The sequence below is a fragment of the Amycolatopsis sp. SB7-3 genome (genome assembly GCF_041021335.1).
Lineage (GTDB): Bacteria > Actinomycetota > Actinomycetes > Mycobacteriales > Pseudonocardiaceae > Amycolatopsis > Amycolatopsis japonica.
In genome coordinates this window covers 56,383-112,630 of the sequence record NZ_JBFPJQ010000011.1, presented here as the reverse complement: position 1 = coordinate 112,630, position 56,248 = coordinate 56,383, and the positions used below count along the sequence as shown (strand labels likewise).

Genomic DNA, 56,248 nt, shown 5'->3' with positions numbered 1-56,248 from the left:
AGCATGTCCATCCACAACGGACAGAGCAAACGCGACTTCCTGCACCACACTGGAGGCGCCATCACGATGACGGCTCAACCGACCCAAAGCACGGAACCGAACAGCCTCCAGGCGTGCGATGCCCTCCGACGCAGCGACAGCCGCATCCACGGCATCCTGATCCCCCAACGAATCCAGCGAAGCATTAACCTCCCGCAAAACTTCCGACGACGTGATTTCCTTCAAACGCGCCACAGTGGCGTTGAGAGTGTCCACACGCAGAACGTACAACCGACCACCGACAGTTTCCGAAACACGAGACGATCAAACCGCCCTGAAACCAGAAACTGTGGCACAGCAACAAAATTAACCTTCTCCGACAAGAAGCTCCCCTTCCTCAAAGGAAATGGAGCCCACCCGGACAGCAACCTCAGCCAGACCGTCGATCATCGAAGCCCGGGCGATCTCCCGTGTCAGCGCCGGATAACGCCGAAAGGTCGACGCAGACAGCGCGGAACCCCGCGACGGCAACAACCTCTACCGGATCGCGATCATCCTGCGCGCGAAGGAGGTGGCACGGGCCGATCCGAACCCGTGCCACCGCCCAACTCAGCCGAGCAGCGCGCGCATCTCGGTGATCTCGGCCTGCTGACCGTCGATCACCTTCTGCGCCAAGGCCTTCACCTCGGCGTTACTCCCCTGCTGCAGCGCGGTCTTCGCCATCTCAAGCGCGCCTTCGTGATGTTTGACCATCATCTCCAGCCACTGCTTGTCGAAGGCGGCGTCCTTGGCCTTGCCGAGTTTCGCGAGGTCGTCCTCGGTCATCATGCCGGCCGCCGGACCGTGCCCGGAGTGCTCACCCGACGGTGCCACTCCCCAGCCCTTCAACAATCCGTTCAGTTGCTGGATCTCCGGATCCTGCGCCTTCTGGATCCGGGCGGCGAGGTCGACGACCTTCGCGTTGCGAGTGCGGCCGTCGACGAGTTTCGCCATCGCGAGCGCCTGTTCGTGGTGCGGGATCATCCCTTGCGCGAACGTGACGTCGGCCTGGTTGTGGCCGGCCTGTTGAGGGTCCGGCGCCTTCACCGTGGACATGTCGTGCCCGGTGGAAGCGGTGTCGGAACTGGCGCATCCGGTGAGCACGGCGAAGGAGGCCAGAGCGGCGAGCGCCACTCCGACCAGTTTCCTGCTGGTCATGGTTCTTCCTCAAATCGGTTTCGGGTAGGGCGGGACGAACCCGCCTGTCACACCCGCAACACGCAAAGGAAGGACAACTTCTCCGGTACCGGTCTCCAGCGCGGCGGATCGCGGCCGGAGGCCGAACCGGCCGCCCGCCGCGACTTCCACGTCGCCACCGTCCGTCCATTGCGGACGAGCAGCCAGGTGACGATCAGCAGCACTCCCGCGGCGAGCACCGCGAGACACAGGTGCAGTCCACTGTGTCCACCGTCGTCATGGGAAGGCGTGTCCGTGCAACACGGATCCGCCATCGCGACGGCGGAGTGCCCCGTGCCATGGCCGGACTCGGCGACGACGTGGTGCATGCCGACGAGCCCCAGCGCCACGACGCACAGCAGCAGCCACCGCAGGGCCGCCGGGCACGAGGACTGGGTCACGGCTCCACCGTAGCCGGATTCAGTGCGCCGCCGGACGGTGGGGTTTCGCCGCCGAATGCAGTGCCGGGATGTCACGATCGATGTGGTCGGCGTGGAACAGCGCCTGCGCGAGCAGACCGCGGACGTGATCGTTGGCCGCCGAGTAATAGACGAACGTCCCCTCACGCCGACCCTTCACCAGGCCCGCGAGACGCAGTTTCGCGAGGTGCTGACTGACCGCGGTCGGCGCCGCGCCCGCCAGCTCCGCGAGACAGGCGACCGAGGACTCGCCCTGCAGGAGCGCCCAGAGGACCTTCACCCTCGTCGGATCCGCGAGCAGCCGGAACGTCTCCGCGGCCAGGTGGACCTGCTCCTCGGTGGGCATCTCGAAATCCGGAACCGACTCGTGCATGCCAGGAGGATAGCCGCTATCCTTCTGCCTGCGTACCTGCATGACTGCGCAGGTAGCATGACAGTGAGGTGAAAGATGCCAGGGCATGGACACAGTCATGGCCACCAGACGGCGAAGAGCCGTCTCCGGCACCTCCTGACTCCCCACAGCCACGACAGCGCCGACCGTGTCGACAGCGCGTTGGAGACCAGCAAACGCGGCGTTCGGACACTGATCTGGTCGTTCGCCGCCCTGTTCGTCACCGCCGTCGCCCAGCTCGTGCTCGTGCTGATCACCGGCTCCGTCGCCCTGCTCGGCGACACGATCCACAACTTCGCCGACGCGCTCACCGCGCTCCCCCTCGGCATCGCCTTCGTGCTCGGGCGCCGCGCCGCCACCCGCCGCTACACCTACGGGCTCGGCCGCGCCGAAGACCTGGCCGGCGTGCTCGTCGTCCTGCTCATCGCCGCCTCGGCCTTCCTCGCCGGCTACGAATCCGTCCAGCGGCTGCTCGATCCGCGTCCGGTCCAGCATCTGTGGGTGGTCGCGGCGGCGGGTGTCATCGGCTTCGCGGGCAACGAACTCGTGGCCAGGTACCGGATCACCGTCGGCCGCGAGATCGGGTCCGCCGCACTGGTCGCGGACGGCCTGCATGCCCGCACCGACGGCTTCACGTCGCTCGCGGTCGTGCTCGGCGCCGCCGGTGTCGCGTTCGGCTTCCCGATGGCCGACCCGATCGTCGGTCTCGCCATCACCGTCGCGATCCTGTTCGTCCTGCGCGACGCGGCCAAGGAGGTCTTCCGCCGCCTGATGGACGCCGTCGACCCGGCCGACGTCGATCGCGCCGAACGCGCGGCCGCCGAAGTCCCCGGCGTGCTCGGCACGCGGGACCTGCGGATGCGCTGGATCGGGCACAGCCTGCGCGCGGAACTGGCGGTGTCGGTCGAGGCCGGGCTCACCGTCACCGAGGCGCACCGCCTCGCCCATCGTGTCGAGGCAAGGCTGCGCGAGGCCCTCCCACGGCTCGCGGAAGCGGTCGTCCACACCGAACCGGTGAACGCCCATGAGATCGTCAACGGGTGACGCCGTCCGACAACGACATCCGCGCCGTCCGCGCCTACGCGCAACTGCTGACCGTTCCGGCGACGGACGTGCTCGCCGTCGCCCGATCCATCACCGCCGTCCAGGCGCAGTCGACGCCCGCCGCGCGGCTCGCGTTCCGGGCCCGTAGCCGGGGCCTGACCGCCAAGGACATCGACACGTCCCGCGAGGTCACGCGCACCTGGCTGATGCGCAAGACGCTCCACTTGGTGCCGACAGCGGATCTCCGGTGGCTGAACCGGTTGTTCGGTCCGCGTAACGTCCAGGCGGGGCAGGGACGCCGCCGTCAGCTGGGTCTCACCGACGAACTCTGCGAACGCGCGCTCACGAAGCTCCAGGATCTCTTGCCCGGCAAGGCACTCACCCGGCAAGAGATCCTCGACGGCTTGGCCGCCGACGGCATCGCGCTCGACGCGAAGTCCCAGGCACCGGCCCATCTTCTGGCCTACGCGGCCAATCGCGGGCTGCTGTGCCGAGGGCACGACGCCGGAACGGAGCCGACGTACGTGCTTCTCGACGAATGGGCCACCGAAGGCCATGACCCGGCGGAACCGCATACGGAACTCGCCCACCGGTACCTGACCGCGTACGGCATCGCGACCGTCGAAGACTTCGTCGCTTGGTCCGGGCTCCCGCTCGGCCTCTGCCGCAAGGCTTTCGCCGCACTGGACCTCGTGCCCGCCGGCGGCGGCTTCGCCCTGTCGCAGACCGAGTTGTCCGCTCCCCCATGCCCTCCGCGTCTGCTCGGCGCCTTCGACACGTACCTGCTGGGCTACCGCGACCGCGCTCTGCTCCTCGACCCGGCCGAGTCGAAACGCGTCAACTCCGGTGGCGGGATGATCGCGCCGACCGTACTGGTCGACGGCCGGATCGCCGGAACCTGGCACACCAAGCGGACCGCGAAGCAGACGAAGGTCGTCGTGGAGCCCTTCGGCGTGCTATCGCGATCCGCCATCACCGGCCTGGAGTCCGAAGTAGACGATTACGGCCGCTTCCTCGGCGAGACGGCCGTCCTCGTCATTTGAGGGACCGGAAGAACTCGCGAACGTCCGAGACCAGGATCTCGGGCTCTTCCAACGCCGCGAAATGCCCGCCGCGATCGACGTCGGTCCACCGCACGATCGTGTGGGCGTGCTCGGAGTACCGCCGGATCCCGACGTCGTGCGCGAAGATCAGCGCCGCCGTCGGCACGCCGGAGTTCTTTTCGACGGCTCCCCAGGTTTCAGCCTGCGCGTAGCCGATGTACGCGGACGAAGCCGCGGTTCCGGTCAGCCAGGTGAACATGACGTTGGTCAGCAGCCGGTCCCTGCCGATGATCTCCTCCGGCAGCGTGGGGCGCGGATGCGTCCACTCGCGGAATTTGTCCATGATCCAGGCCAGCTGCGCGACCGGGGAGTCGACGAGCCCGTAGCCGAGGGTCTGCGGCCGCGTCGACTGGATCGCGATGTACCCGAACTCCTCCCGCATGAATGCCCTGATCCGATCGATGCGATCGCGTTCGATGTCGGTGAGCGAAGCGAGCTCCTCCTCCGACAACGACATCGGGGGCATCGGGGTCAGCCCGCCGTTGACGTGCACGCCGATCACCTTGTCCGGCGCGAACCTCGCCACTTCCGGCGACACCGAGGCGCCGAGGTCGCCGCCCTGCACGCCGTAGCGTTCGTAGCCGAGCCGGCGCATCAGTTCCGCCCATGCCCGGCCGATCCGCGGCATCGTCCACCCGGAATCCGAGACGGGGCCCGAAAAACCGAAGCCCGGAAGCGACGGGATCACGAGGTGGAACGCGTCCGCCGGGTCGCCGCCGTACGCTTTCGGGTCCGTGAGCGGACCGATGACGTCGAGGAACTCCACCACCGAACCCGGCCAGCCGTGCGTGAGGATCAGCGGCGTCGCGCCGGCTTCGGGCGAGCGGACGTGCAGGAAGTGGATCCGCTGCCCGTCGATGACCGTGGTGAACTGCGGATGACGGTTGATCTCGCGTTCGGCGGCGCGCCAGTCGTAGCCGTCGCGCCAGTATTCGGCGAGTCCGCGCAGCCAGGCCACCGGCACTCCGGTGTCCCAGCCGTCGCCGGGGAGCGGCGCGGGCCAGCGCGTGCCGTCGAGCTTCGCGTGCAGCTCGTCCAGCTGTTCCTGAGGGACGTCGAGGCGGAAGGGGCGGAGCTCGGTGTTTTCCATAAAGCCCACGTTACGAGCCATTGAGGACAGGTTCGGTCCTCGATCGGGAAGGTATTCCGAGTACGGGAAGATTCGCTCGTGACGGACAAGTACTTGGCATACGGCAGGCTCATCCGCGACGGGAAGATCCTGTTCATCCGGCGGCAGCCGTCGTCGTTCCTGGGCGGCCGCTGGGAACTGCCGGGCGGGACCGTCGAGCCCGGCGAGCGACCGGCCGAGACCGTGGTCCGCGAGTTCGCCGAGGAGACCGGGCTGACCGTCCACGTCACCGGCGAACGCGGCACCCACACCTGGGACGACGTCGCGGGCAGGCCGATGCGGATCCACGCCGCGGTGTACGCGCTCGCCGAGGAGGTTCCGAGCGAAGTCGTGCTCGATCCCGAGGAACACGACGCCTTCGTCTGGTGCGGCCCGGAGGAAGCCGCGGGGCTCGATCTCGCGGAGCACTTCAGGCGGGCACTGGAGGACTGACTTCGAGAGCGGTCTCCGGCCTGGTCCGCTCCGCCCAGCGGACGGCGGGCGCGGTGAGCGTCCCCGCCAGCAGGAACAAGCCGCCCAGCACGATCCAGCCGACCGTCCCGCCGACCAGGATCAGACCGGTCAGCAGTACCGGGCCGAGCATCCGGGCGATGGCCGTCCCCGCACCGAAGAGTCCTTGGTACTGCCCCTGTTTTCCGTCGGGCGCGAGACCGAAGCCGATCTCCCAGGAGCCCGCCGCCTGCGCCATCTCCCCGACCACCTGCAACGCGGCCCCCGCGAGCAGCACCAGTGCCGCCGCCCACGCGGAATCGCCCATGGCGGAGAACGAGAAGATCAGGCAGGAGACGAAAAGCAGCAGCCCCGCGTGCCGGACGTAGCGGGAGGCGCCGCGCAGGCCGGTCACACCGCGCGCCACCCGCACCTGGAACACCACCACGCTCGCCGTGTTGAGCACCAGCATCGCCGAGACCAGCCAACTCGGGGCCGCGGTCCGGGTCGAGATCCACAGTGGGAGGACCAGGCTGAACAGCGGCATGTAGAGCAGCATGATCATGTTGAGCAGCGCCAGAAGGGCGTACGGGCGGTCGCGGAGGACGGCCACGGACGGCTCGCCCGCCCGCATCGGCACCGGAGCCACCGAAGGCACCTTGCGGAGCACGAGCGCCGCGGCGACGAAGGCCAGCGCGTCGACGACGAACACCGTCAGGAACGCTTCCCGCGTCCCGATCGCCAGCGCGATCCCGCCGAGCGCCGCGCCGATCGCGATCCCCGCGTTGGACATCGCCTGCAGCCGGGCGCGGAACGTCGTGCGCCCGGCGGGGTCGATCAGGCCGGCGAGCAGCGCCTGCCGTGCCGCGCCGAGACCGCATTGGAAACAGGCGTAGACGCAGGCCGCGATCACGAACGCGAAGACCGAGTCCACGAAGAGGAACGCCGTGACCGACGCGGCGGTGCCCAATGCCAGCAGGACGGCCGTGCCCTTCGGTCCGCGACGGTCGGCCAGCTGCCCCAGCGCGACCCCGGCCACCGAGCCGACCGCCCAACCCACGGTGAGGCCGAGCCCCACCTGCGCGGGCGAAAGCCCGACGATCAGCGTGAAGTACAGGGCCGAGGTGACGTAGTAGGCGCCGTCGCCGACGGAGCTGATCAGCTGGGCCGAGGTCAGTCGCTTCATATGCTCAAACTAAGCACCGGATTGGCCACATCCCAGTTCCAATATCCGTCATTCCGGTTGGGCCAATATAGCCTCTGGACGTGCCGTTCCACATCAGCCTCGACGGCCACACCGACCTGGCCGCCCGGATCTACCGCCAGCTCCGTGACGGCATCCTCGACGGACGCCTCCGCGCTGGGGAGCGCCTGCCTCCGACCAGGGAATTGGCCCGCGAGCTCGACGTCTCGCGCAATACCGTCGCGGTCGCCTACGAACGGCTCACCGCCGAAGGCTTCCTCGACAGCCATGTCGGACGCGGGACGTTCGTCAGCCCCGGCTTCGTGGCGCGTTCGAAGCGCGCCGCGCCCGCGGGCACCGGGGTGCGCCCCGTCGCGCGGTGGAGTTCGCTGCCGGACCCTCCCGGCGACGTCCGGCCCGCGTTCGACTTCCGGGTCGGCACCCCGGATCCGGCCCTCTTCCCGCTGCGGACCTGGCGACGGCTGGTCAGCCAGGCGCTCCGGCCGTCGCTGCTGCCGCCATCGGGGTACGCCGATCCCGCCGGGCTCGAAGCACTGCGAGTGGCGATCGCCCGGCACATCGGCGCCGCCCGATCCGTGCGAGCCGGCGTCGAGGACGTTCTGGTCACCCAGGGCGCGCAACAGGCCCTCGACCTGATCGGCCGGGTCCTGATCGAACCCGGTACGCGGGTCGCCGTCGAAGATCCCGGCTATCCCCCGGCCGAACGGCTTTTCACCGCCCACGGCGCCCGGATCGTGAAGGTGCCGGTGGACGCCGAGGGGCTCGACGTCACCGCGCTCGCGAAGGGCACTCGATTGATCTATACGACGCCCTCGCACCAGTTCCCGCTCGGCACGCCGATGTCACTCGCCAGGCGGACGGCGTTGCTGGCGTGGGCGGAACGGAACGACGCGGTGATCATCGAGGACGACTACGACAGCGAGTACCGCTTCTCGGATCGGCCGCTCGAACCGCTCCAAAGCCTGGACCACGACGGCAGGGTGCTCTACGTCGGATCCTTCTCGAAGACACTGCTTCCCTTGCTGCGATTGGGTTTCCTCGTCGCGCCCGCCTCGCTGCGACCGGCGCTGCGGCAGGCGAAGCAGCTCATGGACTGGCACGGCGACCTCGTCACGCAATCGGCTTTGGCGAGTTTCATCGACGAGGGCCTGCTCGCCCGCCACGTACGCAAGGCCATCAGGGAGTATTCGGTGCGACGGGACCGGATCCTGGCCTTCGTGCGCGACGAATTGCGTGACGTGCTGGACATCGTCCCGTCCAGCGCCGGACTCCATCTGTGCGCGCCGGTCTCTCCACAAGCGACGGTCACTGTGGACAGTGCGGTCGCCGAAGCGGCTCGGGCCGGGGTGGCCGTCGAAAGCCTGTCGACGTACGGAGGAACGCGCGGCGGTCTGGTGATCGGTTACGGCCTGGTCGGTTCCGACCGCATCGACGAAGGGCTCGCCCGGCTCGGCGAGTGCGTTTCGGCCGCCAGGATGTCATGAAAGGGCCGTTCAGGACACTTTCCGTCTTGAACGGCCCTTTCATGACATCCGTTCGCCGCGGGACGCCGAAAACTGTCGTACCCCGGTGGTCTCCTGTTCCCAGGCGACAGCGGGCCCGTCCGGGGCCGCGCGCCGAAGCGGAGGAGGAAAGTCCCATGGCCGGAGAAACGGTGCTCACGGTGATCGGCAACCTGACGACCGACCCGGAGCTGAAGTTCACCCCGTCGGGAGCCGCGGTAGCGAACTTCACGGTCGCGTCGACGCCACGCGTCCTGGACCGCGCGAGCGGGGAATGGCGTGACGGAGACCCGCTGTTCCTGCGCTGCGCGCTGTGGAAGCAGGCCGCGGAGAACCTGGCCGAATCGCTCACCAGGGGGACCAGGGTGATCGTGCAGGGCAGGCTGAAACAGCGATCGTTCGAAACCAAGGACGGCGAGAAACGCACGGTGGTGGAGCTCGACGTCGACGAGATCGGCCCGTCGCTGCGGTATGCCACGGCGAAGGTCAACAAGGCGGGCCGGAGTTCGGCGGGCACACCCTCGGACGGCGCCTGGGAGCGAACGCCGGTGGCCGCCGGAAATCCGGAGCCGCCCTTCTGACCGGGCGGTTTCCCTCTCGGGAGGGAGCGATCTCCCTCCCGCGCGTCAGGCGGTCGCGCGCCTCCGGCTCGGATGCTGGAGGGCGTGAACACGACCACGATCGTCACGGAACTCGGGCTGGACCCGGCCCTCGAGCGGCATATGCGGTTCGCCGCCGAACTCCGCACCGGGCTCGCCCTGGTCGAGGAAAGACTTCAGGAGGTGTTGCGCAGCCCAGGTCATCCGGAACTCACCGAAGCCGCCACTCATCTCGTCCGCGCGGGCGGGAAGAGGTTGCGCCCGTTGATGGCGTTGGCCGGAGCCGCGTTCGGCGACGGCCGGGACGAGGCGATCTCGGCGGCCGTACTCGTCGAGCTCGTCCACGTGGCGACGCTCTACCACGACGACGTCATGGACGAAGCGCCGATGCGGCACGGGGTCACCAGCGCGAACTCCTTGTGGGGCAACAAGAAGGCCGTCTTGCTCGGAGACTACGTGCTCGCCTGCGCGGCGCGGGTCGGGGCAGGGCTCGGTGACTACGCGTTGCGCTCGCAGGCGGAGACGTTCGGCAGGCTCGTGCGCGGCCAGTTCCTGGAGACGACGGGGCCGTTCGAAGACTGCGGCCGTCACGCACCGCACGAACACCACATCCAGGTGATGGCCGACAAGTCCGCGTCGCTGATCGCGATGGCGGGCAGGCTCGGCGCGCAGGTGTCGGGTGCGGATGAGCGGACCATCGAAACGTTGGGCCAGTACGGAGAACTGATCGGCGTGGCGTTCCAGATCTCCGACGACGTCCTCGACATCTCGGCGTCCACCAACGACCTCGGGAAGTCCGCGGGAACGGATCTCCGCGAAGGCATCGTCACCTTGCCGATGCTCCACGCGCTCGACGACGACGGGCCCGGTGCGGCTCGTTTGCGCGAGATCATCGGGCACGGTCCGGTTTCCGATCCGGCGGTCCGTCAGGAGGCGCTGAGGCTCTTGCGCGACTCCGCCGGCGTCGTGCGTGCCCTCGCCGAGGCACACGGGTACGCGGCCAAGGCGAAGGACCTCGCGCTCAGTCTCCCCGACCGGCCCGCCCGGGCACTGCTCGTCGGCCTTTCGGCGTTCGTGGTCGAGCGCGGCGAATAGGGCCACGGTGCCCGCGACCAGGGTTACAGTGGCGGAATGACCACCGAAACCCTGGAAAACGTCGAAGGCCGCGACATCGGCTCCGGAGTCTCGATCATCCGCGAACGGACCGCAGTCGACGGTTCCGGACCGAGGCTGCACCAGCACCCGTATCGCGAAACCTTCGTCATCGTCCACGGCCGGGCCAGGTTCACCATCGGCGACTCCGAGCGCGAAGGCGGGGCGGGCGACGTCCTGGTCGTTCCGGCGGAGACGCCGCACAAGTTCGCCGTGATCGGCCCGGAAGTCTACGAAGCAGTCCACATCCACGAAAGCGACCATTTCATCACCGAATGGCTCGAGTAATTCTGTCGGACGCCAGAAAACCCTTTCCCGGTCTAGAATCCGACGACGTGCTCGTGGACGGGCGGGCACCCGAGGCGACGGGAACCGGGAACCGTGACCGACGTGGCGGACCGCAGTGGTGACAAAACCCGCCAGGTGGACAGGTTCGACCAACGGCGCGCACAGCTGGCGATGTCGGCGCTGGTCACCTTGTCCGAACTGGGCTACGCGCGCACGAGCCTGCGGGAGATAGCGCAGAACTCCGAGTTCTCCCACGGCGTGCTGCACTATTACTTCCGCAACAAGGCCGAGCTGATCACCTACTGCGTCAAGCAGTACAAGGCCGAATGCGTCACCCGGTACGACCGGATGGTCGAGACCGCGGAGACGGCCGAAGAGCTGAAGACCGCCTTCGGCGCCGCGACCGCTGCCACGCTGTGTGAAAACGCCCGGCTGCACAGGCTCTGGTACGACCTGCGCAACCAGAGCCTGTTCGAGAAGCTGTTCCAGGCCGAGGTGCTGGCCATCGACGAGGCACTCGAACTGATGATCTGGCGGGTCGTGTCGCGGTACGCGGAACTGCTGGGCAAGCCGGCGGATTTCGCACCCTCGACGACGTACGCGCTCTTCGACGGCCTGTTCCAGCAAGGTCTGCTGAAACACCTCGCCGGCCAGGAGGACGCGGCGAGGTGCCTTCAGGACTCGGTCGAACAGGTGCTGGCGCGGCTGTTCACCACTTGATGGTCGGATACCAGATGACGCCGGTCCGGCCGAGCACCCGCAGGTCCCAATACAGCAGCGTGAACGTGCCGGCGACCAGCAACGCGGCACCGGTCACCACGGCGATCCTGGTGGGCTTCGCGAGCATCCATCGCTGCAGCCGCCCGCCCGTGCCGTGGGTGAGCACCAGGAACAACAGCGCCATCACCACGATGTTGCCCACCGACTGCAGGGCGAACGCCGCGGCGCCGTAGAAGACGTTGTGGCTTTCGGCCGCGCTGCGGAACATCATCCGGAACAGCGGGAATGGCCTGCCGATCAGGAATCCGCCGATGAGCGCGCCCATCAGGACGAGCGGCGCGGGCGGGAACCGGCGGGTGAGACCGGCGATCGGGTTGCGGACGAGTCCGACGGAAGCCAGGCCCAGCACGATGAACACGATCCCGATCACGCCGTAGACGATCATCGACTGGATGTTCCGCGGCGTGAGCCCGCCCGGCGACGAAGCGGTCGAGAACTGCGGCATCCGGGTGCCCACGAGCGCGACGATGACGCCGTACACCACGGAAACCGTCAGCATGCCCGCCGCGATCCAGCCCAGCGGTTTCACAGTGTCGGTGAACTTGGGCCGTCCGGCGGTTCCGCCGCCGACAAGCGGGGCGACGGCACCGAAGGCGGCGATGTTGCACGCGGTGAAGGTTCCGGCGAGGCCCGAAACGAAGGCGAAGAACGTTCCGGCCAGCAACCCGCCGATCGGGGTCGCCTTGGCGTCGTGTCCCAGGAGGGTGTTGGCGACGCTGTCGCCGATCACACTGTCCACAAAGGGTGCCGACCAGATCACCGTCAGCGCGAAGCCGGCGAGGACGGACCAGAGGACGATGCGCCCTTTGTGTTCCGGATAGGGTCCTGAGCCCAGGAAATTCGACTGTGGGGAAACGGGAGCGCGTTCGGTCACGGACATTCGTACCTCCAGCGGCTGATGGCTTCCCCCTCGCTCATCGTTGTTCCGCGGTCCGGGTCGCGCCACCTCCAAAGTGCCGATCCACCCTTGCTCCGACCGGCTCCGGGTAATTCCGAAAAGGTGAAAGCCGCGGAGTGTCGTGGGATCATCGGCGGACGGGTACGGCCACTGAACCTGCGGAGGGCGATGGACTTCGACGAGGTCGCGGACGAGCTCTACGCCGGCGATCCGGCCGAGTTCGTCGCGGTGCGCAACCAACGGGCGAAAGAAGCCAAGGCCGCGGGTGACGCGGCCTTGGCCGAGCGTATCCGCGCTCTGCGGAAGCCGACGCTCGCGGCCACGATCCTCAATCGCCGTGCCGGTTCCCCTGAGCTGACGGAGCTGGCCAAGCTGGGCGACGAGCTGCGCAAGGCGCATTCGGCGCTGGCCGGTGAAGACCTGCGCAAACTCGCCAAGCGGCGCCAGGAGCTGGTGAACCGGATCCTGCGGGACGAACGTTCGATGAGTGAATCCGTCAGCCGCGACGTCGAAGCCACCCTCGAAGCCGTCGTGGCCGATCCCGAAGTGGCGGCACTCGCCCTCGCCGGACGGCTGAGCAGCGGCGCGGACAGCACCGGCGACCAATGGCTGACCAGTGGATTCACCCCGCAGCCGAAGCGGAAACCCGCGCCGGAGCGCGAAAAACCGGCCACCGTGTCGCATTTGGACGATCGACGGAAGGCCAAACGCGCGGCCGCCGAGAAGGCCGAACAGGAGCGGATCGACAAGGCCCGCGAAGAGGCCGAACGCGAACAGAAGCGGGTGGCGGAGTTCAACCGGCTCCGGCGCGAGGCGGCCGATCTCGCGAAGGCCCTCAAGCAGGCCGAGATCGATCTTTCCCGCGCCGAGCGCCGGGCCGAGAAGCTCACGGAGAAGGCGAACGACCTCCGACGGCGCCTCGCCGACGCCGAACTCGAAGAAGAGACGGCGAACGAGGAGACCGCGTCCGCGCAGACCGTCCTGGACGGCCTGCGCGCCGAGGCGGCGCGTATCGACGAAGCCCTCGAACAGTTCTAAGCCGGCTGCCGGTCACGAACGCGCGTAGCGGTCACCCGGCGTCCATACGGTGTCTTGCCGCCCGGCTTGTACACCGACAGCACGGTCATGGTCACGTACATCGTCGTGGACACGATGATCGGATAGAACCCGTCCACGCGACGGCCCGCTTCCACGAACACACCGTCCATAGTGGACTCGACCGCGGCCGCCAGCTCGCTGATCCCCGGCAGCAGCGAGAACAACGTCAGCCCGGCGGCGATCAGGGTCAGCACGAGTTTGATCGCGACCCACTTGTACCGGATCAATCCCCATTTCGTGCCGACGCTGAGCACGATCCCGCTGATCAGGGCGGTCAGGCTGACCGACGGCAGCAGGTAGCCGCCGATCTGCTCCATCATCAGGATGGCGGCGTGCTGGCGCCGCGCGTCGTCGGTGAACACGGAGGTGAAGGTCAGGACCGCGTTCACCATGGTGATCCCGAGCCAGCCGAGTGACGAAACGACATGGACGACGAGGACGAGTTTCCGCCACCGCGGGGTGAGCGGTCGCCGCACTGTGGAAGTACTCATGCGACCAGTGTTTCCGCGGGCGGGGCCCCCGTCGTCCGTCGTGGAGCGGCTCCTCGGCTACGTATCGCGGAGTACGAGCCCGCGGACGTACGCCGCCTGCCCGGCGTGCTGGAGGTCGTCGGACAGCACGCTGACCAGGCGAACCCCGAGGCTGACGGGCGGGTCCCACGCCTCGTCGACGATACGGTCGAGGTCGGCCTCCCCGAGTCCGGCGACCCAAGCCGCCGTCGCCTCGTGCACCGCGTCGTAGTACCCGGTCAGCAGGTCGGCGGAGCCGACACGGACCGCCTCGACGTCCTCGGGGCGATGCCCGTACCCGATGTCCGACGCCGGGAAGGGCAGCCCGAAGCGGCCGACCCAGTCCTGCGCGGTCCAGAGCTGCTCGGTGTCCATCAGATCGGCGACGTGATCGTCCTGCACCCGGGCCAGATGCCAGACCAGCCACGCGATCGTGTTCGCGCCCGGTGCCGGGCTCGCGATCAGCTGATCGGCGTTCAGCCCCTCTACGGCGGCGTGCACTACTTCCTGGACGCGGCCGAACCCGTCGGCCACCACTTCGGCCAGTTTCATCGATTCCCCTTCCGGCGTCTCCGGCCCCACGATGCCACCGCGAGGTGTCCCCGGCCTTACAACCTTGACTTATATAAGCCCAGGCCGTGATAGTTGCCGGATGCACGCGTTCGACGTCCTCGGTGATCCGGTACGCCGCCGGATCCTGGAACTGCTGGCGGGCGGGGAACAGAGTTCCGGCGACGTGACCACCGTGGTCCGCGCCGAGTTCGGGATCTCGCAGCCCGCGGTCTCCCAGCATCTGAGAGTCCTGCGCGAGAACGGCTTCACCACGGTCCGTGCCGAGGGCGCGCGACGGCTGTATTCGGTCGATCCGGGCCCGCTCAAGGAGATCGACGGCTGGCTGGAGCAGTACCGGCGGTTCTGGGCCGGACCGCTCGACGCGCTCGCCACCGAGATCGCCCGCGGCCGCCGCGAACGGCGGAAGGCCGCCGAAGACTAGGCGCGCGGGGACTGTCGGACCCCGCCCCTAGAATCGTCCGGGTGGCAGCCCCCGACATCGGTACCTCGGAAGCCCTTGAAACGCTGAACCGCGTCTTCGGCTACGACGACTTCCGCGGCGACCAGCACGCCATCGTCGAACACGTCATCGCAGGCGGTGACGCGCTCGTCCTCATGCCCACCGGCGGCGGGAAGTCGCTGTGCTACCAGATCCCCGCGCTGGTCCGCCCGGGCGTCGGCGTGGTGATCTCGCCGCTGATCGCGTTGATGCAGGACCAGGTCGACGCCCTGCGCAACCTCGGCGTGCGCGCGGGTTTCCTGAACTCGACGCAGGATTACGCCGAGCGCAGCAAGGTCGAGGCCGCGTTCCTCTCCGGCGAGCTGGACCTGCTGTACCTGGCGCCCGAGCGGCTTTCGGTCGAATCGACGGTGCGGCTGCTCGACCGCGGCAAGATCTCGCTGTTCGCGATCGACGAGGCGCACTGCGTCTCCCAGTGGGGTCACGACTTCCGCCCCGACTACCTGATGCTGTCCGCGGTGCACGAGCGCTGGCCGGACGTGCCGAGGATCGCGCTCACCGCGACGGCCACGAAGGCGACGCACGCCGAGATCGCGTCCCGGCTCAACCTGGAGGACGCGCGGCATTTCGTCGCGAGCTTCGACCGGCCGAACATCCAGTACCGCATCGTCGGCAAGAACTCGCCGCAGCGGCAGCTGCTGGAGCTGTTGCGCACCGAGCACAAGGGCGACGCCGGGATCGTCTACTGCCTGTCGCGGAACTCGGTCGAGAAGACCGCGGACTTCCTGGTGGAGAACGGGATCCCGGCGGTGCCCTATCACGCCGGCCTCGACGCGCGCACCCGCGCGAAGCACCAGTCGCGGTTCCTGCGCGAGGACGGGCTGATCGTCGTCGCGACGATCGCGTTCGGCATGGGCATCGACAAGCCGGACGTCCGGTTCGTCGCACACCTGGACCTGCCGAAGTCCATCGAGGGCTACTACCAGGAGACCGGTCGCGCGGGCCGCGACGGGCTGCCCTCGACGGCGTGGCTGGCGTACGGCCTCCAGGACGTCGTCCAGCAGCGCAAGATGATCGACACCTCGGAGGGATCCGACGCGCACAAGCGACAGCTGAGCGCGCACCTCAACGCGATGCTGGCGTTGTGCGAGACGGTCGAATGCCGCCGTGTGCAGGTGCTGAGCTACTTCGGCCAGCGGAGCGAGCCCTGCGGCAACTGCGACACCTGCCTGGCACCGCCGGAGACCTGGGACGGCACCATCCCGGCGCAGAAGCTCCTCTCGACCATCGTCCGGCTGCAGAACGAGCGGCGGCAGAAGTTCGGCGCCGGGCAGATCATCGACATCCTGCTCGGCAAATCGACCCCGAAGGTGACCCAGCACCGGCACGACACGTTGAAGGTCTTCGGCATCGGCACGGAGCTGAAGGAGCCGGAGTGGCGGGCCGTCGTGCGGCAGCTCCTGGCGCAGGGGCTCGCGGCGGTCGAGGGCGACTACGGCTCGCTGGTGCTGACCGAGGGCAGCGCGGAGGTGCTGAACGGGTCACGGAAGGTCCAGCTGCGGCGCGAGCCGGAGCGGGCGGCGAAGGCCGCGGCCCGCTCCAGCGCGAAGAAGGCCGCGGCCGCCGACATGCCCGCCGAGGCGGCGCCGGTGTTCGAACTGCTGCGGTCGTGGCGGGCCGCGGCGGCGAAGGAGCAGGGGGTGCCCGCGTACGTGATCTTCCACGACGCGACCCTGCGCCAGATCGCCACCAAACGGCCGGCCACGCTGCAGGAGCTGGGCACGGTCAGCGGCGTCGGCGAGAACAAGCTCGCGAAGTACGGCGAGCAGATCCTCGAGACGCTCGCGGACGCCTAGTGCTCGTAGGGGCGGCGCGGCGGTCGTCCGGTCATCCCGTCGACCTTACGCACCGCGCCGTCGATCTGGCTGTGGTACTTGCCCTTGGTCTTGTGGTCGACGAAGGTCGCGGCCTTGTTCACGGCCTTGGAGACCTTCTCGGGGTTCTTCCGCACGTAGGCGCGCACGGCCGTGGCGGTGCCGGCCAGGGCGGTCAACTTCCGCAGTAGAGCCACGGTGGTCCCTTTCGTCGGGGTCGTCTGGTTGTCCTGCTCAACGACCGGTGATGGCTCCTGGGTTCCCCGCGGCGAGCCGAATCACTCATTCCGCCGGAAAACGGGGCGCGCGCCGACGGTCACGACCACTAAATTCGTGCTCATGCGGGATCTTTCGCTGCTGCCCAAGGCCCATCTGCACGTCCACCTCGAAAGTACCGTCAGACCGGACACGCTCCGTGACATCGGAGAGGCGAACGGCATCGCCGTCCCCGCGGAACAACCGGTGTTCGACGGGTTCCGCGCGTTCGGCGACTACAACGGGCTGCTGCGGTCCTGCCTGCGGAGACCGGAGGACTTCGAACGGGTGGCGCGCGAGTTCTGCGAGGACCAGGTCGCGGACGGCGTCCGCTACGCCGAAGTCACCTTCACGGCGGCTTCGCACGGCGAACGGCTGGGCGAGCCGGACATGCCGCTGGAGTCCGTCCTCAAAGGACTGTCGGCGGGCGCCGCCGAACACGGGCTCCACTGGCGGGTGATCCTGGACCATTCGCGCCGCCGCTCGGTCGAACGCGCCCGGCTCACCCTCGATCTCGCCCGCCGGTATGCCCCGGACGGCGTGTTCGCGATCGGGCTCGCCGGGGAGGAGAAGTACCCGCTCGCGCCGTTCGCCGGGATCTGCGACGAAGCCGAGGAGGCGGGGTTGCACCTGATCCACCACGCCGGGGAGGACGCCGGCCCGGCCAGCATCCGCGAGGCGCTGGAAGCCGGGCACAGCGAACGGATCGGCCACGGCATCCGGATCCTGGAGGATCTCGCGCTGGTCGCCGAAGTGCGGGAACGCGGAATCGCGCTGGAGGTCTGCCCGTCGTCGAACGTGACGCTCGGGCTGGTGCCGTCGTTCGAGGAGCACCCGCTCCCCCGGCTGGTCGACGCCGGGCTCGTGGTCACCCTCAGCACCGACGTCCCGTCGATCACCGGAACGACGCTGACCGACGAGTTCCTGCGCACCCGGGAGGCGTTCGCCTATGACGATCACGCGCTCGCCGGGCTCGCCCGCGCGTCCGTCGACGCGTCCTTCGCGCCTACCGAGCTCAAGCGCTCCCTCCACGCGGAGATCGACGCCTGGCTCAGCTGACGCAATTAGTCCTCTGGATGCGGTACTTGCGCGTGCAACTACCGCATCCAGAGGACGAAACGCGGGGGGTCAGCCGGTCGGGAAGTCGTCCGGTGTGCGGATGCGGTCCCGCACCCAGACGCCGGCGGGCTTCAGCATCGAAGTGCCGGTGAAGGAGTTCCCGGCGCAGGTTCCGGTCTTGAACACGGCACCGGAGCGGAAGTCGTCGGAGAAGTTCCAGTTCGTCCAGCCGATCTTCTTGGCGGCCAGCAGATCCAGGTACTTCTGCGAGTACGTGAAGTCGTTCCCGCCGTCGCCCGTGTAGGTCTGGGTGCCGAATTCCGTGACGAACACCGGGATCTTGTCGGCCGTCCGCGCCAGCGCGTCGTAATGCTCGTCCTGGTGCGACGCCGCGTAGAAGTGGAACGTGTACATGATGTTGGTCGCGTTCACCGGGTTGTCCAGGATGTCGTTCTCGTCGCGGCCGTCGGAGATGCCGAAGGTCGACCAACCGTGCGTACCGAGGAAGACGACACTGTCCGGGTCCTGGGCGCGGATCACCGGGATGACCTCCTCGGCGTACCGCTTCACGTCCGCCCAGCTGACGCCGTTGGGCTCGTTCGCGACGTCGTAGATGATGTTGACCTTGTCCTTGTGCCGCTGGGCGATCTCGGCGAAGAACGTCTTGGCCAGGTCGGTGTTCTCGTTCGGGTCACCGGGGTCGAGCTGGTGCCAGTCGACGAGGACGTACATCCCGCGTTTCGTCGCCTCTTCGATGTAGTTGTGCACCATGTCGGTGAATTTGCGCGGGTTGCTCTCGTAGCCGTCGTCCTGGATGTACATGGCGACCCGCAGGATGTCGGCCTTCCAGTCGTTGGCCAGCGCGTCCAGCGAGGCGGTCTTCACGCACTGGCTGTACCACTGGATCCCGTGCGTGCTCATCCCCCGCAGCTGGATGGGCTTGCCGTACTGGTTGCACAGTTTGACGCCGCAGACGTGGAGCTTTCCGTTGATGGACACCGGTGTCCCGGCTCCCGGACCGCCGCTGCCTTCGACCGAGAGCGAGTCCGCGTTGGGGCCGCCGTTCGACGTGACGGCGGTGGTGCGGATCTTGTTGCTGCCCGCGACGAGGGTCACCGTCGTGGTGACGGTGCGCCAGGTCGTCCACGCGCCGGTGCCGGCGAACCCGAGGTCGTCGACGGCGAGGGAGCCGTTGACGGTGATGTCGAGCGGGCGGTTGGCGGTGGTGCCGTTGGCGTAGCGGAAGGTCAGCGTATGCTGCCCGGCCTGCGCCGCGTTGACGGTGTACTCGACGTAGCTACCGGTGACGTTGTCGTAGTTCACGAAGCCGGAGCCGGTGAAGCCGGTGTGATTGGCTTCGACCACGCCGCGCGAGATCGTCGCGTCCTCGGATTCGTACTGGACGGGAGCCGCGGAAGCGGCCTGGGCGGAAATCGGGACCGAGGCGGCCGCGAGCACCGTGACCAGCGCCGCCCGCCATCTTGGGCGTACCACTTTGTGCCTCCTTCAGAAGCATCGTTGCGTTCCGTGGAGCAGGGGCGCGGCGAGCCCTCGTTAAGAAACCTTCCTAACGCGGACTAGTCTCACCATCGGGATGAAGCGCTGTCAACAGGGCAAACGGGGCGATCGCGCCCCGCAGTTGGTCCTCTACTTGCGGTAGTTGCACGCGCAAGAACCGCATTCAGAGGACGAAATGCGGGTCGTGGTCCGCATCACCCGGACGGCGGGCCACACAAGTTCTCCACATTCGTCACGTACCGTGGAACCGGTGACCGCTTCGTCCCCTTCGACCCTGGACCTGATGGATCAGTGGCAGCAGCCGCCCCCGAAACGCGGCCCGCGTGGCTGCGTGATGCTCGTTCTGCTGGTCGTGGGCGCCCTGGTCGCCGGTGCCGTCTGGGTCGTGATCAGCCTCAACGACCGTGAGCCGGTGCCGGTCAAGCCGGAATTCGTGGTCCCCGCGCTCAAGCCCGCCCCGCGTTCGGCCATCCCCGGTGATGCCGGACCGCTGCCCGCGGAGCCCGCGAAGGACGCCTGGATCGCGAAGGTGTCGGAGAACACGGACATCCCTTCGCGCACGCTGCGGGCGTACGTGAACGCCGCCGAGAAGACCGCGAAGACCACTCCACGTTGCGAGATCACCTGGGCGACCATCGCCGGGATCGGGCGCACCGAGTCCCAGCACGCCCGGCACGACGGTTCCCGCGCCGGCGAGGACGGCATCGTGACGCCGCCGATCATCGGCATCCCGCTCGACGGCTCCCCCGGTGTGCTGGCGGTCGTCGACACCGACAAGGGCGCCCTCGACGGTGACCCCAAATGGGACCGCGCGGTCGGGCCGATGCAGTTCCTGCCCGCCACCTGGAAGCGGTACGGCGTCCGCGCGAGCGGCGACGGCGCCGCGCCGGACCCGCAGAACATCGACGACGCGGCCCTGACGACCGCGCGGTACATGTGCGCGCGGGGCGGCGACCTCGGAGACCCCTCCGGCTGGTGGACCGCGGTGCTGACCTACAACAACTCCACCCAGTACGGGCAGGAAGTCTTCAGCAATGCCGACGCGTACGGAAAAGCGGCACTGAAGCCTTAAGCGGGCAACAACCGCGTGACCAGCTTGGTCAGCTGGTGCACGTTCCGGCATTCGTACATCTCGACGACCTCCGCGTACGCGTGCGCCTCGGAGTCGCCGGTGGACCATAGCTCGGTCCGCTCGGGGTTGAGCCAGTACGTATGCCTTGCCGCGGCGGCGATCCCGCGGACCGCGTCGAGGTTCGGGTCGCCGCCGTTGGTCCTCGCGTCACCGAGGATGAGCATGGACGTCCTGGGGCCCACCGCGTCCGAGTAGCGCTCGACGAACTCGCCGAGTGCGTGCCCGTAGTCGCTGTGCCCGTCCCAGCGCGTCAGTTCCGCGTCGGCGAGGATTCGCGCGCCGAGGTCTTCGGGATCGGCGGCGCCGGTGTCGACGAGGTGGGTGATCTCGTCGCAGGCGTCGATGAACGCGAACACCCGCACCTTGCTGAACTGGTCGCGCAGGGCCTGCACCAGCAGCATGGTGAAGTTCGCGAAGCCGGCCACCGAGCCCGACATGTCGCACAGCAGCACGATTTCCGGCCTTCCCGGCCGGTGCCGCCGGTACGACGGCCGCATCGGGACGCCGCCGGTGGACAGCGAGCGCCGCAGTGTCCGCCGCAGGTCGATGTGCCCGCGCGCGTGCCGCCGTCGCCGCGCGGCCAGGCGGGTGGCAAGCTTGCGTGACAACGGCTGTACGACCCGGCGGAGTTCGGCGAGTTGCGCCCGGCTGGCGAGCAGGAAGTCGACGCGGTCGGCGGCGGGCGGCACCGCGTGCCGCGAAACCCGTTCCCTGCCACGGACTTCCGCCACACGCCTCCGTGCCTCGGTCCGCACGAGACCGCGGAAACCCTCGACGCGGCGGCGGACGTCGTCGCGATCCAGCCGGTCGGTGAACTCCTCCGACGGCGAACCGGCGCGGATCGCTTCGAGCACGCGGACCACGAGGGTCTGCGGCTGAAGGCGTTCCAACGTCTGGTGCGCCGACCAGCCGCCGCTGCCCGCCGTGCCGCCGTACTCCCCCAGCATGTCGACGGCGAGCCCGGCCAGCTGCGTCAGTTCCGGCTGGTCGTTCGCCGCGAGCGCCGTGGCGAGCCGGTCGCGCAGCGTGGCCAGATCGTCGACGGGGTCCTGCGACGGCGCGCCAACGCCGAGCGGGAAGTAGATGTCGAAGGTCGCGTCGAACACCGCGCGCTGACCGCCGCGCCGGACGAGCGCCGCCGCGAGCCCTTCCCGCATCTGCTCGCGGGAGTCGAGCCCCAGCACTTCCAGTGCCGCGGCGGCGTCGACCGTCTCGCTGGGCCCCGCCGGGATTCCGTGTTCCCGCAACGCTTCCACGAATTCGACGAGCCTGCCCGGCACACCGCTCACGAGTCGAGGACCTTGCCGAGTTCCAGCCGCGCGTCCGCCTTCACGACGTCGTCCTGGTGTTTGAGGATGACGCCGAGGCTCGCGCGGACGACGTCCTCGCCGAGGCTGCCCGCACCGAGCGCCAGCAGGGTCCGTGCCCAGTCGATGGTCTCGGCGACCGACGGCGCCTTCCGCAGCTCCATCGCCCGCAGCGCGGTGATCACCTTGACCACGGACGCGGCGAGCGCGTCGTCGACGCCCGGCACCTTCAGCCGCACGATGCGCTGCTCCAGCGCCGCGTCGGGGAAGTCGATGTGCAGGAACAGGCACCGGCGGCGCAGCGCCTCCGAAAGTTCCCGCGTCGCGTTGGAGGTCAGCACCACGAACGGTTTGCGCCCGGCGGTGATGGTGCCGAGTTCCGGGACGGTGATCTGGAAGTCGCCGAGCACCTCCAGCAGCAGCCCCTCGATCTCGACGTCGGCCTTGTCTGTCTCGTCGATGAGCAGGACGGTCGGCTCGTCGCCCTTGATCGCCGTCAGCAGCGGCCTGGCCAGCAGGAATTCTTCACCGAAGATGTCGTTGCGGGCTTCGTCCCACGTCTCGTCCTTGCCGGCGGTGATCCGAAGAAGCTGCTTCGCGTGGTTCCACTCGTACAGCGCACGGGACTCGTCGACGCCTTCGTAGCACTGCAACCGCACGAGCCGGGAGCCGCTCGCCTGCGCGACCGCCTTCGCCAGCTCGGTCTTGCCGACCCCCGCGGGGCCCTCGATCAGCAACGGCTTGCCGAGGGCGTCCGCGAGGAACACCGTGGTGGCGACGGCCGCGGAGGCCAGGTAGCCGGTGTCGGCGAGCTTCGCCGTCACGTCTTCGACGGATGTGAAGTACCCGGTCCCAGCCACGCGGCCTCCCAGCTCGATCGCCTACCCGGCCGACTCTACGTCGCGAATCCGCTTCGGCAGCAGGAACCCGACCGCGAAGGTGAGCATCACCATCGCCGCGACCACCCAGAACGTCCGCTGGGCGGCGGCGGTCGGGTCGGCGGTCCCCGCGTCGAAGAACACCGTGCCCAGCAACGCGAGCCCCAGCGCGCCGCCGACCTGCTGGAGCGAGGTCAGCGCGCCCGACGCCGATCCGGCCTCGGCCGGTTCCACCCCGGACAGGGCGATCTCGAAGTACGGCCCCATGATCAGCCCCGAGCCGATCCCGACCACCAGCAACGCCGGCGCGATCAGCCACGGACCCGTCTCCGGGCCGAGGAGCAGCAGGAGGGCGACCACGCCGGCGGTCATGATCAGCGCACCGGTGTGCAGCACCTTGCGGCCGTGCTTGCGCACCGCCTGCACCAGGCCCATCCCGACGATCATCCCCAGCGACATCGGCACCCCGGTCAGTCCGGCCTTGAGCGGCGAGAAACCGAGCCCGAGCTGCAGGTACAGCGTGAAGACCAGACCGAAGCCGGAGAACGCCGCGAAGTAGATCGTGCCGGTCGCCATCCCGGCGAGGAAGCTGCGCTTGCGGAACAGGCTCGGCTCGACCAGCGGGTCACCGCCGCGGCGGCTCTTGCGCTTCTCGAACCACGCGAACACGCCGAACACCACGACCGCGGCGGCCATCATCGCGAACGTCCACAGCGGCCAGCCGTACTCACGCCCCTGCACCAGCGGGAAGACGATCAGCAGCGCGCCGGTCGTCGCGAGCAGCGCACCGGGGATGTCGAGGGTGAGCGAACCGCCGGGACGGGACTCGGGGAGGAACTTGATCGCGGCGAGTACCGCCAGCGCGCCGATCGGCAGGTTGATCAGGAAGATCATCCGCCAGCCGGTGCCGAAGAGATCGGCGTCGACGAGCCAGCCCGCGAGGATCGGGCCGCCGACCGCGGCGAGCCCCATCACCGGGCCGAACATGCCGAACGCGGACTGGAGTTCCTTGCCCGCGAACATCTCCTTCATCATGCCGAGGCCCTGCGGCACCATCGCGGCGCCGAAGAGGCCCTGCACCACCCGAGCGGTGATGATCATCTCGGGGTTCACCGCGACCGCGCAGAACAGCGAGCCGGCGACGAAGCCGATCGCGCCGATCAGGAACATGCGCTTGCGGCCGAAGATGTCGCCGAGCCGCCCGCCGGTGAGCAGACCGGACACCATCGCCAGGGTGTAGGCCACGCCGAGCCACTGGATCATCGCCGTGCCGCCGCCGAGCGAGGCCCGCATGACCGGTCCGGCGATGCTCGTGACCGTCATGTCGAGCAGCTCCATCACCGAGCCGGTCAGGATCACGAACAGCGCGGGCCAGCGCCAGCGGTACGGCTTCGCCGAAGGCGTGTTTTCCGAGGTCACACCGCTCGGGGTGTCCAGTGTCATCGTCATGGGGACAACGCTAAAGTCAATTCCGGCCACTTTCTGACCGGAATGCGAGCGAACCTGGATTCATGGCGAACACGAGTGCGCGGATGCTGCGGTTGCTCTCCCTTCTGCAGACACACCGCTTCTGGTCGGGGATCGAGCTGAGCGACAGGCTCGAGGTGAGCGAACGGACGCTGCGGCGCGACGTCGAACGGCTCCGCGAGCTGGGCTATCCGGTCAACGCGAGCCGCGGCGTCGCGGGCGGCTACCAACTGCGGTCGGGGACGGTCATGCCGCCGCTGCTGCTCGACGACGAGGAGGCCGTGGCGATCGCGGTCGGCCTCCGCACGGCGGCGAGCGGTTCGGTGGAGGGCATCGAGGAGACGTCGGTCCGGGCGCTGACGAAGGTCGTCCAGGTGATGCCGCCCCGGCTGCGCCGACGGGTCGACGCGCTCCAGGCGTATACGACGCCGGCGGCCGTCACGGGCCCTCGCGTCAACGCCGCCAGCCTGACGGTGATCGCGCAGGCGTGCCGGGACGACGAGCGGCTGAAGTTCGACTACGCGGCGCGCGGCGGCGAGGAGTCCGCGCGGCTGGTCGAGCCGCACCGGCTCGTCTCACTCGGACGCCGCTGGTACCTGGTGGCCTGGGACCTCGACCGGGTGGACTGGCGCACGTTCCGCGTCGACAGGCTCAGCGAGCCGCGCACCACCGGCGCCCGCTACCGGCCGCGCGAGATCCCTGGCGGCGACGCGGTCAAGTTCGTCGAGGCCCAGATCAAGGCCAGGCCGACCACGCACACGCTGGTGGTCCGGGTCGAAGCGCCGAAGGACCGGGTCGAATCGGCGGTGCGGTACCTCGGCGGCGCGCTCGAAGCGATCGACGGGACGTCCTGCCGCCTGACGATGAACGTCGACACCTTCGACTGGCCCGTGCTGATCCTCGCCGCGATCGGCGCGCCTTTCGAGGTCGAGAGCCCCTCGGCGTTCAAAGACCACCTCGCGTCCGTCGCCGCCCTCTTCACGGCGGCTAGCATCGGGCCGTGAGCACCTATGTCGCGGCCGAGGGCCGATACGAGAGCATCCCCTACCGCCGCACCGGGCGCAGCGGCCTGAAGCTGCCCGCGATCTCGCTGGGCCTGTGGCACAACTTCGGGAACGACAAGCCGCTGGGCACGCAGCGGGACATCGCGCGGCGCGCGTTCGACCTGGGCATCACCCATTTCGACCTCGCCAACAACTACGGCCCGCCCTACGGCTCGGCGGAGGAGAACTTCGGCAGGCTGCTGGCGTCGGACTTCAAGCCGTACCGGGACGAACTGGTCATCTCGACCAAGGCGGGCTACGACATGTGGCCCGGCCCGTACGGCGAATGGGGCTCGCGCAAGTACCTGCTGTCCTCTTTGGACCAATCGCTCGGCCGGATGGGCCTGGACTACGTCGACATCTTCTATTCGCACCGCTTCGACCCCGAGACGCCGCTCGAAGAGACGGTCGGCGCGCTCGACACCGCCGTCCGGTCCGGACGTGCGCTGTACGTCGGCATCTCGTCGTACTCGTCGGAGAAGACAGCCGAGGCCGCCCGGCTCCTGCGTGAACTGGGCACCCCGCTGCTGATCCACCAGCCGTCGTACTCGATGTTCAACCGCTGGCTCGAAGGCGACAAGCTGCTCGACACGCTCGAAGCCGAAGGCGCGGGCTGCATCGCCTTCTCGCCGCTGGCGCAGGGATTGCTGACCAGCCGCTACCTCGACGGCGTCCCCGAGAATTCCCGTGCTGCGCAAGGGAAGTCGCTCAACCCGGACACGATCACCGAGAGCACCCTCGGCAAGATCCGGGCACTGAACGAGATCGCCCAGCGGCGCGGTCAGACGCTGGCGCAGCTCGCGCTCGCGTGGGGCCTGCGCGACCCGCGGATGACGTCGGTGCTGATCGGCGCGAGCAGCGTCGCCCAGCTGGAGGACAACGTCGGCGCGCTGAAGAACCTGCACTTCACGAACGAGGAGCTGGCCGAGATCGACCGCTACGCCACCGAGGCCGACATCAACCTCTGGAAGCGCTCGACCGACGCCGGCTAGCTAATCGCGTTGCCCCACCGGGCCGGGGAGCCGACACTGCGGGAATGACTTTCGAAGATCAGCTCGCCGAAGGAGAAGCCGTCCCGGTCGAAGGCTGGGATTTCTCGTGGTTCGAAGGCCGGGCCACCGAGGAACGGCCGCCGTGGGGCTATTCGCGGTTGCTCGGCGAACGGATGGCGGCGGCTTCGGCGGGGCTGGACCTGCAGACCGGCGGCGGCGAGGTGCTCGCGGGCATCCCGAAGCCGCCGCCGGTCCTCGCCGCCACCGAAGGCTGGCCGCCGAACGTCGAGGTGGCGCGGAAGACTCTCGCGCCCCTCGGCGGACAGGTGGTCGAGGCCGAGTACGACGCGCCGCTGCCCTTCCCCGACGAGTCCTTCGATCTGGTGAGCAGCCGCCATCCGATCGAAAACCCGTGGCGAGAGATCGCCCGCGTGCTGCGCCCGGGCGGGACCTTCCTGTCGCAGCAGATCGGCGCTGGCACCGTGCGGGAACTGAAGGAGTTCTTCCTCGGCCCGCAGGACTACGGCGACTGGACGCCCGACGTCCTGCGCGTCGAGGCCGAAGCCGTGGGGCTCCGGGTGGAGCGGCTCGAACCGGCGAAACTGCGGATGGAGTTCTTCGACCTCGCCGCGGTCGTCCACTTCCTCCGGAAGGTGATCTGGATCGTGCCGGGATTCGAGGTCGGGAAGTACCGCGACGAACTCGCGGAACTCCACCGGATGATCGAGACCGACGGGAAGTTCGTCGCGCACTCGCGGCGAGTGCTTGTGGAGGCCGTCAAGCCCGGCCACACGTTCGGGTGACAGAACACATTTCGCAAGTCGTAAGTCGTTGTCATGCCATCGCGCGATCTCCGCCGGAATAACTTCGCCGGGCTCTATCCACCCAGTAACGTCGGGCTACGTGATCAATCGAACGCACTCGATGATTCTCGTGGCTTTCGCTCTCGCCCCGCTCCTTCTCACACCGGGAACTGCCGCTGCCACTATAGAAGTCACTCACGCCGTCACCTTCACGAGCTCCATCGGCAACGTGATCCCCGCGCCGCATTGCGAGCTCAAAACCGGAAACACCTACCTACGCACTTCAGGAGCCAAGAAAGTAGTCGGCTTCAAGCCGAAAATAACCTGCGACGAGGTCATGGACACCATCTCTTTGACCGGCCAGATGTACGCCGTGATCGGCGGGACGACAACCGCGCACGGTGACGCTCCGACCTCGACCAACGCCGGCCAGGTCTCCGTCGAGAACAAGCGGATCGGATACAACTGCGACGGTACCGGGAACACGGTCTGGTTCGGCAGGGCTTCAGTGAACGCGGTCTGGCGCGGCATCCCCCAAGCCGCGGTCCTGGACAGCCCGACGGCGACTCTTCCGTGCGGGGTATGACATCCTCCCGCAATGAAGGTGACCGATGGATACACGGGATCCGGGAATGTCGTCAGCACCGATGCGCCCAGCTACTTGGTCGAATTCTGGCGCGCCATCGCCGACGACACCGGGCATGACGCGTGGACCGCCGTCGAATACGAACTCACCGAATGCGACGTCCACGACGCGCTGCACTGGGCTCGCGAGAACGCGCCCTCCGGCGCGACCGTCCACACCGTGATCTACGCCTGTTATCGGCAACCGGCGGGCGCATCCGAGTCCGACGTCCACATCCTGCTGGCCGGCTCCGACCCGAGCAAGATACCCACGTCGACCACCACGCTCACCTGGCCGACCGCCTGAAGCGATTCGCGTCGAGTCGACGCCGTCAAGCCCGGCCACACGTTCGGGTGATCACCGACTCGATGTCTTGAGTGGACACGCTCGCGGGTGCGATACCTGCGGACGTGTCCAGCTCCGCACCGCGCCAGCTGGCGCTCACCTCCGCGGCCCAGATCCTCGCCATGGGACTGTGGTTCTCCGCGTCGAGTGTCGTCCCGGCCCTGCGCGCGGAATGGGCACTGTCCACTCAGGGCACCGTGCTGCTCACCGCGTCGGTGCAGGTCGGCTTCGCGGCCGGCGCGCTGGTGTCGGCCGTCGCCAATCTCGCGGACCGGCTCCGGCCCGAGCGTCTGCTGGCCGCGAGCGCCGCGACGGGCGCCTTGCTGACATCGCTCTTTCCCTTGTGCGGCAACCATTTCTGGCTCGCGGTTCTGCTGCGCTTCGGCACCGGGATGACATTGGCGGGGGTCTACCCGGTCGGGATGAAGATCGTCGTCTCGTGGTTTCCGAACAGCCGCGGGCTCGCCCTCGGCGTTCTGCTGGCCGCGCTCGCACTCGGCTCGGCGTCACCCCATCTGCTGGCCGGGAACCTCCCGGGGTGGCGGACGGTACTCGTCGTCGCGTCCCTTCTCGCCCTCGGCGCGGCGGTGCTGGCCGTGCTCTTCGTCCGCGCCGGCCCGGCCGCCCGGCGGTCACCGCCGTGGGAACCGCGGTACCTGCTCACCATGGCGCGCGATCGGCGTCAGCGGCTGATCGCGTTCGGCTACTTCGGCCACATGTGGGAGCTCTACGCGTTTTGGACCTGGATCCCGGCCTACGCGGCCGCGGCGTCGAAGACCTCGCCGGGCACGGTGAGCCTGCTCGCGTTCACCGTCATCGGCGTCGGCGGGGCGATCGGCTGCCTGCTCGGCGGCGCGTTGTCGGACCGGTTCGGGCGGATCGACGTCGCGCTCGCGGCGCTGGCCGTCAGCGGGGCGTGCTGTCTGGTCTCGGCCTTCGTTTTCGGCGGTCACCCCGCGATACTGGGCACACTGCTGTTCGTCTGGGGTGTCGCCGCGATCGCCGACTCCGGCCAGTTCTCCGCCGCGTTGAGCGAGGCCGCGGACACCCGTTACGTCGGTACCGCGCTCACCGCGCAGACCGCGATCGGTTTCCTGCTCAGCGCCCTGACCATCCAGGGCCTCCCGGTACTCGCCGACGCCGTCGGCTGGCGGGCGGCCGCCCCCGTACTGGCCGTCGGGCCGCTGCTGGGCGTGATCGCCATGGCGCGGCTCCGCTCCCCCGTGTGCCTGGCGCGCTAGCGCAGCGGGTCCCGCGGCGAGGGCAGATGCGAGGTGTCCGGGAACATGTGGAGCGCGCGCAGGGCCGCGCCGAGTTCGGCGATGTCGGCCGGGTCGGTCAGCGAACGGCCGAGCTCTTCGGAGATCCGCTTCAGGCGGTGCCGGATCGTGTTGGGGTGACAGAACATCCGCTCCGACGTCAGCTTTGTGGAGCCCTGGCATTCGAACCACGCCCGCAACGTCAGCAGCAGCACGTTCCGGTCGTCGCCGGGCAGGTCGAGGATCGGCCGGAGCACGTGGTGCGCGAGCTGGACCGACGCCTCCGGCGCGCTGGCGACGAGGCCGGCGAGCGGGGATTCGTTGAACTGCACCATTCCCGTCGTCCCCGGCAGCATGCTGGAGAGCGCGACCCGCGCGAGATGCAGGGCGCGGGAGGTGTTCCCGAGACCGGTGAACACCGGGCTGACGCCGATCCGGCCGGTCTGGTTCTCGCGCAGCAGCCCGATGATCACCTGGGACGCCGCCGGATCCCGCATCGAGACGACCCCGACCTGCAGGTCCGGCGTGAGCCGCCAGGCGGACGCGTGATGCCGTTCGCGCAGCCGGTTTTCGATCTGCGGCAACGGTTCGTGCCCGACCCGCGGGGTCTCCGCCGCGACGACCACGTAGGTCCCGTCGAGCGAGAGTTCCAGCACGCGCGCGATGTCCCACAGCGTGCCTTCGGTGGCCGCGCCACCGGCGAACAACGCCTCGACCAACGCCGAGCGCCTGCTTTGGTGCGCCAGCATGACTTCGGCGGTGGTGTCACGGTAGGTCGTCGTCAGCGCCTCGGCGTAGTCGTCGATCAGCGCCCAGATCGCCGACGTCGCGGCGACGAGGCCGCGGAGGTCTTGATGCTCGCCCGAAGCGGTCAGTTCGACGAACCGGTTCCACACTTCGGTGAGCCCGATGCGGTAGGCCCGCAGGAGTTCCGGCAGCGGCGCGCCCTGCAGCGCCCGTGCGCGCCCGGTCGCCCGCGCCTGCGCGAGGTCGGGTTGCTCCGTGCCGCGCAGGGTCCGCATGACGAACTCGAGGTTGTTCCGCACCGACGTCCGCAATTCGGCGAGGGTGACGAACTGCGCGTCGCGGTACACCGGCATTTCGGCGCGGATCTGCTCGACGGTGCCGTCGATGAGCCCGGGCAGCTGCTTCTCGACCTCGACCGCCAGTTCGGCGACGATGACGGCCGAGCCTTCGCGGAGCACAGTTTCGTAGTGCATGGACGTCCTCCGGGGCAGGGACTCCTCGTCGAGTCCCTGGGGCCGTCATCTAACACGACTTGTCCGGAGGTGGCCTGTCGAAGCGGAAAGACTCCGCCGGTGCGGCGGGAAATCGGGATTCCCGCCGCACCGGCGGGAATTTCACATCTTCGCGGCCGCGCTCTTGATGGCTTCGCGGATCCGGAAGTAGGTGCCGCACCGGCAGACGTTCTGGATCGCGTCGATCTCGGCGTCCGTCGGGTTCTTCGTCTTCTTCAGCAGCGCCACCGCGGCCATGATCTGCCCCGGCTGGCAGTAGCCGCACTGCGCGACGTCCTGCTCCAGCCAGGCCTCCTGCACCGGGTGCAGGTCCTCACCGTCGGCGAGGCCTTCGATCGTGGTGACCTCCTTGCCCGAGCAGTCGGACACCGGCGTCACGCACGGGTTGAACGCCTCGCCGTCGAGGTGGCTGGTGCAGGCCTTGCAGACGTTGATCCCGCAGCCGTACTTCGGGCCGCGGACGCCGAGTTTGTCGCGCAGCGCCCACAGCATGGGCAGATCCGCGGGCGCGTCGACGGTGACGGTCTTCCCGTTCACCGTGAAGGTGTAATTGGGCATCGGAACTCCTTGGCGGGGAAGGAAAGTCAGCGGGGGAACGGGTCGAAGTCGATCGGGAAGTTGATCGGGAAACTACGCGGTTTGATCCCGGTCGCCCGCGCGTAGGCGTTCCCGATCGCGCCGACCGGCGCGGGCACGCCGAGCTCCCCGGCACCGCCGATCTCGCCCGTTTCCGGCATGACGAACACCTTGACGTCCATCGGCGAGTTCTTCTGCCGCGCGTAGTGGAACTGCGAGTAGCTGCCCTCCAGCGGAAGCCCCTTGTCGATGTGCAGGCCCGCCGTCAGCGTGGTGGAGATGCCGTCGGTCAGGCCGCCGAGCATCTGCGCCTCGATCCCGCGCGGGTTGATCGGCTTACCGACGTCGACCGCGATGGTCGCCTTGGTGACACGCGGCTTCTTCGGGTCGCGGGCGTCCATTTCGACGAGGCACGCGGTGTACGACTTGTACTCGCCGTGCACGGCGACGCCCTGCGCGAAACCCTTGGGCATCTTCTTGCCCCACTCGCCGAGTTCCGCGACCTTGTCCAGCACGGCGCGCTGCCGGTCGTTCTTGATGAACTCGCGCCGGAACTCCACCGGGTCCTTGCCGAGCTTCGCGGCGATCTCGTCGACCATCATCTCTTCCGCGCCGCGCGTGCTGGCCGAGTACACCGACCGCCAGGCGCCGGTGTGGAAGTCCACCGGAACCTCGTTGAGCAGCTGCGTGGTGACGCCGAAGTTGTACGGCGACTTGACCGTCAGCAGGAACACCGTCTGCGCGAAGCTCAGGTTGCCGCCGACCGGGAGTTCGGCGGCGAAGGCGGTCAGGACCTCGCCGAGGCCGTGGCTCCAGTCGGTCTCCACGCTGGCGACGCGGTGTTCGAAGGTGAGCACCTGGCCGAGGGCGAAGGTCGCGCGGATCTTGTGGTGACTCGCGGCACGGGCGCGGCCGTGGCGCATGTCGTCGATGCGGCTCCACATCAGCCGCACCGGCCGCTTGAACGCCTTGGAGGCGCGCGCGGCCTCGATGGCGCCGTCGGAGAACAACCGCCGTCCGAACGAGCCGCCCGCCTGCTGGACGTGCACGACGACCTTGTTCTCGGGCAGCCCGAGTTCCCGCGCGATGTTCTGCTTCGCGAGGATCGGCACCTTCATCCCGGACCAGATGGTCGCGCCGTCCTCGCGGACGTCGGCGACCGCCGAGTTGGTCTCCAGCGGGGCGTGACTGGCGAAGGCGAAGTCGAACTCGCCGTCGACGTACTGGGTCAGCAGCGGCGGCACGACGAACGGGAGCGCCGCGGCCTGCAGCTTCTTCTTGATCGTCGCGTTGTTCTCCCCGTCGACGGTGCCGCCGTTCCAGCTGACGTCGAGGGCGTTCTTGCCGTCCAGCGCCTGGCCGAAGGTCTCGGCCATCACCGCGACACCCGTCTTGATCACCGCGATGTCGATGATGCCCGGCATCGCGCGGACGGCGGCCTCGTTGTTGACCTTCGCGACCGTGCCGTTGATCGTCGGCGGGCGGCGGACCATCACCGGCTTCGCGCCGGGGATGTCCAGGTCGAGGGTGTACTTCAGCTGCCCGGTGACCATCGCGCGGGCGTCCTTGCGCGATTGCGGCGTGCCGATCAGCTTGTGCGCGGACTCCGCCTTCGGGGTCGCGGTGAGCTTGCCGAGGTCGGCGCGGGCGGCGGGTTTGGCCAGTGCGCCGTAGTCCGCGCGGCGGCCGTCGGGGGCGATCACCGCACCGTCCCTTGTGGACAGCCGGTCCGCCTTGGCGCCCCACTGCTGAGCGGCGGTCGCGACCAGGCGGGCGCGGGCGGCGGCCGCCGCGGTGCGCACCGGGGTGTAGAGCGAGCGCATCGTGTTGGAGCCGCCGGTCAGCTGGTTGAACAGCAGTTCCGGGCGGGCGTCGGAGAGCACGACGTCGACCTGGTCGAGCGGGATGTCCATCTCCTCGGCGACCAGCATCGCGTTCGCCGTGGTGATGCCCTGGCCGACCTCGGTCCGCGGCAGTTCCAGCCGGACCCGGCCGTCTTCGCGGACTTCGAGGACCAGCAGGTTGGCGGTGGGGGCGTTCGACAGGATCAGCACGTCGCCGAGGTCGAGGATCTCGGCCGGCCCCGGCGGGGTGGGGATGACGGCTTCGGCCTCTTCGGGCGCGACGGTGTCGATGCCGATCTTCGTGGCGATCGTGAGGGTGGGCGCGGCGACGAGGAAGGTCAGGAACCGGCGGCGGCCGAGGCCTCCGGGGTCCGGAGCCTCGCTGCCGTGGCCCTCAGCGGTGGTGGGACTGGCCATCGGGAAGATCCCTTCGAGAGCGCGCGGAGCAGGCGGGGACCCTCGCGCGGCCTGGGGTTGGATGGCGACACGCTAGGCATCGGCATTCGGCCTAGTCAACGCGGAGTAGTCGTGTCGCCCCATCTGTGTGACGAGGTGACAGCGGAAGGGCTCAAATGTGTGACGCGCCACAGCGTACGTGGCATTTCGTCCTCTCAATGCGGTAGTTGGCAGCGCGAACTACCGCATTGAGAGGACGAAACGCGTCAGATGGAGTCGCGCTCCCGGCCCGCTTCGAGCAGGTCTTCGCGGGCGCGCGCGACGCGCGAACGCACGGTGCCGACCGGGCAGCCGCAGATCTCGGCGGCCTCGGCGTAGGACAGGCCCAGCACCTGGGTGAGCACGAGAACCTCGCGCCGCTCCGGGTCGAGCCCGTCGAGCAGCATCCGCAGCTCCACCAGGTCTTCGAACCCGGCGACCCCCTCGGCCTGGCGGGCGCCGCGCCGTTCGGCGGTGGCCTCCCAGTCGACGTCGGCGAGCTTCGGGCGCGCCGAAGCCGCCCGGATCCGGTCGACGACCACCCGGCGCGCGATCGACAGGAGCCAGGTCCGCGAGGACGACCGGCCGGCGAACCGGCGCAGGCTGCCGAACGCGCGGAGGTACGTCTCCTGGGTGAGATCGTCGGCGGCGCCGACGTCGGCGAGGTGCGCGACGAAGCGCCAGACGTCCGCCTGGGTGGCACGCACCCAGTCCTCGAGCGCCCGCCGGTCGCCGCGGGCGGCGGCGAGGGCGAGCTCGGTCACCCGCTCGTCGTCGTGGTTGCGCGCCCCGGCCATACGAGAAACGTAGCAGCGTCCCGGGAACCGGGGCAGGCCCGCGCCCGACAAGTGAGACGTGAAGTGCGAGACCTGCCGCGAGGCCCTGTCGGCCCGGCTCGACGGCGAAACCGAACCCGCCCCGCCCGAGGTGGTCGACCGGCACGTGGCCGGCTGCGCCGCCTGCCGGTCCTGGCTCTCGCGCGCCGAACGGCTGCACCGGACGCTGCTGCTGCGCCCGGCGCCCCCGGTCCCGGACCTCACCGCCGTCATCCTCGAACGCACCCCCGCCCCGCCGGGCGAGGGCTGGCCTGCCAGGATCGCGCTCGCCCTGGTCGCGATCGCGCAGCTCGGCCTCGCCTTCGCCCAGCTGCTGGGCGTCGAAGACCACACCGCGGGACACGGCACGGAATCCCTGATCGGGCACCTCTCCCATGAAAGCAGCGCGTGGAACCTCGCCGTCGGCGTCGGGCTCGGCTGGGCGGCCGTCCGCACGAAGGCGGCGTCCGGGCAGTTGCCCGCGCTGACCGGTTTCGTCGCGCTCCTCCTGGCGTTGTCGGCGGGCGACCTCGTCACCGGTCAGGTGACCGCCGGACGCGTGCTCACGCACGGGCTGGTCGTCGCCGGACTGCTGTTGTTGTACGTGGTGAACCGGCAGCACCGGCTCCGCAACCGCCCCAGCCCGGCGACGACGGCCGACCATCCGGGTTCCCACAGCGCGGAGACCGGCTACGAGACCGGCGAAACCCCCGAACGACCCCGGCAGCACAGGGGATTCCGGCGGCCGGCGAGCCGTCACGTCGCCTGACGCCATCTGGTCTAGACCATTACCGGTCACTGGGAGCACGCGTCCGGATACCGGGTGAATCGCGGTTTTTCGCGCGCGGCGTGCGCGATTCGCGGCGCGGGCACGTTTATCGTCGCCTGGGACCACCGAATGTAAACCTTCTTGCCCATTTCGGGCCGGAGGCGGATAACTTTGGTGGAACACCTTGGTTCGACAGGAGGCGAAGCTCGTGGTTGGCGCAGAAAACCCACCCGTCGGCACCCCCGCCGGGATGCGGAAGATCAATCAGCGCGCCGTGCTGGACCTCCTGCGCCGCAGCGGCCCGGCGACGCGGCCCCAAGTCGCCAAGGACACCGGTCTTTCGAAACCCACGGTGAGCCAAGCGTTACTGGCCCTCGAAGCGGCCGGTCTCGCCAGGGCGACCGGGCACACCTCGACCGGCACCGGCCGGTCCGCCGTCCTCTACGAGGCGGACCCCACGGCGGGTTACGTCCTCGGTGTCGACATCGGACGCGAGCATCTCCGCGTCGCCGTCTCGGATCTCGGCCACACCGTGGTCGCCCGCCGTGACGAGCGGAACACCTCGCGTTCGGGCACCGCGCTCGTCAGCGCCGTCGGCGCCCTCGCGGCGGCGACCGTGCGCGAAGCGGGACTGTCTCAGGCGGACATCGTCGTGCGGGTCCTCGGCTCCCCCGGCGTCGCCGACCCGGACAAACGCTGCTTCCGGCACGCGCCGAACCTGCCCGGCTGGGGCAAGGCGGGCCTGCTCGACGAACTCGAAGGCGTCCTCGGCCCGGACCTCATGGTCGAGAACGACGCGAACCTCACCGCCGTCGGCGAATGGGAACGCGGTGCCGCGCGCGGCGCGTCCGTGTTCGGCTGCATCACCATCGGCACCGGCGTCGGGATGGGCGTGATGGTCAACGGCCAGGTCTTCCGCGGCGCGACGGGTGCGGCGGGCGAGATCGGCTACCTGCCCTACGGCCAGTCGCACGCGGCGAGTGAGGGCGAGGACGCCCCGCCGGTCCGCGGCCACCTCGAAGAGGCGACGGCGGCACAGTCCGTCGTGCGCGGCGCGCGTGAACTCGGTCTCGGTACGGCGAAATCGGCCCGCGAGGTCTTCCGTCTCGCCCGCGACGGCGACGAGCTCGCCTTGCGTGCCGTCGAGGCGGAGGCCGACAGGCTCGCGTACACCGTGGCGTCGGTGGCGGCGGTGATCGACCCCGAACTGATCGTGCTCGGCGGCGGCATCGGTACCGCGGCCGATCTGCTGCTCGACCCGATCGACCGCGCCCTGCGCTCGTTCACCCCCCTGGTCCCCTCGGTCGTCCAGGGCGAACTGGGCGACGACGGCGTGCTGACCGGTGCGATCAGCGTCGGGTTGCGCGCCGCCGAGGGTCTGGTCTTCGAACGCAAGGTGGGCGCGGCCTGAGGCATTACCTCCGCGGTAATCGACAGCGGGTGCACGCTGTTCCTATGACTACAGCCAAGAAAATCGTCCTCGACTGCTTCGAGAACATGTTCGTGCACAAGGACTTCGTCGCCGCGAGCGCGAACGTGCATCCGGATTTCGTCACCCACAGCCCGGGTTTCCCCTCCGGCCGTGACGCTTTCGTCGAAGCCATGCGGAATTCACCGATGGCGGACGCGGACGTCGCGGTGAAACGCGTGATCGCCGACGACGAGCACGTCGTCGTCCACCTGCACGTCGTCCGGCCGGGTGAGGAAGCCGGGGCCGCCGTCGTCGACATCGTCCGCGTGGCGGACGGGCTCATCGTGGAGCACTGGGACGTCAAGCAGCCGGTACCGCCCGGCGCGGAAATGTTCTAGGGCTTGATGATCAGGCAGGTGCTCGACGCCGTCGCGAGCACCTTGCCCTGCCCGTCGCGGATGTCGCCCTCGGCGAACGCGACGCGCGAACCGGCCTTCACGATCCAGCCGTGCGCGCGGATCTCCCCCACCGAACCGGAAATCGCGCGCAGGTAGTTCACCTTCAGCTCCACCGAGGTGTAGCCGACACCGGCGGGCAGGGTCGAATGCACCGCGCACGCGACCGCCGAGTCCAGCAGGGTCGCCGCGACGCCGCCGTGCACGGTGCCGATCGGGTTGTAGAGCGACTCGTCCGGCGTCGCGGCGATCACGACGTCACCCTCGGCCACGCTCACCCAGCGCATGCCGAAATGCGCCGAGATCGGCGCGGGCGGGATCCGGCCCTCGGCGATGCCGGTCAGGTATTCGAGCCCGGAAAGCTCCCGGCCGAGCCGGGCGGTGGGCAGCGGATCCTGCCAGGTCACGGTCTTCTGCCTGGTCTGTCCGGTGACGTCGATGGTCATGGCTGCCTCCTAAGACGATCGTCCTAGGTTTTCCTAAGACGGTCGTCCTAGTCAAGGACTATGCTGGACACGTGTCCGACACCACCACCCGCGAGCGGATGATCTCGACCGCGATGACGCTCTTCCGCCGTGAGGGCTACCAGGCGACTTCGTGGCGGCGGCTGGTCGAAGAGGCCGGCACGCCCTGGGGGTCGGCGTACCACCACTTCCCCGGCGGCAAGGAGCAACTCGCGGTCGCCGCGATCGAACTCGGCACCGCCGTCGTGACGAAGACGGTCCGCCGTGCCTTCGAGCGCAACGAGACGGTCGAAGACGCCGTGGCCTGGTGGTATCGCAAGGCGGGTGAGGCGCTGGCCGCCGACGACTACCGCGGTGGCTGCCCGCTCGCCACGATCACGCTGGAGATGGCGCACGCCTCCCCCGCGATCACCAAGGCGTGCCAGGACGCGTTCGCCGCCTGGCACAAGCTGCTCGTCGAACTGCTCGGCGACGTCGAAGATCCCGAAGACGTCGCGACGGCCATCATGAACAACCTCGAAGGCGCCCTGCTGGTCAGCCGGGTCCACCGATCGCCGGAACCGCTGGAGCGGGCCGCGCGGCACGTCGCGCTCGTGGTCCGCGCCGCCTGACGAAGCCGAGCGCCCACCGGCGAGCGCGGGTAGCGTTGCCAGGCATGATCGGTCTGCCCGACACCATCACGGCCTGTCTCTTCGACCTCGACGGCGTGCTGACCGGAACCGCGGCCCAGCATCGCGCGGCGTGGAAGCGCACGTTCGACGAGTTCCTGCGCGCCCGCGACGGCGACGCGTTCTCGCCGTTCACCGACACCGACTACGCGGCCTACGTCGACGGAAGGCCCAGGGCCGACGGCGTCCGCACCTTCCTCACCTCGCGCGGGATCGAGCTGCCCGAAGGCAACCCCGACGACGACATCGACGCCGCCACCGTCAATGGGGTCGGGAACCGGAAGAACCAGCTGGTGCTGAAGATCATCGAGGAGGAGGGCGTGACGCCGTACCCGGGTTCCGTCCGGTACCTGGAAGCGGCGAAGGCGGCGGGCCTGCGTATCGGCGTCGTCACTTCGTCGGCCAACGGCGCCAAGGTGCTCGACGCCGCCGACCTGACCAAGTTCGTCGAAGCGCGGATCGACGGGATCGTGATCGCCGAGAAGAACCTGCGCGGCAAACCGGCGCCCGACTCCTTCCTCGCCGGCGCCGAGGCGTTCGAGGTCGCACCGGCGAACGCGGCCGTCTTCGAGGACGCGCTCGCGGGCGTGCAGGCGGGCAAGGACGGCGGTTTCGGTTACGTGGTCGGGGTGAACCGCGCGCACCAGGCGGGCGAACTGCTCGCGCACGGCGCCGACGTCGTGGTGGACGACCTCGCCGAACTCCTGGAGGACCGCAAGTGAGCGAAGCGCTTTTCCGCGGCTACGAGGTCGCGCCCTGGGAGCTGCGCTGGCACGGGATGGACGTCGACGCGTTGCAGCGCACCGAATCGGCGTTCGCGGTGTCCAACGGGCACATCGGCCTGCGCGGGACGCTGGAGGAGGCGGAGCCGCGCGGCCTGCCGGGCACCTACCTCAACGGTTTCTACGAGCAGCACGACCTTCCGTACGCGGAAACCGGTTACGGCTACCCCGAAGAAGGCCAGACCGTCGTCAACGTGACCGACGGCAAGATCCTCCGGCTGCTGGTCGAGGACGAACCGCTCGACATGCGATACGGCCAGGCCACCGAACACGACCGCGTGCTCGACTTCCGGAAGGGCACCCTCGCGCGCGACACCGTCTGGTCCTCGCCGACCGGGCGCCGCGTCCGGGTGAAGACCGAGCGCTTGGTCTCGTTCACCCAGCGCGCCGTCGCCGCGATCCGGTACGAGGTCGAACCGCTCGACGACGATCTCCAGCTGGTGGTGCAGTCGGATCTGCTGGCGAACGAACCCATCGAGTCCGACACGCGCGATCCACGGGTCGCGGCGGCACTCGAATCGCCGCTGGTCGGCGAATATCACCACGCGGAGGCGTATCACGCGGTGCTGGTGCACCAGACCCGGCGATCCGGGTTGCGGATGGCCGCCGCGATGGACCACAAGATCGACGTCTCCGACGGCGTGCGCACGCATATCGAGGCCGAGGACGATCTCGCGCGGCTCACCATCGCCGTCGACGTGCCCAAGGGCGGACGGCTGCGGATCACCAAGTTCCTCGCCTACGGCTGGTCCGCGCAGCGTTCGGTGCCCGCGGTGCGCGCGCAGGTCGAGGCCGCGCTGGCCGGGGCCCGGCAGACCGGCTGGAAGGGACTGCTCGCCGAGCAGAAGGAGTTCCTCGACGATTTCTGGGAGACCTCGGACATCGAGATCGACGGCGACCCGGAACTGCAGCAGGCCGTGCGGTTCGCGCTCTTCCATCTCCTGCAGGCCGGGGCCCGCGGTGAGACGAGGGCGTTGGCGGGCAAGGGTTTGACCGGCCCCGGCTACGACGGCCACGCGTTCTGGGACACCGAGACCTTCGTTCTGCCCGTGCTCACCTACAGCATCCCGGACGCCGCCCGCGACGCCCTGCGCTGGCGTCACTCCACTTTGGACAAAGCGCGGGAAAGGGCGACACAGCTGGGTCTACGCGGTGCTGCGTTCCCCTGGCGGTCCATCAACGGCGCCGAGTGTTCGGCGTACTGGCCGGCGGGCACGGCGGCGTTCCACGTCAGCGCGGACATCTCCGACGCCGTCGTGCGGTATCTCAACGCCACCGGCGACGAGGAGTTCATGCGGACCTGCGGCGCCGAACTGCTCCTGGAAACCGCGCGGTTGTGGTTGTCGCTGGGGCATTTCGACCGGCGGGGCCGGTTCCGGATCGACGGGGTCACCGGGCCGGACGAGTACTCCGCGGTGGCGGACAACAACGTCTACACGAATCTCATGGCCCGCCGGAATCTTTTCTACGCCGCCGAAATCGTCGGCCAACACGACGACATCGCCCGGCGGTTCGACGTCGGCGAGGACGAGGTCGCGTTGTGGCGCAAGGCGGCCGACGCGATGCTGGTGCCCTACGACGAAGACCTCGGCGTCCATCCGCAGTCCGAAGGGTTCCTGGAGCACGACGAGTGGGATTTCGCGGCGACGGACCTGGATTTCTACCCGCTGCTGCTGAACTTCCCGTACTTCGACCTGTACCGCAAGCAGGTGGTCAAACAGGCCGACCTGGTGCTCGCGCTGCATCTGTGCGGGGATTCCTTCACCCCTGAACAGAAAGCGCGCGACTTCGCCTACTACGAGGCGATCACCGTGCGGGATTCCTCGCTGTCCGCGGGAACGCAGGCCGTGGTGGCGGCCGAGGTCGGGCATCTCGAACTGGCCTACGACTACCTCGCCGAGGCGGCGCTCACCGACCTGCACGACGTGCACAACAACGTCCGCAACGGACTGCATCTGGCCTCGCTGGCCGGCGCGTGGCAGGGCACCGTCGCCGGATTCGGCGGGCTGCGCGACCACGGCGGGCGGCTGACCTTCGCGCCGCGGCTGCCGCCCCAACTGCGGCGGATCGCGTTCCGGCTGACCTTCCGCGGCACCCGGTTCCAGGTCGAGATCGACGGCGAGAACGCGACGTACCACGTGATCACCGGGGAACCGCTGGAACTGGCGCACCACGGCGAGACCTTCACGGTGACCGCCGAGCCGGTTCGGCTGCCGATCCCGGCGATCGATCCGGGTCCGGCACCGACGCAGCCCGCGGGCCGCGCTCCGGCGAGGCGGCGGCCGAAGGACGCGTGACCCGCGAAATGTCATGAAAGGGCCGTTCAGGACGAAAAATGTCCTGAACGGCCCTTTCATGACACTCGCAAGCTCAGTCCGGCGGTTCGATCGGCGCCTCGCCGCCACCCGGCACGTCGTCGACCTCCTTGGTGCCGTGCGGCCCGATGTCCCGGTTCGGCGCGCTCGGCACGTCGGTCTTCGGCTGGATCCCGCGGATGTCGTCGAGGTCTTCTTCGTCGTCCTGCCCGAAGCTCTTCTTGCTTTCCCTCATGTGTCCGGGGTACCCGCTCGCGGCCGGATGCGCCAGTCCTCAGGCGGCTTTCGCCGGTTTGCCGTCCAGCGTGACCAGCCCGTCGAGCATGCCGAGCAGCAGTCCGTCCCTGGTGGACCACGGGCAGATGGCGACCTGACCACCCGAAAGCGTCAGCAACGCCTCGGCGACGATCGCGCCCGCGAGCGCCTGATGGGACCGCTGGCGCGAAATACCCGGCAGTTCGGCGCGGCGTTTCGCGGGCAGCTTCGCCAGCCGCGGGATCCACGCGCGGAGGTCGTCGAGGTGCAGTTCCCTGGAGCGGGACGGCCGGTCGCCGGCGAGCCGGGCGAGTTGCCGCAGCACCTTGGAGCAGCCGACGGCGTGATGGTCGCGGATCTGCGGCAGGACGTCCCGCATCGCGTCGCTGACCTCGTCGAGCACGTGTTCGCGCATCGCTCGCACGACCTTGGGCGACGGGCATTCGGTGCTGAACCAGTCCCGGGTCAGCGAGCGCGCGCCGAGCGGCAAGGAGTGCGCGAACCCGGCTTCCTCGGCGTCCCCCGCGGCGAGTTCGACGGTCCCGCCGCCGATGTCGAGTACGAGCAGCCGTCCGGCGGAAGCGCCGTACCAGCGGCGCGCGCCGACGTAAGCCAATTCCGCCTCGCGGCGGCCGGTGAGGAAGCGGAGTTTGACCCCGGTCGCCTTCGCGACTTCGCAGACGACCTGCTTCACGTTGGTCGCGTCGCGGATCGACGACGTGGCGAGCGGGTACACGTCCTCGACGCCGTGCTTGGCGGCCATGGTCATCCCCGCCTCGACCGCGGAGGAGACCGCGTCGATGCCGCGCCGGGTCAGGTTCCCGTCATCGTCGAGTTCCCGGTCCAGCCGCAGCCGCGTCTGGTGGCTCAGCACGGGGTCGAGCGGCGAACCACCCTTGGCCAGGACAACCAGCCGTGCACTGAACGACCCGACGTCCAGGACCGCGGCGGACGGCTCGCCGATCTGCTTGCGCACGCGAGGCACCTCACCTTCGTCGCGAACGGATTCCCCCGAGGTCTCGCTTTCACTCCTGATAATGGCGGATTTCCCCGCCGTTCAGGCGTGATTCACGTTCTCTTTCCACCGGGAGGCCGTTTTTTGACCACGAAGGGGGTACACCGGCGCAGGTCAAGTATACCGTATCGATACAGGTGAGAGGTTCGCCTCCCCTGCGCGCCTAATCGATGAGTTCGCGCAGCTTCGAAACCTGCGCCACGCGGGCCTCACGGCCGGGCAGCAGCGGGTTGACCACCAGCGTGGTCGCACCGGCCTCGCGGAAGGCCGCCAGCCGCTCCTTGACGTAACCCTCGGGACCGATCAGCGAAATCGCCCTGATCAGTTCCTTCGGCACCGCCGCGGCGGCTTCTTCCTTCTTTCCGTCCAGATAAAGGTCCTGGATGAGCTTCGCCTCGGCCTCGTAGCCGTACCGCTGGGCGAGACTGTTGTAGAAGTTCTTGCCGCGCGCGCCCATGCCGCCGATGTAGAGCGCCAGCATGCCGCGAAGGTGGTCCAGCATCCCTTCGACGTCGTCACCGATCGCCAGCGCCGTGCCGACGAAGGTGTCCAGCTCGCCCAGCGACGGGTCGCGCTTCGCCTTGCCCTCGGCCAGCGACGCGCCCCAGACGTCGGCGGCCTTCTCGGGGTGGAAGAAGATCGGCTCCCAGCCTTCGGCGAGTTCGGCGGTGAGCGCGACGTTCTTCGGGCCGATGGACGCCAGCAGGATCGGGATCCGCTCGCGCACCGGGTGGTTGATCAGCTTCAGCGGCTTGCCGAGCCCCGTGCCCTGCTCGGGTGGCAGCGGGATCGAGTAGTGCGTACCGGAGTGCACCACCTTCTCCCGCCGCCACACCTGACGGCAGATGTCGATGATCTCGCGCGTGCGCCCGAGCGGCGCGTCGTACTTCACGCCGTGGAAACCCTCGATGACCTGCGGACCCGAGGCGCCGATGCCGAGCGTGAACCGGCCGTCTGACACGAAGTCGAGCCCGGCGGCGGTCATCGCGGTCAGCGTCGGCGTCCGCGTGTAGATCTGGAAGATGCCCGACGCGATCTGGACCCGATCGGTCTTCGCCGCGACGTAGCCGAGCTGGCTGACCGCGTCGAACGAATAGGCCTCGGGGACGAAGACGATGTCCAGTCCGGCCTTCTCCAGTTCGACGATGTCGGCCACGCTCTCGGCGAACCCGCCGGCGTAGCTGATCGCGGTCCCGATCCTCATCCGCATCTCCTCATCGAGTTACTGAGCGCTCGCTTAGCGACAGTATGCGCCGGGAGCACGCACTTCGCCTGTGTTCCGGCTCACTGCGCGGCCACCCACTCCTTCACCACGTCGTCCAGGACCCGCAGCGGCAGGATGCCGTTGCCCAGCACGACCTCGTGGAAGCCCTTGATGTCGAACCGGTCGCCGAGGGCGGCCTCGGCCTCGGCGCGGATCCGCTCGATCTCCAGCCGTCCCACCATGTACGACAGCGCCTGCCCCGGAACGGCGGCGTAGCGGTCGATCTCGGCCTCGATCTCCACCCTGGCCATCGGCGTGTTCTCGGCCAGGTAGTCGACGGCCTGCTGACGGCTCCAGCCGAGCGCGTGCATCCCGGTGTCGACCACCAGCCGTCCGGCGCGCATCGAATCCTGGGTGAGCATGCCGAACCTGGTCAGGTCACTGGAGTACAGGCCCATCTCGTCGGCGAGGCGCTCGGAGTAGAGACCCCAGCCTTCGACGTAGGCGTTGACGTCGGCGTGCCCGCGCAGCATCGGCAGGCCCTTGAGCTTGTGCGCGATGCAGATCTGGAAGTGGTGCCCCGGAACGGCTTCGTGGAAGGCGATCGCCTCGCTCGTGTGCTTCGGGCGCTGCTCGGCCTCGTAGGTGTTCGCGTAGTAGGTGCCCGGCCGCGTACCGTCGAGCGACGCCTCGATGTAGTACGCCAGCGTGCCGCCGGGTGCCTCCGCGGGCGGGACCGGCTCGACCTCGCACCGTTCCTCGGGAACGGTCGAGAACCACTCCGGCGCGACGGCTTCGGCACGCAGGATGGCGTCACGCGCGGCGGTGAGCAGTTCGTCGCCGTCTCGCCAGCGCAGCGCCGGGTCGGTACGCAGGCGCTCGAAGATCTCGTCGAGATCCTTGGTACCGAAGATCTTCTCGCCCAGCTCGCGATACTGGTCGGCCAGTTTCGCGATCATGTCCAGACCGGTGTCGTGCAGATCCTGCGCCGTACGCTCGGTGGACGTGTGCGCCCGGATCAGCGCGGCGTACTTCTCCTGCCCGCCGGGAAGCGCGCAGAGACCCGGCTCCTTTTCGGACTTCGCCACGGGACGCAGTTCGGTGGCGAGGAAGTCGCGATACCGGGTGTAGGCGGGCCGGACGACTTCGGCCAGCAGCCGGTCCCGTTCGGTCTCGTAGCCCTCCACGGAAACGGACGCGGTGAGCGCCAGCGGATCGCCCGCCTCGTCGCCGAGATAGCGCTCCACGTAAGCGATCCCGCCTTCGACGAGGAAGTCGGGCGGGACCAGCCCGTCGGCCGCGGCCGCGCGCTGGCGCACGATCAGGGCGTCCAGGTAGGCGCCGAGACCTTCCAGCCGCTTCAGGTAACCGCGGACCTTCTCCTCGTCGGTCAGCGACAGCACCGCGAGTTCGTTGAGCAGGAACAGCGCGGGCGAGGCCAGCCCGTCGCTGACCGAGAACTCCGCGGCGCGCGAATCGATGACGTCGACCATCGCCTTCGCCTGCTGGATCACGACCTCGCGGGTGACCGCCTCGGCCGGGGAAAGCCCTTCGGTGGCAAGGGCTTCGGCCCGCTCGGCGATGGCGACCGCCGACGCGCGCTGAGCGGCCGCGGCCTCCGCGCTCGGGTCCGGCAGAGCGCCTTCGTCGCCGGGGAGGCCGAGCAGGGAGCGCCACAGCGGAAGCTCCTCGAACTTGAGCTCCATCAGCTCCTCGGCGAGGCCGTTCGGCGTGTCACCGTGGCCCTTCACCCAGTCGCGGACCACGCCGTCCAGCACCGAAAGCGGCAGCGAACCGCCGCCGAGCACGACGTCGTGGAACGCCTTGATGTCGAAGCGGCTGCCCAGCGTCAGCTCGGCCGCGGCGCGGATGCGCTGGATCTCCAGCCGTCCCACCATGTACGACAGCGCCTGGCCGGGGAAGGCGATGTACCGGTCCACTTCGGACTCGATCTCCACGAGCGCCATCGGCGTGTTCTCGGTGAGGAAGTCGATGGCCTGGCGGCGGCTCCAGCCCAGCGCGTGCAGCCCGGTGTCGACGACCAGCCGTCCGGCGCGCATCGAATCCATGGTCAGCATGCCGAGCTTCGCGACGTCGTCGGAGTACAGGCCCATCTCGTCGGCGAGGCGCTCGGTGTACAGGCCCCAGCCCTCGGCGTACGCGGTGAAGTCGCCGATACGGCGCAGCAACGGGAGCTCGGTGAGGCCCTGCGCGAGGCTCAGCTGGAAGTGGTGGCCGGGGATGGCCTCGTGGAAGGCCGTCGCCTCGGCCGCGTGCCGGAACCGCTCCTCCGCCTTGTGGGTGTTGGCGAAGTAGATGCCGGGGCGGGAGCCGTCGACCGCGGGCCACATGTAGTACGCGGCGGGCGCGCCGGGCGCGGATTCGGCGGGGACCGCCTCGACCGTCCACGGCTGCGGCGGGATCCGGCCGAACCAGTTCGGCGCCTCGGCCTCGGCCCTGGTGATGGCCGCGCGGGCCGAGTCGAGCATCTCGTCGGCACTGGACCAGCGCAGGTCCGGGTCGGTGCGGAGCTTGCTGAAGATCTCCTGGAGGTCGCTGGTGCCGAACACCCGGGAGCCGTACTCGCGGTACTCGCCGGCGAGGCCCGCGATCACGTCGAGACCGGTCTGGTGCAGCTCACGCGGGGTGCGGACGGTCGTGGTGTGCATCTCGGCGAGCAGTGCGTAGAGGCGCTCGCCGTCGGGCAGCCAGCAGACGCCGGGCTTGTCCTCGGGACGGCCGTGCGGCGCGATCTCCTTCGCCAGCACCTCCCGGTACTCGGCGATCGCGGGACGGACGGTGTCGCGCAGCAGGTCGGCGCGGCGGGTCTCGAAGTCCTCGTTCGGCGCGGGCTGGCGCAGCAGCGGGTCGGCCGAGGGCTCGGCGAGGTGGCGGTCGAGGTACGCGACGGCGGCGTCGACCAGGTAGGCGACCGGGACCAGGCCGCGGGCGACGCCGTCCCGGTGCCGCTGCGCGGCCTGCCGCAGGTACTCCGGGATCGCGGCGATCCGCCCGAGATGGGCCTCCGCCTGCGCGTCCGTGCCGACCGACATCATCGGCAGCACGGTGAGCACCTCGGCGGCGGGCGAGATGAACAGGTCACTGATGGTGAACTCGACGAACCGCGAGTCCAGCAGGGCGATCCTCGCCCGCGCCATCGCGATCAGGACGTCACGGGTGGTCTTCTCCTCCGCGCTCAAACCGTCGGTGGCGAGTGCCTCGGCCCGCTCGGCGAGCCCGGCCAGCCGCGCGCGGAAAGCGTCCCCCGCGGCCTCGCTGAGATCGGTGAGCCCGGTCGATTCCGGACGGAAGCCCTGCAAAGCGGGCATGACCGGCTCGGCGTCGAAGAGGGCTTCGACGAACTCGTCGGCGAGGGCGGAGACTTCGCTCATGTTTTCTTTCCCCAGTGGTCGATGGAGGCGGTGTCCCCGACCCTAATGGAGAGCGAGTACTACCGAAGCCGGGATTTGCGGCCTCTCCCCGCGGCGCCGGAGGCGAGACGGTAGCGTTCCCCGACGTGGCCGTGACCGATCCCGTGGACATCCGCCTGCTCGCCGCCCTCGCGGACCTGGGCAAGGCGGCCGTACACGAACTCGCGGCGAAGGTCGGGATGGATCCGCGCGAGGTCGCGTACCGCCTGGTCGCCCTCTCGGGCAGCGGGTTGCCCCTGCTCGTGGGCGTGGAGAGCGACCCGAACGGGCTACGCTCCGCCATCGCCGGCTCGCCGCCCTCCTGGGCCCAACAGCCCCCTCAACAACCCCAGCGTCCACCGGGGCACTCCGGACCGCACAACATCCAGGGGACTCCCTCGGGGCCGTACAACGTCCAGGGGACGCCTTCGGGCGCGTACAACGTGCACGGCACCCCCTCGGGCCGCTACCCCGGCCCGCCGTCGGCTCCGGTGCGCCAGCCGATGGCGCCGCCGCAGCCCCCGCCGCGTCCGCCCGCGCCACCGCAGCAGCAGTTCGCCCCGCCGCCGGTGGCGCCCGTCGACCCGGTGATGAGCACCTGGGGTGTCCCCCAGACCGCGTCCTGGGCGCGCGGCGACGAGCAGCAGGTCACCCCGCAGGCCGCCCCGGAGGGCAAGAAGGGCCGGACCGGCGACGTGATGGAGACCCAGGGCCTGGAGGGCGAGCAGCTCACCGTCCAGCTGCTCGAGGTCCAGGACCCGGCGGACTACCTGTTCAGCGCGGCGGGCTACTCGCTGGAGGCCGGGGAACGGTCGGTCGTGGTGCACACCGAGATCACCAACCGCGGGAACATCCCGTTCGTGTCGCTTCCGGACAACTACCTCGAACTGCTCACCGCGGACGGCAAGCCGATCGCGAAGGCGCCGGTCTCCCTGACGTCGCGGCCGCCGCACAAGATCGGCGTCCGGCCCGGCGAGACGCTCGGCGGGCACACCGTCTACGTGCTGCCGGACGCCACCCGCGTGGTCGCCGTGCGCTGGTCACCGCGGCCGGAGCCCGACGAGCGCACGCTGACCTGGTCGATCGAGGACTAGCGCGCCCCTGTTTCCGCATTCAGAGGACTAAATGCGGCTCTTCAGGACGCGACAAGGCAAGGTAGTGAAGGCCTCCTTCCCTACCCTCAGGGTGGTGAAGGAGGCCTTCACGGACGCCGATCGCCTCAACAGTCACGGAAGCCCCACGCGCCACAACGGTTGCGCGTGAAGGCCCCCTTCACGCGGCTGAGCCGAGGAAACTCGCCCTTCGCGGCTGCCCAGATGTCATGAAAGGGCCGTTCAGGACACATTTCGTCCTGAACGGCCCTTTCATGACATACAGCACCGATTCTGTCTCCCCACAAGTACGTGAAGGACCCCTTCACTGCGCTAGACGCAATGAAGGGGTCCTTCACGTACCTCTCAAGCCCGCATTCAGAGGACTAAATGCGGGAAGGGGGCTAGTTCTCGGCCTGCAGGATCCGCAGCGCGTTCGCCAGGTCGTCCGGGTACTCCGACTCGAACTCGACCCAGCGCCCGTCGGCCGGATGCGCGAAGGCGAGCGTCTTCGCGTGCAGCCACTGCCGCGAAAGCCCGAGCTTGCGCGCCAGCACGGGGTCGGCGCCGTAGGTCAGGTCGCCGACACACGGGTGCTTGAGCGCCGAGAAGTGCACGCGGATCTGGTGCGTGCGGCCGGTCTCCAGCTTGATCTGCGCCAGCGACGCGGCACGGAAGGCCTCGACGACCTCGTAATGCGTGACGCTGGGCCGCCCGCCCTGGACGACGGCGAACTTGTAGTCGTGCCGGGGGTGCCGGTCGATCGGCGCGTCGATGGTGCCGCGCGTCGGGTCCGGGTGGCCCTGGACGATGGCGTGGTAGCCCTTGTCGACGGTGCGCTCCTTGAACGCCCGCTTCAGCACGGTGTACGCGTGCTCGCTCTTCGCCACGACCATCACGCCGGTGGTGCCGGCGTCCAGCCGGTGCACGACGCCCTGGCGTTCGGCCGCGCCGGAGGTCGCGATCCGCAGCCCGGCGGCGGCGAGCCCGCCGACGACGGTCGGCCCGGTCCAGCCGGGGCTCGGGTGCACGGCGACGCCGACCGGCTTCGAGATCACCACGATGTCGTCATCGTCGTGCAGGATCTTCATACCCTCGACGGGTTCCGCGACGACCTCGATGGCCGAAGCCGGGTCGGGCAGCGTCACTTCGAGCAGTCCGCCGGCGCTCAGCCGGTCCGACTTCCCGGCGGGCTTGCCGTCGAGGTAGATCTCGCCGGATTCGGCCAGTTCCGCCACGACGGTGCGGGAAAGTCCCAGCAGCTTCGCCAGCCCCGCGTCGACGCGCATTCCGTCGAGCCCGTCGGGGACGGGCAGCATGCGCGCGCTCATTCGGTCGCCGCCTTCTTCTTGTCCTTTGTGGATGTTCCGTCGTAGTCCTTGCCCAGCAAGGAAAGGATCACGATGAGCACGCCGCCGACGCAGATCGCGGAGTCGGCGACGTTGAAGATCGCCCAGCCCTGCCCGTTCGGCGCGAAGGCGGAGATCATGTCGACCACGTGCCCCTGCAGCGGGCCGGGGGCGCGGAAGATCCGGTCGGTCAGGTTGCCGAGCGCGCCGGCCAGCACCAGGCCGAGGCCGATCGCCCAGCCGACCGACCGCAGCCGCCGCGACAGCCAGACGATGGCGATCACGACGGCGATCGCGACCAGCGCGAGCACCCAGGTCAGCCCGGTCGCCATCGAGAAGGCGGCACCGGGGTTGCGCACCAGCTGGAAGTACACGAGCCCGCCGAGGAACTCGACCGGCTGCTTGCCCTCCAGCGTGGACACGGCGATCTGCTTGGTGAGGAGGTCGATCCCCCACAGCACCGCGGCGACGACGAACACCACGGCGACGCGCTTCTTGGGCAGCGGCGGCGATGGCGGCGCGGTTTCGGGCTCTGTACTCACTCCCCCATTGTCCACTGAGCGTGTTCAGGCCTCCTCGGCGGCCGTCTTCGGCCTGCTCAGCAGGGCCGCGAACGCCCCGGCGAGCGCCACCAGCGACGACAGCACCAGCGCGAGCTGTCCGTGCGCGGGCACGACCGCGCAGAGCACGAAGGCCGCGGCGACGACCAGCACCAGCACGCTGCGTTCCAGCCAGGCCAGCAGCACCAGGCCGATCGTCAGCAGGATCGCGCTCCGGGTGTCGCCGTCGAGGTCGAATTCCCAGTAACCGACCAGGTCGGCCAGCGCGATGGCGACCAGACCGCCGAGCGCGATCGCGGCGACCTTCCATTACCGCATGGTCTTCGTCCGAAGGGCATAGAACAACACCGTGCCGAGGTAGACCGCGAACACGGCGAACAGCCAGTTGTCCATCCTGCCGATGGCGCCGGCCGAAACCGCGGTCAGGGGCGTCCCCGCGCTCTGGACGGGGCCGAACATGCCGCCGTCCCCGTGAGGCACGTAGGCGAACCACCCTTCGGACCGGTGCGAGCCGACGGACAGGGCCACCACGGCCAGCTGGGCGAATCCCAGCAATGCCAGCGGAAACCAGTAACGCGGTCGCTCGTTCCCCATGCGGGGTGAGGGTAGTGGCTCAGGCGCAGAACGGGGGCAGTTCGCGCGGATCGTTTTCCGGCACCCAGCGGCCTTCCGGCTTCTCGTACTGCCAGCGCGCGCCGCGGGCGACGATCTGGCGCAGCGCCAGGACGATCCGGTCCACGTGTTCGGTGGTGCTGCCGAGGCCGAGGCTCACGCGCACGGCCTGCTGGCCCGTCGAACCGGCGACGGCGATCAGCCGTTTGGTCGCCACGTGCGCGCAGAACGCGCCGTCCCGCACGCCGATGCCGTACTCCGCGGACAGGACCGCGGCGAGCCAGCCGGGTTCGAACCCGTCGACGACGAAGCTGAGCGTGCCGACGCGGTCGACCGGAGCGTCGAACAGCCGCAATTCGGCGAAGCCGGGAATGGCGGCGAGACCACGACGCAGCCGCGCCAGCAGTTCCTCTTCGTGGGCGACGATGCCGTCCCAGTTCGCGGCCAGCGTCTCGCAGGCGACACCGAGCGCGTAGACGCCGACAGTGTTGGGAGAACCGGCTTCGTGCCGCTCAGGTCCGGAATTCCAGACCACGGAGTCATGGCTGACGAGCTTCGTCGCGCCGCCGCCGGCGAGGTACGGCTGGGCCGCGCGCAGCCAGTCCGCGCGGCCGATCAGCGCGCCGGCGCCGAAAGGTGCGTACAGCTTGTGGCCCGACAACGCGACGTAGTCGACGTCCAGTTCGCGCACCGAGATCTTCCGGTGCGGCGCGAGCTGCGCCGCGTCGAGTGCGATCCGGGCGCCGTGCCGCCGCGCGACGGCCGCGATCTCCTTGACCGGCAACAGTTCGCCGGTCACGTTGGACGCGCCGGTGAGCACGACCAGCCGCGGCCCCTGCGGGCAGTCCGCGAGCGCTTCGTCCACAGCGGACACCGCGGCGAGCCGGGTGCGCGGCGTCTCGACCCGGCGGACGTTCGGCCCCTTCCACGGCAGCAGCGCGGCGTGGTGCTCGGTGTCGAACACGACGACCGACGTGTGCTTCGGCAGGCTGCGGGCGAGAAGGTTGAAGGAATCGGTGGTGTTGCGGGTGAACACGACGGTGTCGGTCGATCGCGCGTCGACGAAGTTCCGCAGGATTCCGCGCGTCCGCTCGTAGAGCTTGGTGGAGACCTGCGAGGCGAACCCGGCCCCGCGGTGCACGCTGGCGTACCAGGGCAGGAACTCGTCGACCGCGGCCCGCACCTTGTCCAGACAGGGTGCGCTCGCCGCGTGGTCGAGGTTGGCGTAACCGATGTCGCCGCCGGTGACCAGCGGAACCCGCAGACCGGCACCCGCGACCGTCGGGATTTCGTGCGTGGCAACGGTTTCAGCAGGGGTGCTGGTGCGTTCGAGAGCGAGAGTCATCGTCATCCTCCGGGCCAGGGGACCCGACGAGGATCCCGCGCTTGCCCGTCGCACCACGCGACGAGCCAGGTCCTCACCCGGGGCACCCCACCGCGGTAGGAGGGTTGCCGGTCAGCTAGCCGGGGCTTGACGCTGACACTCGTGACCTACGGACGAAGTTAGCGGATGGGCGGGCGATCGAGCCAGCCCTCGTCCGCATCTTGAGACGCCGCTCACGTGTCCCGCGAGCGGGAAACACCGCTGCCCGGCGCCGCGCCGCGCCGGGCAACGGCAGGTCAGACCCGGAATCGGCCGGGCAGTCCGATGGTCGCGCGGGAGGAGAGCTCGGTCGCGGTACCCGAGTACTGATCGGTCCCCGCGGTGAACCGCCAGCCGCCGAAGGTCTTGCCGTCGACCGCCTCGCCGTAGGCCTCGGCGACCGTGGTCGAGACCTCGTCGTAGGACTTGCCGTTCCAGTTGCCGGCGCCGACCCCGAAGTCGCGCGAGTCGCCGCCCTGCGCGGCGGCCGTGGGCAGGGTCCACAAGGTGAAGTGCACGTGGGCGCCGGTGCTGCTGCCACCGCAGGGCAGCGCGTTGCCGGTCCGGCCGAGGGCGTCGCCGGGGACGACCTGCTGGCCGTCGGTGACCGAAATGTTCTCCATGTGGTAGTACCCGGTGCGCCAGCCGCCGTCGTGGTCGACGGTCACCCAGTCGCCGCCGGAGCAGTGCTGGATCCGGACAGTGCCCGCCAGCGGGGCGCGAACGGTGCTGTCGCCGGGGCTGAAGTCGATGGCGTTCTTCACGCCGGAGTTCCCGTTGTCCGAGTGGATCCCCGCCGAGTAGACCGATTGGCCCGTCTCGAAGGGCAGCCCGAACGCGGGAAAGGCACCGGCCGCCGTGGCCGTCGGAGCGGAGAGAGCCACTCCGACGAGTGCCACCGCGGCCCCCAGACCGGCGAACCGCACAGGAAGTTTCGTCACCTTGCGTACTCCTTACCCCGTGACACTCACCCATTCGATGGAGTCGATTGCCGGGAAAGTAATCCAAAAGGAGTACGAAAGGGAAGAATTTTCTGAGATCAACCGACGAACAGCTGGTGCCGGTTCGTGACCTACTGGCCGGATTCGCCCTTCCACCTGGCCAGACGGCCGGCGCGGTCGACGGCTCGCAGGCGTCGTTCGGCCGTGTCACGGGCTTCAGCGGTGGTCACGACGAGTAACTGGTCGCGTTCCTGAAGCCGCGTGTTCTTGTTCGGCGTGAAGCCCGTGCCGTCGCGGACGAGGAGGCTGATCGTCGCCCCCACCGGCAGCCGCAGTTCGGCCAGGTAGACGCCGTGCATCTTCGAGCCGGTGTTGATCCGGACCTGCAGGAGTTCCGCGCCCATTTCGTCGAGCGGCGCGGAGTCGACGTCGATCTCGTGCGCTTCGGCGTGCTGGGCCAGCCCGAGCGCTCGCGCGAGCGGGGTCAACGTCGCCCCTTGGAGCAGCGTCAGCACGATGACCAGCACGAACACCGCGTCGACCAGCTCCTGTGCGCCGGGCACCCCGGACGACAGCGGGATCAGCGCGAGCACGATCGGGACCGCGCCGCGCAACCCGGCCCAGGACAGGAACACCTGTTCCCGCCAGGGGATCTTGAACGGCAGCGCCGACAGGAGCACCGACAACGGCCGCGCCAGCAGCAACACGACCGCGCCCGCGACCAGGCCCTGGACCAGGCTCTCGAAGATCCTGCCCGGCGAGGCGAACAGACCGAGAAGCACGAACAGGCCGATCTGCGCGAGCCAGCCGAGCCCTTCGGCGAAGGAAAGCGTGTCCGACCGGTGCGGCAGCTTCGAATTCCCCAGCACCAGGGCCGCGACGTAGGTGGCGAGCAAGCCCGACGCGTGAGCGAGCTGCCCGCTGGAGTACGCCACGACGCACACCGCGACGGTGGCCAGCGGGTACAGACCGGTGGCGGGCAGCGCCGCCCGGCGCAGCGCGAACGCCCCGCCCCAGCCGAAGGCCAGGCCGATCACCAACCCGGCGGCGAGTTCGTAGACCACCAGCAGCGGCAGCGACCAGTCGACGGTCGCGCCCTCGGCGAGGACGACGACCGCGATGTAGGCCGGGGCGTCGTTGATCCCGGACTCGATCTCCAGCGCGCCCACGAGCCGTTTCCCGATGCCCGCCGATCTCAGCACGGAGAAGACCGCCGCGGCGTCGGTCGAGGCGAGGACCGCGCCCCACAGCAACGCCATCCGCCAGTCCAGGCCCAGCAGCCAGTGCAAAGCCGCGCCGGTGACCGCGATGCTCACCGCGACGGCCACTGTGGACAGTGCGATTCCGATGCCCAGCGAGGGTTTCACGGCCGTCCACCGGGTGGTGAGGCCACCTTCGGACAGGATCATCACCAGCGCGGCGAGGCCGAGCGACTGGGTGAGCTCGGGGTTGTCGTACTGGATGCCGAACCCGGCTTCGCCGAGCAGGACACCCATCCCCAGGTACAGCAGCAGCGACGGGAGGCCGACGCGGATCGACACCCGGACGGCGATCACGGCGACGAGGAGCACCGCACCGCCGGTGCCGAGGATGAGCGGGAGCTGCTCCATGTCGCCTCCCGTTCCGGTCGCCGTGAGGGCTCCAGAATAGTGAGGCGGTGATCGTCACACGTTCGTGTACCGGTGGAAAAGCGTCCGGATAACCTGTGTTACAGACTGTCCACTACGGACTGCGCAGGGCCACCAGGTCGACACCGAGTTCCGCGAACGGTTCTTCCGCCGCGGGAAGGACTTTCACCGCGCGGTTGCCCTCACGGGACAACCAGCCGGCGCTCACCCCGTGAGACAGTAACGCCGCGGCGACCCGGCCCGCCAAATGATCACGGCGCACTGTCCAATCCAGACAGTCGCGCAGCATCGGACGGCGACCACCGTCGATCTCCACCCCGAGCGTGTCGAGCACCTCGCGCCCGCGCCTGGTCAGCGTCAATCCGCCGGCGTCGTCGATCAGCCCGGTGGCGAGCATCCCGTCGCGCAGCGCGACACCGACCGTCCCGGCGAGGTGGTCGTAGCAGGTCCTGGCGAACTCGAGGCGTTTCACCCGCACGGAAGACCGCAGTCCCTTCACCGGCCGATGTTCGGCGTGCTGGGCCAAATGCTCGATCAGCTCCGCCACCCGGGGGTCGGCTATCCGGACGTAACTGTGCCTCCCCTGCTTGACCCGCACGACGAACCCGGCGTCGGTCAGCTTCGTCACGTGCTCGCTCGCCGTCGACGCGGCCACCTCGGCCGCACCCGCCAGCTCGGTCACCGTCCAGGCGCGCCCGTCGAGCAGCGCGAGGCACATCGACGCGCGGCTCGGATCGGCGAGCACGGCCGCGACCTCGGCCAGTGCGATCGTTTCCATGCCTTCACCGTAGAAGACACACGGTTCGGCGGCGGCCGAAGCGTCAGCCCGCCAGGAACTTCGCCGCCAGCTGGACCGCGGGCCTGGAGTCGTTGGAACCTTCGAGCATGACGGCGAACGCGACGTCGCCGCGGTAGCCGACGAACCAGCCGTTGGCGTCCGCGCCCGAGCCGTACTGCGCCGTGCCGGTCTTGCCGAAGACGGCCCCGCTGCCTTTCAGCGCTTTCGCGGTCCCGGTCGTGCAGACCTCGCGCATCATCGCGCGGACCTGGTTCAGCACCCCGGACGGCGGGGCCTGGTACCCGGCGTTGACCTTGGTCTCCAGCCCCTGCCACAGCTTCGGCACGACCGGTTTCCCCGTCGCGACCGTCGCGGCCATCAGCGCCGCGCCCAGCGGGCTGACCTGCACCCTGCCCTGGCCGATCCCGGCCTCGACCTGCTCGTCACCGCTGCCCGACGGCTCCACCTTCCCGGCCTCCGTCGACAGTCCCGGGATTTCGAAGTCGGCGTTGAGGCCGAGCTGGCTCGCGGCCTTCGCGAGGCCGTCCGCGGGCAACTGCCCGGCGAGCCGTCCGAAGGTCGTGTTGCACGACGCGGCGAACGCCGTCTTCAGCGAGACGGTCCCCAGATCGAACCCGTTGTCGTTCTTGAGCGTGCGGGTCCCGATCTGCTCGCTGCCCGGGCACGCCACCGGGGAGTCGGCGGAGACCCCGCCCTGCTGCAGCGCCGCGGTCGCCGTGGCGATCTTGAAGGCCGAACCCGGCGAGTACAGGCCGTTGAGCGCCTTCGGCTGGTTTCCGGCGGCGCCGTTCTGCGCGACCGCCAGGAGTTCGCCCGAGGTCTTCATCGCGACGATGATCGCCGGTCCCCCGAAGCCGTCGACGGCCTTCTGAGCGGCGTTCTGGGACGCCACGCTCAAGGTCGAAACCAGCGGTTTGTCG

Annotated in this window: 57 protein-coding genes, 1 pseudogene and 1 riboswitch (1 of these 59 cut by a window edge); of the genes and pseudogenes, 26 read left to right on the top strand and 32 right to left on the bottom strand. The window is 69.2% G+C overall.

Translation table 11 applies throughout. The annotated features are described in order from the left end of the window. The 4 genes and pseudogenes from AB8M46_RS39855 to AB8M46_RS39840 form a co-directional block, all read right to left on the bottom strand. A pseudogene (locus AB8M46_RS39855) lies at positions 1-255 on the bottom strand (HNH endonuclease); the annotation flags it as partial. A 333-nt stretch (positions 256-588) separates the two neighbouring features. Further along, positions 589-1,176, bottom strand: a complete 588-nt coding sequence (locus tag AB8M46_RS39850; RefSeq protein ID WP_394363501.1) for a DUF305 domain-containing protein — start codon at positions 1,174-1,176, stop codon at positions 589-591. Positions 1,177-1,223: 47 nt separating this feature from the next. Continuing rightward, positions 1,224-1,595 (bottom strand): DUF6153 family protein, encoded by a 372-nt coding sequence (locus AB8M46_RS39845; RefSeq protein WP_378423945.1) that lies wholly within the window; start codon positions 1,593-1,595, stop codon positions 1,224-1,226. Positions 1,596-1,614: 19 nt separating this feature from the next. After that, entirely contained in the window at positions 1,615-1,986 is a 372-nt protein-coding gene (locus AB8M46_RS39840) for a metalloregulator ArsR/SmtB family transcription factor (protein WP_037344985.1), read from the bottom strand. 75 nt (positions 1,987-2,061) lie between these two features. Here AB8M46_RS39840 and AB8M46_RS39835 point away from each other — a divergent pair, with 75 nt between their 5' ends. Together AB8M46_RS39835 and AB8M46_RS39830 are read left to right on the top strand one after the other, a co-directional pair. After that, positions 2,062-3,048 carry a cation diffusion facilitator family transporter gene (locus AB8M46_RS39835; protein ID WP_394363500.1) on the top strand — a complete coding sequence of 329 codons (987 nt, stop codon included), beginning with the start codon at positions 2,062-2,064 and terminating at the stop codon, positions 3,046-3,048. Then, positions 3,045-4,091, top strand: a complete 1,047-nt coding sequence (locus tag AB8M46_RS39830; RefSeq protein ID WP_394363499.1) for a winged helix DNA-binding domain-containing protein — start codon at positions 3,045-3,047, stop codon at positions 4,089-4,091. The genes AB8M46_RS39835 and AB8M46_RS39830 overlap by 4 nt, the downstream gene beginning before the upstream one ends. Here the strand turns inward: AB8M46_RS39830 and AB8M46_RS39825 are convergent. Next, entirely contained in the window at positions 4,084-5,241 is a 1,158-nt protein-coding gene (locus AB8M46_RS39825) for an epoxide hydrolase family protein (RefSeq protein ID WP_394363498.1), read from the bottom strand. The two genes, AB8M46_RS39830 and AB8M46_RS39825, sit on opposite strands and share 8 nt — an antisense overlap. A gap of 78 nt (positions 5,242-5,319) precedes the next feature. On the opposite strand from AB8M46_RS39825, the gene AB8M46_RS39820 reads away from it, so the two are divergent. Next, positions 5,320-5,712, top strand: coding sequence for an NUDIX domain-containing protein (locus tag AB8M46_RS39820; protein WP_394363497.1), 393 nt, complete (start codon positions 5,320-5,322; stop codon positions 5,710-5,712). Here the strand turns inward: AB8M46_RS39820 and AB8M46_RS39815 are convergent. Continuing rightward, entirely contained in the window at positions 5,690-6,895 is a 1,206-nt protein-coding gene (locus AB8M46_RS39815; protein ID WP_394363496.1) for an MFS transporter, read from the bottom strand. The genes AB8M46_RS39820 and AB8M46_RS39815 overlap by 23 nt on opposite strands. Before the next feature lie 80 nt (positions 6,896-6,975). On the opposite strand from AB8M46_RS39815, the gene AB8M46_RS39810 reads away from it, so the two are divergent. The 5 genes from AB8M46_RS39810 to AB8M46_RS39790 all read left to right on the top strand — a co-directional run bounded on the left by AB8M46_RS39810 (position 6,976) and on the right by AB8M46_RS39790 (position 11,174). Beyond that, complete coding sequence (locus tag AB8M46_RS39810) at positions 6,976-8,397, top strand: PLP-dependent aminotransferase family protein (protein WP_394363495.1); 1,422 nt, start codon at positions 6,976-6,978, stop codon at positions 8,395-8,397. Between the two features lie 155 nt (positions 8,398-8,552). Then, positions 8,553-8,996 carry a single-stranded DNA-binding protein gene (locus AB8M46_RS39805; protein ID WP_037344974.1) on the top strand — a complete coding sequence of 148 codons (444 nt, stop codon included), beginning with the start codon at positions 8,553-8,555 and terminating at the stop codon, positions 8,994-8,996. A gap of 84 nt (positions 8,997-9,080) precedes the next feature. After that, entirely contained in the window at positions 9,081-10,109 is a 1,029-nt protein-coding gene (locus tag AB8M46_RS39800; RefSeq protein ID WP_394363494.1) for a polyprenyl synthetase family protein, read from the top strand. A gap of 36 nt (positions 10,110-10,145) precedes the next feature. Further along, positions 10,146-10,454 (top strand): cupin domain-containing protein, encoded by a 309-nt coding sequence (locus tag AB8M46_RS39795; RefSeq protein ID WP_037344971.1) that lies wholly within the window; start codon positions 10,146-10,148, stop codon positions 10,452-10,454. Between the two features lie 93 nt (positions 10,455-10,547). Next, positions 10,548-11,174, top strand: coding sequence for a TetR/AcrR family transcriptional regulator (locus AB8M46_RS39790; RefSeq protein WP_125735237.1), 627 nt, complete (start codon positions 10,548-10,550; stop codon positions 11,172-11,174). Here the strand turns inward: AB8M46_RS39790 and AB8M46_RS39785 are convergent. Beyond that, complete coding sequence (locus AB8M46_RS39785; protein ID WP_394363493.1) at positions 11,164-12,114, bottom strand: hypothetical protein; 951 nt, start codon at positions 12,112-12,114, stop codon at positions 11,164-11,166. The two genes, AB8M46_RS39790 and AB8M46_RS39785, sit on opposite strands and share 11 nt — an antisense overlap. Before the next feature lie 186 nt (positions 12,115-12,300). Here AB8M46_RS39785 and AB8M46_RS39780 point away from each other — a divergent pair, with 186 nt between their 5' ends. Then, the gene (locus tag AB8M46_RS39780; protein WP_394363492.1) at positions 12,301-13,170 is read left to right on the top strand and encodes a hypothetical protein; all 870 of its coding nucleotides are present in this window, start codon (positions 12,301-12,303) and stop codon (positions 13,168-13,170) included. Here AB8M46_RS39780 and AB8M46_RS39775 read toward each other — a convergent pair. Further along, positions 13,167-13,721: a hypothetical protein gene (locus tag AB8M46_RS39775; protein ID WP_394363491.1), complete on the bottom strand. Its 555-nt coding sequence runs from the start codon at positions 13,719-13,721 to the stop codon at positions 13,167-13,169. The two genes, AB8M46_RS39780 and AB8M46_RS39775, sit on opposite strands and share 4 nt — an antisense overlap. Positions 13,722-13,778: 57 nt before the next feature. Then, positions 13,779-14,291: a DinB family protein gene (locus AB8M46_RS39770; RefSeq protein ID WP_394363490.1), complete on the bottom strand. Its 513-nt coding sequence runs from the start codon at positions 14,289-14,291 to the stop codon at positions 13,779-13,781. Between the two features lie 100 nt (positions 14,292-14,391). On the opposite strand from AB8M46_RS39770, the gene AB8M46_RS39765 reads away from it, so the two are divergent. Together AB8M46_RS39765 and recQ are read left to right on the top strand one after the other, a co-directional pair. Beyond that, entirely contained in the window at positions 14,392-14,733 is a 342-nt protein-coding gene (locus tag AB8M46_RS39765) for a helix-turn-helix transcriptional regulator (protein ID WP_037344963.1), read from the top strand. Positions 14,734-14,774: 41 nt separating this feature from the next. Continuing rightward, a complete protein-coding gene (gene recQ, locus AB8M46_RS39760) occupies positions 14,775-16,607 on the top strand; it encodes a DNA helicase RecQ (protein WP_378423922.1) in 1,833 nt (610 codons plus the stop codon). On the opposite strand, the gene AB8M46_RS39755 is transcribed toward recQ, so the two are convergent. Then, positions 16,604-16,822: an antitoxin gene (locus tag AB8M46_RS39755; RefSeq protein WP_037344960.1), complete on the bottom strand. Its 219-nt coding sequence runs from the start codon at positions 16,820-16,822 to the stop codon at positions 16,604-16,606. The genes recQ and AB8M46_RS39755 overlap by 4 nt on opposite strands. Before the next feature lie 142 nt (positions 16,823-16,964). Between AB8M46_RS39755 and add the strand changes: the two genes are divergently transcribed. Beyond that, a complete protein-coding gene (gene add, locus AB8M46_RS39750) occupies positions 16,965-17,939 on the top strand; it encodes an adenosine deaminase (protein WP_394363489.1) in 975 nt (324 codons plus the stop codon). 69 nt (positions 17,940-18,008) lie between these two features. Here add and AB8M46_RS39745 read toward each other — a convergent pair whose 3' ends face one another. Then, positions 18,009-19,433 (bottom strand): cellulase family glycosylhydrolase, encoded by a 1,425-nt coding sequence (locus AB8M46_RS39745; protein WP_394363488.1) that lies wholly within the window; start codon positions 19,431-19,433, stop codon positions 18,009-18,011. A gap of 274 nt (positions 19,434-19,707) precedes the next feature. Here AB8M46_RS39745 and AB8M46_RS39740 point away from each other — a divergent pair, with 274 nt between their 5' ends. Beyond that, positions 19,708-20,529, top strand: coding sequence for a lytic transglycosylase domain-containing protein (locus tag AB8M46_RS39740; protein ID WP_394363487.1), 822 nt, complete (start codon positions 19,708-19,710; stop codon positions 20,527-20,529). Here the strand turns inward: AB8M46_RS39740 and AB8M46_RS39735 are convergent. From AB8M46_RS39735 to AB8M46_RS39725, 3 genes are read right to left on the bottom strand one after another with little or no spacing between them, the layout of a single operon-like run. After that, positions 20,526-21,878, bottom strand: coding sequence for a VWA domain-containing protein (locus AB8M46_RS39735; RefSeq protein ID WP_394363486.1), 1,353 nt, complete (start codon positions 21,876-21,878; stop codon positions 20,526-20,528). The two genes, AB8M46_RS39740 and AB8M46_RS39735, sit on opposite strands and share 4 nt — an antisense overlap. Beyond that, positions 21,875-22,756 (bottom strand): AAA family ATPase, encoded by an 882-nt coding sequence (locus AB8M46_RS39730; protein WP_394363485.1) that lies wholly within the window; start codon positions 22,754-22,756, stop codon positions 21,875-21,877. Before AB8M46_RS39730 ends, AB8M46_RS39735 begins: the two co-directional genes overlap by 4 nt. Positions 22,757-22,777: 21 nt before the next feature. Next, positions 22,778-24,223, bottom strand: coding sequence for an MFS transporter (locus tag AB8M46_RS39725; protein ID WP_394363484.1), 1,446 nt, complete (start codon positions 24,221-24,223; stop codon positions 22,778-22,780). 62 nt (positions 24,224-24,285) lie between these two features. On the opposite strand from AB8M46_RS39725, the gene AB8M46_RS39720 reads away from it, so the two are divergent. The 6 genes from AB8M46_RS39720 to AB8M46_RS39695 all read left to right on the top strand — a co-directional run bounded on the left by AB8M46_RS39720 (position 24,286) and on the right by AB8M46_RS39695 (position 29,290). Beyond that, positions 24,286-25,245: a helix-turn-helix transcriptional regulator gene (locus tag AB8M46_RS39720; protein WP_394363483.1), complete on the top strand. Its 960-nt coding sequence runs from the start codon at positions 24,286-24,288 to the stop codon at positions 25,243-25,245. Continuing rightward, complete coding sequence (mgrA, locus tag AB8M46_RS39715) at positions 25,242-26,276, top strand: L-glyceraldehyde 3-phosphate reductase (protein WP_394363482.1); 1,035 nt, start codon at positions 25,242-25,244, stop codon at positions 26,274-26,276. Before AB8M46_RS39720 ends, mgrA begins: the two co-directional genes overlap by 4 nt. Positions 26,277-26,320: 44 nt before the next feature. Next, entirely contained in the window at positions 26,321-27,079 is a 759-nt protein-coding gene (locus tag AB8M46_RS39710; protein ID WP_394363481.1) for a class I SAM-dependent methyltransferase, read from the top strand. A 100-nt stretch (positions 27,080-27,179) separates the two neighbouring features. Next, the gene (locus AB8M46_RS39705; RefSeq protein WP_394363480.1) at positions 27,180-27,665 is read left to right on the top strand and encodes a hypothetical protein; all 486 of its coding nucleotides are present in this window, start codon (positions 27,180-27,182) and stop codon (positions 27,663-27,665) included. A gap of 12 nt (positions 27,666-27,677) precedes the next feature. Continuing rightward, positions 27,678-28,010, top strand: coding sequence for a hypothetical protein (locus AB8M46_RS39700; RefSeq protein WP_037344946.1), 333 nt, complete (start codon positions 27,678-27,680; stop codon positions 28,008-28,010). Between the two features lie 104 nt (positions 28,011-28,114). Next, positions 28,115-29,290 (top strand): MFS transporter, encoded by a 1,176-nt coding sequence (locus tag AB8M46_RS39695; protein ID WP_394363479.1) that lies wholly within the window; start codon positions 28,115-28,117, stop codon positions 29,288-29,290. On the opposite strand, the gene AB8M46_RS39690 is transcribed toward AB8M46_RS39695, so the two are convergent. The 4 genes from AB8M46_RS39690 to sigC form a co-directional block, all read right to left on the bottom strand. Next, positions 29,287-30,528: a PucR family transcriptional regulator gene (locus tag AB8M46_RS39690; protein WP_394363478.1), complete on the bottom strand. Its 1,242-nt coding sequence runs from the start codon at positions 30,526-30,528 to the stop codon at positions 29,287-29,289. The two genes, AB8M46_RS39695 and AB8M46_RS39690, sit on opposite strands and share 4 nt — an antisense overlap. 141 nt (positions 30,529-30,669) lie before the next feature. Next, positions 30,670-31,125 carry a (2Fe-2S)-binding protein gene (locus tag AB8M46_RS39685; protein ID WP_007030011.1) on the bottom strand — a complete coding sequence of 152 codons (456 nt, stop codon included), beginning with the start codon at positions 31,123-31,125 and terminating at the stop codon, positions 30,670-30,672. A 26-nt stretch (positions 31,126-31,151) separates the two neighbouring features. Beyond that, positions 31,152-33,404 (bottom strand): xanthine dehydrogenase family protein molybdopterin-binding subunit, encoded by a 2,253-nt coding sequence (locus tag AB8M46_RS39680; RefSeq protein WP_037344944.1) that lies wholly within the window; start codon positions 33,402-33,404, stop codon positions 31,152-31,154. A gap of 245 nt (positions 33,405-33,649) precedes the next feature. Beyond that, entirely contained in the window at positions 33,650-34,219 is a 570-nt protein-coding gene (sigC, locus tag AB8M46_RS39675; protein ID WP_016335903.1) for an RNA polymerase sigma factor SigC, read from the bottom strand. Between the two features lie 58 nt (positions 34,220-34,277). Between sigC and AB8M46_RS39670 the strand changes: the two genes are divergently transcribed. The 3 genes from AB8M46_RS39670 (at position 34,278) to AB8M46_RS39660 (ending at position 36,815) form a co-directional block, all read left to right on the top strand. After that, complete coding sequence (locus tag AB8M46_RS39670; protein ID WP_378427458.1) at positions 34,278-35,006, top strand: zf-HC2 domain-containing protein; 729 nt, start codon at positions 34,278-34,280, stop codon at positions 35,004-35,006. A gap of 208 nt (positions 35,007-35,214) precedes the next feature. After that, positions 35,215-36,417: an ROK family protein gene (locus AB8M46_RS39665; protein WP_037344942.1), complete on the top strand. Its 1,203-nt coding sequence runs from the start codon at positions 35,215-35,217 to the stop codon at positions 36,415-36,417. Positions 36,418-36,461: 44 nt separating this feature from the next. Next, positions 36,462-36,815 (top strand): nuclear transport factor 2 family protein, encoded by a 354-nt coding sequence (locus AB8M46_RS39660; protein ID WP_037344941.1) that lies wholly within the window; start codon positions 36,462-36,464, stop codon positions 36,813-36,815. On the opposite strand, the gene AB8M46_RS39655 is transcribed toward AB8M46_RS39660, so the two are convergent. Continuing rightward, complete coding sequence (locus AB8M46_RS39655) at positions 36,812-37,318, bottom strand: PaaI family thioesterase (RefSeq protein WP_037344940.1); 507 nt, start codon at positions 37,316-37,318, stop codon at positions 36,812-36,814. The genes AB8M46_RS39660 and AB8M46_RS39655 overlap by 4 nt on opposite strands. 71 nt (positions 37,319-37,389) lie before the next feature. On the opposite strand from AB8M46_RS39655, the gene AB8M46_RS39650 reads away from it, so the two are divergent. The 3 genes from AB8M46_RS39650 to AB8M46_RS39640 are packed head-to-tail and all read left to right on the top strand — an operon-like array spanning position 37,390 to position 41,083. After that, positions 37,390-37,947, top strand: a complete 558-nt coding sequence (locus AB8M46_RS39650) for a TetR/AcrR family transcriptional regulator (protein ID WP_378427460.1) — start codon at positions 37,390-37,392, stop codon at positions 37,945-37,947. A 44-nt stretch (positions 37,948-37,991) separates the two neighbouring features. Then, entirely contained in the window at positions 37,992-38,726 is a 735-nt protein-coding gene (locus AB8M46_RS39645; RefSeq protein ID WP_125735257.1) for an HAD family phosphatase, read from the top strand. A 56-nt stretch (positions 38,727-38,782) separates the two neighbouring features. Further along, the gene (locus AB8M46_RS39640) at positions 38,783-41,083 is read left to right on the top strand and encodes a glycoside hydrolase family 65 protein (RefSeq protein ID WP_394363502.1); all 2,301 of its coding nucleotides are present in this window, start codon (positions 38,783-38,785) and stop codon (positions 41,081-41,083) included. A 73-nt stretch (positions 41,084-41,156) separates the two neighbouring features. On the opposite strand, the gene AB8M46_RS39635 is transcribed toward AB8M46_RS39640, so the two are convergent. The 4 genes from AB8M46_RS39635 to AB8M46_RS39620 all read right to left on the bottom strand — a co-directional run bounded on the left by AB8M46_RS39635 (position 41,157) and on the right by AB8M46_RS39620 (position 46,967). After that, a complete protein-coding gene (locus tag AB8M46_RS39635; protein WP_394363477.1) occupies positions 41,157-41,336 on the bottom strand; it encodes a hypothetical protein in 180 nt (59 codons plus the stop codon). 39 nt (positions 41,337-41,375) lie between these two features. Next, the gene (locus AB8M46_RS39630) at positions 41,376-42,332 is read right to left on the bottom strand and encodes a Ppx/GppA phosphatase family protein (protein WP_378427463.1); all 957 of its coding nucleotides are present in this window, start codon (positions 42,330-42,332) and stop codon (positions 41,376-41,378) included. Between the two features lie 202 nt (positions 42,333-42,534). Continuing rightward, complete coding sequence (locus AB8M46_RS39625; RefSeq protein WP_037344934.1) at positions 42,535-43,575, bottom strand: LLM class F420-dependent oxidoreductase; 1,041 nt, start codon at positions 43,573-43,575, stop codon at positions 42,535-42,537. Positions 43,576-43,655: 80 nt separating this feature from the next. Further along, positions 43,656-46,967: a DUF885 domain-containing protein gene (locus tag AB8M46_RS39620; RefSeq protein WP_394363476.1), complete on the bottom strand. Its 3,312-nt coding sequence runs from the start codon at positions 46,965-46,967 to the stop codon at positions 43,656-43,658. 125 nt (positions 46,968-47,092) lie between these two features. Between AB8M46_RS39620 and AB8M46_RS39615 the strand changes: the two genes are divergently transcribed. Continuing rightward, the gene (locus tag AB8M46_RS39615) at positions 47,093-48,079 is read left to right on the top strand and encodes an AsnC family protein (protein WP_037344931.1); all 987 of its coding nucleotides are present in this window, start codon (positions 47,093-47,095) and stop codon (positions 48,077-48,079) included. A 401-nt stretch (positions 48,080-48,480) separates the two neighbouring features. Here the strand turns inward: AB8M46_RS39615 and AB8M46_RS39610 are convergent, their stop codons facing one another. The 9 genes from AB8M46_RS39610 to AB8M46_RS39570 form a co-directional block, all read right to left on the bottom strand. Then, positions 48,481-49,407, bottom strand: coding sequence for an RluA family pseudouridine synthase (locus AB8M46_RS39610; RefSeq protein ID WP_394363475.1), 927 nt, complete (start codon positions 49,405-49,407; stop codon positions 48,481-48,483). Then, a complete protein-coding gene (gene lspA, locus AB8M46_RS39605; protein ID WP_037344928.1) occupies positions 49,404-49,967 on the bottom strand; it encodes a signal peptidase II in 564 nt (187 codons plus the stop codon). Before lspA ends, AB8M46_RS39610 begins: the two co-directional genes overlap by 4 nt. A gap of 24 nt (positions 49,968-49,991) precedes the next feature. Then, entirely contained in the window at positions 49,992-50,171 is a 180-nt protein-coding gene (locus AB8M46_RS39600) for a hypothetical protein (RefSeq protein ID WP_394363474.1), read from the bottom strand. 123 nt (positions 50,172-50,294) lie between these two features. Then, on the bottom strand, positions 50,295-50,579 hold the full coding sequence (locus AB8M46_RS39595; RefSeq protein WP_394363473.1) for a hypothetical protein: 285 nt from the start codon (positions 50,577-50,579) through the stop codon (positions 50,295-50,297). 19 nt (positions 50,580-50,598) lie between these two features. Then, the gene (locus AB8M46_RS39590; RefSeq protein ID WP_394363472.1) at positions 50,599-51,942 is read right to left on the bottom strand and encodes an aminotransferase class V-fold PLP-dependent enzyme; all 1,344 of its coding nucleotides are present in this window, start codon (positions 51,940-51,942) and stop codon (positions 50,599-50,601) included. A 32-nt stretch (positions 51,943-51,974) separates the two neighbouring features. Beyond that, a riboswitch (SAM riboswitch) is annotated at positions 51,975-52,089 on the bottom strand. Positions 52,090-52,217: 128 nt separating this feature from the next. Continuing rightward, positions 52,218-52,901, bottom strand: a complete 684-nt coding sequence (locus tag AB8M46_RS39585; RefSeq protein ID WP_394363471.1) for a M23 family metallopeptidase — start codon at positions 52,899-52,901, stop codon at positions 52,218-52,220. A gap of 131 nt (positions 52,902-53,032) precedes the next feature. Beyond that, positions 53,033-54,511: a potassium/proton antiporter gene (locus AB8M46_RS39580; protein ID WP_037344922.1), complete on the bottom strand. Its 1,479-nt coding sequence runs from the start codon at positions 54,509-54,511 to the stop codon at positions 53,033-53,035. 112 nt (positions 54,512-54,623) lie between these two features. Continuing rightward, positions 54,624-55,307 carry an ArsR/SmtB family transcription factor gene (locus AB8M46_RS39575; protein ID WP_394363470.1) on the bottom strand — a complete coding sequence of 228 codons (684 nt, stop codon included), beginning with the start codon at positions 55,305-55,307 and terminating at the stop codon, positions 54,624-54,626. Between the two features lie 43 nt (positions 55,308-55,350). Next, positions 55,351-56,248: the 3' portion of a penicillin-binding transpeptidase domain-containing protein gene (locus AB8M46_RS39570; protein ID WP_394363469.1), read on the bottom strand. It continues 698 nt past the right edge of the window; 898 of the gene's 1,596 nt are visible here — the last part of the coding sequence; the start codon falls outside the window, past its right edge; it ends in the stop codon at positions 55,351-55,353.

Coding starts and splice junctions, on each gene's coding strand:
- AB8M46_RS39720 (WP_394363483.1), top strand. CDS start 24,286: ATGGCGAACACGAGTGCGCGGATGCTGCGGTTGCTCTCCCTTCTGCAG.
- AB8M46_RS39635 (WP_394363477.1), bottom strand. CDS start 41,336: ATGAGGGAAAGCAAGAAGAGCTTCGGGCAGGACGACGAAGAAGACCTC.
- AB8M46_RS39625 (WP_037344934.1), bottom strand. CDS start 43,575: ATGAGGATCGGGACCGCGATCAGCTACGCCGGCGGGTTCGCCGAGAGC.
- AB8M46_RS39575 (WP_394363470.1), bottom strand. CDS start 55,307: ATGGAAACGATCGCACTGGCCGAGGTCGCGGCCGTGCTCGCCGATCCG.
- AB8M46_RS39710 (WP_394363481.1), top strand. CDS start 26,321: ATGACTTTCGAAGATCAGCTCGCCGAAGGAGAAGCCGTCCCGGTCGAA.
- AB8M46_RS39580 (WP_037344922.1), bottom strand. CDS start 54,511: ATGGAGCAGCTCCCGCTCATCCTCGGCACCGGCGGTGCGGTGCTCCTC.
- add (WP_394363489.1), top strand. CDS start 16,965: ATGCGGGATCTTTCGCTGCTGCCCAAGGCCCATCTGCACGTCCACCTC.
- AB8M46_RS39660 (WP_037344941.1), top strand. CDS start 36,462: ATGACTACAGCCAAGAAAATCGTCCTCGACTGCTTCGAGAACATGTTC.
- AB8M46_RS39825 (WP_394363498.1), bottom strand. CDS start 5,241: ATGGAAAACACCGAGCTCCGCCCCTTCCGCCTCGACGTCCCTCAGGAA.
- AB8M46_RS39590 (WP_394363472.1), bottom strand. CDS start 51,942: ATGACTCTCGCTCTCGAACGCACCAGCACCCCTGCTGAAACCGTTGCC.
- AB8M46_RS39815 (WP_394363496.1), bottom strand. CDS start 6,895: ATGAAGCGACTGACCTCGGCCCAGCTGATCAGCTCCGTCGGCGACGGC.
- AB8M46_RS39690 (WP_394363478.1), bottom strand. CDS start 30,528: ATGCACTACGAAACTGTGCTCCGCGAAGGCTCGGCCGTCATCGTCGCC.
- AB8M46_RS39685 (WP_007030011.1), bottom strand. CDS start 31,125: ATGCCCAATTACACCTTCACGGTGAACGGGAAGACCGTCACCGTCGAC.
- AB8M46_RS39680 (WP_037344944.1), bottom strand. CDS start 33,404: ATGGCCAGTCCCACCACCGCTGAGGGCCACGGCAGCGAGGCTCCGGAC.
- AB8M46_RS39655 (WP_037344940.1), bottom strand. CDS start 37,318: ATGACCATCGACGTCACCGGACAGACCAGGCAGAAGACCGTGACCTGG.
- AB8M46_RS39780 (WP_394363492.1), top strand. CDS start 12,301: ATGGACTTCGACGAGGTCGCGGACGAGCTCTACGCCGGCGATCCGGCC.
- AB8M46_RS39770 (WP_394363490.1), bottom strand. CDS start 14,291: ATGAAACTGGCCGAAGTGGTGGCCGACGGGTTCGGCCGCGTCCAGGAA.
- AB8M46_RS39620 (WP_394363476.1), bottom strand. CDS start 46,967: ATGAGCGAAGTCTCCGCCCTCGCCGACGAGTTCGTCGAAGCCCTCTTC.
- AB8M46_RS39765 (WP_037344963.1), top strand. CDS start 14,392: ATGCACGCGTTCGACGTCCTCGGTGATCCGGTACGCCGCCGGATCCTG.
- sigC (WP_016335903.1), bottom strand. CDS start 34,219: ATGGCCGGGGCGCGCAACCACGACGACGAGCGGGTGACCGAGCTCGCC.
- AB8M46_RS39725 (WP_394363484.1), bottom strand. CDS start 24,223: ATGACGATGACACTGGACACCCCGAGCGGTGTGACCTCGGAAAACACG.
- AB8M46_RS39785 (WP_394363493.1), bottom strand. CDS start 12,114: ATGTCCGTGACCGAACGCGCTCCCGTTTCCCCACAGTCGAATTTCCTG.
- AB8M46_RS39805 (WP_037344974.1), top strand. CDS start 8,553: ATGGCCGGAGAAACGGTGCTCACGGTGATCGGCAACCTGACGACCGAC.
- AB8M46_RS39795 (WP_037344971.1), top strand. CDS start 10,146: ATGACCACCGAAACCCTGGAAAACGTCGAAGGCCGCGACATCGGCTCC.
- AB8M46_RS39610 (WP_394363475.1), bottom strand. CDS start 49,407: ATGAGCGCGCGCATGCTGCCCGTCCCCGACGGGCTCGACGGAATGCGC.
- AB8M46_RS39775 (WP_394363491.1), bottom strand. CDS start 13,721: ATGAGTACTTCCACAGTGCGGCGACCGCTCACCCCGCGGTGGCGGAAA.
- AB8M46_RS39595 (WP_394363473.1), bottom strand. CDS start 50,579: ATGGGGAACGAGCGACCGCGTTACTGGTTTCCGCTGGCATTGCTGGGA.
- AB8M46_RS39835 (WP_394363500.1), top strand. CDS start 2,062: ATGCCAGGGCATGGACACAGTCATGGCCACCAGACGGCGAAGAGCCGT.
- AB8M46_RS39700 (WP_037344946.1), top strand. CDS start 27,678: ATGAAGGTGACCGATGGATACACGGGATCCGGGAATGTCGTCAGCACC.
- AB8M46_RS39640 (WP_394363502.1), top strand. CDS start 38,783: ATGGACGTCGACGCGTTGCAGCGCACCGAATCGGCGTTCGCGGTGTCC.
- AB8M46_RS39645 (WP_125735257.1), top strand. CDS start 37,992: ATGATCGGTCTGCCCGACACCATCACGGCCTGTCTCTTCGACCTCGAC.
- AB8M46_RS39850 (WP_394363501.1), bottom strand. CDS start 1,176: ATGACCAGCAGGAAACTGGTCGGAGTGGCGCTCGCCGCTCTGGCCTCC.
- AB8M46_RS39840 (WP_037344985.1), bottom strand. CDS start 1,986: ATGCACGAGTCGGTTCCGGATTTCGAGATGCCCACCGAGGAGCAGGTC.